This is a genomic window from Subsaximicrobium wynnwilliamsii, from assembly GCF_007997225.1.
In the GTDB taxonomy this organism is placed as follows: Bacteria; Bacteroidota; Bacteroidia; order Flavobacteriales; family Flavobacteriaceae; genus Psychroserpens; species Psychroserpens wynnwilliamsii.
Genome location: NZ_VORM01000002.1, coordinates 115344 through 173014 on the forward strand (window position 1 = coordinate 115344; position 57671 = coordinate 173014).

The 57671-nt window shown below is 39.7% G+C and carries 49 protein-coding genes and 1 tRNA gene (2 of these 50 cut by a window edge); 25 read left to right on the forward strand and 25 right to left on the reverse strand.

The annotated features are described in order from the left end of the window. The 13 genes from ESY88_RS01900 to ESY88_RS01960 form a co-directional block, all read left to right on the forward strand. Positions 1-124: the end of a protein adenylyltransferase SelO gene (locus ESY88_RS01900; RefSeq protein ID WP_147085206.1), read on the forward strand. 1439 nt of this gene lie to the left of the window's left edge; 124 of the gene's 1563 nt are visible here — the last part of the coding sequence; the start codon falls outside the window, past its left edge; it ends in the stop codon at positions 122-124. A gap of 26 nt (positions 125-150) precedes the next feature. Then, positions 151-378, forward strand: coding sequence for a peptide methionine sulfoxide reductase (locus ESY88_RS01905; RefSeq protein WP_317128649.1), 228 nt, complete (start codon positions 151-153; stop codon positions 376-378). Positions 379-386: 8 nt separating this feature from the next. Then, positions 387-881: a peptide-methionine (S)-S-oxide reductase MsrA gene (gene msrA / locus ESY88_RS01910; protein ID WP_147085208.1), complete on the forward strand. Its 495-nt coding sequence runs from the start codon at positions 387-389 to the stop codon at positions 879-881. Positions 882-1068: 187 nt separating this feature from the next. Then, positions 1069-1350 (forward strand): DUF427 domain-containing protein, encoded by a 282-nt coding sequence (locus ESY88_RS01915; RefSeq protein WP_147085209.1) that lies wholly within the window; start codon positions 1069-1071, stop codon positions 1348-1350. Between the two features lie 26 nt (positions 1351-1376). After that, complete coding sequence (locus tag ESY88_RS01920) at positions 1377-1862, forward strand: peptide-methionine (S)-S-oxide reductase (protein ID WP_317128651.1); 486 nt, start codon at positions 1377-1379, stop codon at positions 1860-1862. Positions 1863-1882: 20 nt separating this feature from the next. Then, the gene (locus ESY88_RS01925) at positions 1883-3100 is read left to right on the forward strand and encodes a bifunctional alpha/beta hydrolase/OsmC family protein (protein WP_147085211.1); all 1218 of its coding nucleotides are present in this window, start codon (positions 1883-1885) and stop codon (positions 3098-3100) included. Positions 3101-3540: 440 nt separating this feature from the next. After that, positions 3541-6048, forward strand: a complete 2508-nt coding sequence (locus ESY88_RS01930) for a cation-translocating P-type ATPase (protein WP_147085212.1) — start codon at positions 3541-3543, stop codon at positions 6046-6048. Positions 6049-6194: 146 nt separating this feature from the next. Continuing rightward, positions 6195-6647: a hypothetical protein gene (locus ESY88_RS01935; RefSeq protein WP_147085213.1), complete on the forward strand. Its 453-nt coding sequence runs from the start codon at positions 6195-6197 to the stop codon at positions 6645-6647. A 144-nt stretch (positions 6648-6791) separates the two neighbouring features. Beyond that, the gene (locus ESY88_RS01940; RefSeq protein WP_147085214.1) at positions 6792-7259 is read left to right on the forward strand and encodes a hypothetical protein; all 468 of its coding nucleotides are present in this window, start codon (positions 6792-6794) and stop codon (positions 7257-7259) included. Between the two features lie 171 nt (positions 7260-7430). Next, positions 7431-8534: a DUF6544 family protein gene (locus ESY88_RS01945; protein WP_147085215.1), complete on the forward strand. Its 1104-nt coding sequence runs from the start codon at positions 7431-7433 to the stop codon at positions 8532-8534. A gap of 151 nt (positions 8535-8685) precedes the next feature. Next, a complete protein-coding gene (locus tag ESY88_RS01950; RefSeq protein WP_147085216.1) occupies positions 8686-9468 on the forward strand; it encodes an MlaE family ABC transporter permease in 783 nt (260 codons plus the stop codon). Further along, a complete protein-coding gene (locus ESY88_RS01955) occupies positions 9469-10221 on the forward strand; it encodes an ABC transporter ATP-binding protein (protein ID WP_147085217.1) in 753 nt (250 codons plus the stop codon). It abuts the gene before it with no gap. A gap of 5 nt (positions 10222-10226) precedes the next feature. After that, on the forward strand, positions 10227-11219 hold the full coding sequence (locus tag ESY88_RS01960) for an MlaD family protein (protein ID WP_147085218.1): 993 nt from the start codon (positions 10227-10229) through the stop codon (positions 11217-11219). A 103-nt stretch (positions 11220-11322) separates the two neighbouring features. Here ESY88_RS01960 and ESY88_RS01965 read toward each other — a convergent pair whose 3' ends face one another. The 5 genes from ESY88_RS01965 to aceB form a co-directional block, all read right to left on the reverse strand. Then, positions 11323-12090: a patatin-like phospholipase family protein gene (locus tag ESY88_RS01965; protein WP_147085219.1), complete on the reverse strand. Its 768-nt coding sequence runs from the start codon at positions 12088-12090 to the stop codon at positions 11323-11325. A 27-nt stretch (positions 12091-12117) separates the two neighbouring features. Beyond that, the gene (locus ESY88_RS20825) at positions 12118-12261 is read right to left on the reverse strand and encodes a hypothetical protein (RefSeq protein ID WP_189702489.1); all 144 of its coding nucleotides are present in this window, start codon (positions 12259-12261) and stop codon (positions 12118-12120) included. 128 nt (positions 12262-12389) lie between these two features. Further along, a complete protein-coding gene (locus ESY88_RS01970; RefSeq protein WP_147085220.1) occupies positions 12390-13562 on the reverse strand; it encodes a pyridoxal-phosphate-dependent aminotransferase family protein in 1173 nt (390 codons plus the stop codon). Between the two features lie 587 nt (positions 13563-14149). Next, on the reverse strand, positions 14150-15775 hold the full coding sequence (locus ESY88_RS01975) for an isocitrate lyase (RefSeq protein ID WP_147085222.1): 1626 nt from the start codon (positions 15773-15775) through the stop codon (positions 14150-14152). Positions 15776-15858: 83 nt separating this feature from the next. Then, positions 15859-17457, reverse strand: a complete 1599-nt coding sequence (gene aceB / locus ESY88_RS01980; protein ID WP_147085223.1) for a malate synthase A — start codon at positions 17455-17457, stop codon at positions 15859-15861. 119 nt (positions 17458-17576) lie between these two features. Here aceB and ESY88_RS01985 point away from each other — a divergent pair, with 119 nt between their 5' ends. Next, positions 17577-19052, forward strand: coding sequence for a helix-turn-helix domain-containing protein (locus tag ESY88_RS01985; protein WP_147085224.1), 1476 nt, complete (start codon positions 17577-17579; stop codon positions 19050-19052). A 67-nt stretch (positions 19053-19119) separates the two neighbouring features. Here ESY88_RS01985 and ESY88_RS21640 read toward each other — a convergent pair whose 3' ends face one another. Then, positions 19120-19248, reverse strand: coding sequence for a hypothetical protein (locus ESY88_RS21640; RefSeq protein WP_262713060.1), 129 nt, complete (start codon positions 19246-19248; stop codon positions 19120-19122). Positions 19249-19648: 400 nt separating this feature from the next. On the opposite strand from ESY88_RS21640, the gene ESY88_RS01990 reads away from it, so the two are divergent. Then, on the forward strand, positions 19649-20212 hold the full coding sequence (locus ESY88_RS01990) for a DUF6642 family protein (protein ID WP_147085421.1): 564 nt from the start codon (positions 19649-19651) through the stop codon (positions 20210-20212). A gap of 139 nt (positions 20213-20351) precedes the next feature. Here ESY88_RS01990 and ESY88_RS01995 read toward each other — a convergent pair whose 3' ends face one another. Further along, a complete protein-coding gene (locus ESY88_RS01995; protein ID WP_147085225.1) occupies positions 20352-20627 on the reverse strand; it encodes a hypothetical protein in 276 nt (91 codons plus the stop codon). Positions 20628-20821: 194 nt separating this feature from the next. Further along, on the reverse strand, positions 20822-21577 hold the full coding sequence (locus ESY88_RS02000; RefSeq protein WP_147085226.1) for a hypothetical protein: 756 nt from the start codon (positions 21575-21577) through the stop codon (positions 20822-20824). Positions 21578-22177: 600 nt separating this feature from the next. Here ESY88_RS02000 and ESY88_RS02005 point away from each other — a divergent pair. Beyond that, the gene (locus tag ESY88_RS02005; RefSeq protein ID WP_147085227.1) at positions 22178-22435 is read left to right on the forward strand and encodes a type II toxin-antitoxin system HicA family toxin; all 258 of its coding nucleotides are present in this window, start codon (positions 22178-22180) and stop codon (positions 22433-22435) included. Continuing rightward, the gene (locus ESY88_RS02010) at positions 22420-22773 is read left to right on the forward strand and encodes a type II toxin-antitoxin system HicB family antitoxin (RefSeq protein WP_147085228.1); all 354 of its coding nucleotides are present in this window, start codon (positions 22420-22422) and stop codon (positions 22771-22773) included. Before ESY88_RS02005 ends, ESY88_RS02010 begins: the two co-directional genes overlap by 16 nt. Positions 22774-23238: 465 nt before the next feature. Here ESY88_RS02010 and ESY88_RS02015 read toward each other — a convergent pair. Further along, a tRNA-Ser gene (locus ESY88_RS02015) sits at positions 23239-23323 on the reverse strand. A 207-nt stretch (positions 23324-23530) separates the two neighbouring features. Here ESY88_RS02015 and ESY88_RS02020 point away from each other — a divergent pair. The 3 genes from ESY88_RS02020 (at position 23531) to ESY88_RS02030 (ending at position 26099) form a co-directional block, all read left to right on the forward strand. Then, the gene (locus tag ESY88_RS02020; protein WP_147085229.1) at positions 23531-24160 is read left to right on the forward strand and encodes an NAD(P)H-dependent oxidoreductase; all 630 of its coding nucleotides are present in this window, start codon (positions 23531-23533) and stop codon (positions 24158-24160) included. A gap of 313 nt (positions 24161-24473) precedes the next feature. Continuing rightward, the gene (locus ESY88_RS02025; RefSeq protein WP_147085230.1) at positions 24474-24893 is read left to right on the forward strand and encodes a hypothetical protein; all 420 of its coding nucleotides are present in this window, start codon (positions 24474-24476) and stop codon (positions 24891-24893) included. Between the two features lie 9 nt (positions 24894-24902). After that, positions 24903-26099: a DegT/DnrJ/EryC1/StrS family aminotransferase gene (locus ESY88_RS02030; protein ID WP_147085231.1), complete on the forward strand. Its 1197-nt coding sequence runs from the start codon at positions 24903-24905 to the stop codon at positions 26097-26099. Between the two features lie 63 nt (positions 26100-26162). On the opposite strand, the gene ESY88_RS02035 is transcribed toward ESY88_RS02030, so the two are convergent. The 4 genes from ESY88_RS02035 to ESY88_RS02055 form a co-directional block, all read right to left on the reverse strand. Then, complete coding sequence (locus ESY88_RS02035; protein ID WP_147085232.1) at positions 26163-26654, reverse strand: DUF6265 family protein; 492 nt, start codon at positions 26652-26654, stop codon at positions 26163-26165. A gap of 200 nt (positions 26655-26854) precedes the next feature. After that, complete coding sequence (locus ESY88_RS02040) at positions 26855-28069, reverse strand: nuclear transport factor 2 family protein (protein WP_147085233.1); 1215 nt, start codon at positions 28067-28069, stop codon at positions 26855-26857. 264 nt (positions 28070-28333) lie between these two features. Next, the gene (locus ESY88_RS02045; RefSeq protein ID WP_147085234.1) at positions 28334-29665 is read right to left on the reverse strand and encodes a M28 family peptidase; all 1332 of its coding nucleotides are present in this window, start codon (positions 29663-29665) and stop codon (positions 28334-28336) included. A gap of 189 nt (positions 29666-29854) precedes the next feature. Next, positions 29855-32053 (reverse strand): bifunctional alpha,alpha-trehalose-phosphate synthase (UDP-forming)/trehalose-phosphatase, encoded by a 2199-nt coding sequence (locus ESY88_RS02055; protein ID WP_147085235.1) that lies wholly within the window; start codon positions 32051-32053, stop codon positions 29855-29857. Positions 32054-32184: 131 nt separating this feature from the next. Between ESY88_RS02055 and ESY88_RS02060 the strand changes: the two genes are divergently transcribed. The 3 genes from ESY88_RS02060 to ESY88_RS02070 all read left to right on the forward strand — a co-directional run bounded on the left by ESY88_RS02060 (position 32185) and on the right by ESY88_RS02070 (position 35950). Then, positions 32185-33990, forward strand: a complete 1806-nt coding sequence (locus ESY88_RS02060) for a glycoside hydrolase family 15 protein (RefSeq protein WP_147085236.1) — start codon at positions 32185-32187, stop codon at positions 33988-33990. A gap of 164 nt (positions 33991-34154) precedes the next feature. Beyond that, a complete protein-coding gene (locus ESY88_RS02065) occupies positions 34155-34541 on the forward strand; it encodes a BlaI/MecI/CopY family transcriptional regulator (RefSeq protein ID WP_147085237.1) in 387 nt (128 codons plus the stop codon). Then, positions 34538-35950, forward strand: a complete 1413-nt coding sequence (locus ESY88_RS02070; RefSeq protein WP_147085238.1) for an N-acetylmuramoyl-L-alanine amidase — start codon at positions 34538-34540, stop codon at positions 35948-35950. The genes ESY88_RS02065 and ESY88_RS02070 overlap by 4 nt, the downstream gene beginning before the upstream one ends. Before the next feature lie 90 nt (positions 35951-36040). Here ESY88_RS02070 and ESY88_RS02075 read toward each other — a convergent pair whose 3' ends face one another. The 11 genes from ESY88_RS02075 to ESY88_RS02125 form a co-directional block, all read right to left on the reverse strand. Then, the gene (locus ESY88_RS02075) at positions 36041-37846 is read right to left on the reverse strand and encodes an acyl-CoA dehydrogenase family protein (protein WP_147085239.1); all 1806 of its coding nucleotides are present in this window, start codon (positions 37844-37846) and stop codon (positions 36041-36043) included. Positions 37847-37951: 105 nt separating this feature from the next. Beyond that, on the reverse strand, positions 37952-39145 hold the full coding sequence (locus tag ESY88_RS02080; RefSeq protein WP_147085240.1) for an acetyl-CoA C-acyltransferase: 1194 nt from the start codon (positions 39143-39145) through the stop codon (positions 37952-37954). A gap of 39 nt (positions 39146-39184) precedes the next feature. Next, entirely contained in the window at positions 39185-39550 is a 366-nt protein-coding gene (locus tag ESY88_RS02085) for a four helix bundle protein (protein ID WP_147085241.1), read from the reverse strand. Positions 39551-39657: 107 nt separating this feature from the next. After that, entirely contained in the window at positions 39658-42066 is a 2409-nt protein-coding gene (locus tag ESY88_RS02090) for a 3-hydroxyacyl-CoA dehydrogenase/enoyl-CoA hydratase family protein (RefSeq protein WP_147085242.1), read from the reverse strand. A 1-nt stretch (position 42067) separates the two neighbouring features. Next, positions 42068-42523 (reverse strand): MarR family winged helix-turn-helix transcriptional regulator, encoded by a 456-nt coding sequence (locus tag ESY88_RS02095; RefSeq protein ID WP_147085243.1) that lies wholly within the window; start codon positions 42521-42523, stop codon positions 42068-42070. 312 nt (positions 42524-42835) lie between these two features. Then, on the reverse strand, positions 42836-43279 hold the full coding sequence (locus ESY88_RS02100; RefSeq protein ID WP_147085244.1) for a hypothetical protein: 444 nt from the start codon (positions 43277-43279) through the stop codon (positions 42836-42838). Between the two features lie 507 nt (positions 43280-43786). Then, positions 43787-45556: an AMP-dependent synthetase/ligase gene (locus tag ESY88_RS02105; protein ID WP_147085245.1), complete on the reverse strand. Its 1770-nt coding sequence runs from the start codon at positions 45554-45556 to the stop codon at positions 43787-43789. Positions 45557-45655: 99 nt separating this feature from the next. Next, on the reverse strand, positions 45656-46414 hold the full coding sequence (locus ESY88_RS02110) for a hypothetical protein (protein WP_147085246.1): 759 nt from the start codon (positions 46412-46414) through the stop codon (positions 45656-45658). 1 nt (position 46415) lies between these two features. Next, on the reverse strand, positions 46416-50288 hold the full coding sequence (gene purL / locus ESY88_RS02115; RefSeq protein WP_147085247.1) for a phosphoribosylformylglycinamidine synthase: 3873 nt from the start codon (positions 50286-50288) through the stop codon (positions 46416-46418). 156 nt (positions 50289-50444) lie between these two features. Beyond that, entirely contained in the window at positions 50445-52268 is a 1824-nt protein-coding gene (locus ESY88_RS02120; protein WP_147085248.1) for an endonuclease, read from the reverse strand. Positions 52269-52273: 5 nt separating this feature from the next. Next, the gene (locus tag ESY88_RS02125) at positions 52274-53494 is read right to left on the reverse strand and encodes an RsmB/NOP family class I SAM-dependent RNA methyltransferase (protein ID WP_147085249.1); all 1221 of its coding nucleotides are present in this window, start codon (positions 53492-53494) and stop codon (positions 52274-52276) included. 207 nt (positions 53495-53701) lie between these two features. Between ESY88_RS02125 and ESY88_RS02130 the strand changes: the two genes are divergently transcribed. Then, positions 53702-54751: a WD40/YVTN/BNR-like repeat-containing protein gene (locus ESY88_RS02130; protein WP_147085250.1), complete on the forward strand. Its 1050-nt coding sequence runs from the start codon at positions 53702-53704 to the stop codon at positions 54749-54751. An 864-nt stretch (positions 54752-55615) separates the two neighbouring features. On the opposite strand, the gene purB is transcribed toward ESY88_RS02130, so the two are convergent. Beyond that, complete coding sequence (gene purB / locus ESY88_RS02135) at positions 55616-56959, reverse strand: adenylosuccinate lyase (RefSeq protein ID WP_147085251.1); 1344 nt, start codon at positions 56957-56959, stop codon at positions 55616-55618. 288 nt (positions 56960-57247) lie between these two features. Here purB and ESY88_RS02140 point away from each other — a divergent pair, with 288 nt between their 5' ends. Beyond that, positions 57248-57671, forward strand: partial view of a heme-binding domain-containing protein gene (locus ESY88_RS02140; RefSeq protein ID WP_147085252.1) — the 5' portion only. The gene runs 44 nt beyond the window's last position; the window shows 424 of its 468 coding nt (coding positions 1-424); the start codon lies at positions 57248-57250; its stop codon lies off the right edge, out of view.

The window sequence follows — 57671 nt, forward strand, 5'->3', positions numbered from 1 at the left end:
TGAGCTTTTCAAATTATTGAAAAGACCCTATGATGAACAACCCGAACATCAGAAATGGTTCGCCAAGCGTCCGGAATGGGCGCGACATAAAGTAGGCTGTTCCATGTTATCTTGCAGTTCCTAATGGGCTTGCTTCAAAAGATACGGGCTTTGGCTGTTGGGTATTCAAAAGTGGTTTATCAAGAAAAAAAATACGCGGTTACCCGCAGCGATTTCAATAATGGCAAAAGCATTAAACTAGTTGCTGAAGAGTTGGGTGGCAGCGATTTTATAAGCTTAAATTATTATATTACAACTAGCAAGGAAATCCTTAAACCCTGCGAAATGCCAGTGGTAAAGGTTACTGATTTTTTAAATAACTATAAATTAATTAAATAAAACACACAATGAGCGATTATAAAAAAGCATACATAGCAGGAGGCTGTTTTTGGGGCATGGAAGACCTTTTTAGAACAAGGCCCGGAATCATAGATACCGAGGTGGGTTACATTGGAGGCCAAAATGAACATCCAACCTATAGAAGCCATCCAGGTCACGCTGAAGGGATTGAAATCACCTACGACCCAAATGAAACCTCTTTTAAGCGAATTTTAGACTATTTTTTTAGAATCCACAATCCAACAACGCTGGATCAGCAAGGTAACGACATGGGCTCGAGCTATAGGTCGGCCATATTTTTTCAAAATGAAGAAGAAAAGCAAGAAGCGCAAGAGGTAATAAAAATAGTGGATGATTCCAACAAATGGGAAGGAGATGCCGTAACTACCTTAGAGCCTTATTCCACATTTTGGGCGGCAGAGCCAGAACATCAAGATTATTTGCAAAAAAAGCCGAATGGCTATACCTGCCATTTTGAAAGATTTGATAAATCGTTCCTCTAATCGCTTTGAAGCGTTATTTATTTATTGGAAAAGCGATGAGCAGTAAATTTCAAAATTCGACTTTTTTAGCTGAAAGAGACTGATTTATAAAGTATTGGTCTTCAGTAAGAATAGTCGTTTTTTAAAAATCAAACATAAATACATGGTATTTAGGATCAAGAATTGAAAACAATAAAATTTGATAATTATGAAAGCAATTTGGAACAATGAAGTCATTGCTGAAAGCGATGAAACGGTGGTCGTGGAAAACAACCACTATTTTCCCCAAGACAGTATCAAAACCGAGTTTTTTAAGCCCAGTCAAACGCACAGCAGTTGCCCATGGAAAGGTAAAGCGTCTTACTACAGCCTAGAGGTGGACGGTAAAGAAAACAAGGATGCGGCATGGTATTATCCGGAGGCTTCGGAAAAGGCAAAAGCCATCAAAAACCACGTTGCCTTTTGGAAAGGTGTTGAAATTAAAAAGTAGAATTTGCTCTGAAAAATCTAGTAAAAATAGCATTTGGAGGCGGGTGTCATTGGTGTACGGAAGCCGTTTTTCAAGCCCTGAAAGGCGTTGAAAAAGTGGAACAGGGGTATGTGGCTTCGGTTGCTGGGAATTCCAGTTTTTCTGAAGCGGTCATTGTGCATTTTGATGAGGATGTGATTAAGGTGGAGGTCTTGATGGAAATTCATTTATTGACGCACAACAGTGCCTCAAACCATGCGATGAGAACGAAATACCGCTCTGCCATCTACATTTTTTCCGAAGCACAGAAATTTGAGGTCAATCTGGCTTTGAATCGGATAAAAGCGAATGCTTCAGAAAAAATCATTACTAGCGTTTTGGAGTTTTCAGCATTTGAACCTTCCCGAGAAGCGATTCAGAATTATTATCAGAAAAATCCCAGCAAGCCGTTTTGTGAACGCTATATCGCTCCAAAATTGAAGATGCTTCAGCAGCAATTTTCAGAGGTGTACCAAATTAGAACTATCAAATAATTCAATTCAAACAATTTCAAATGGATCAGAACAGCCTTACAATTAAGAATAAAAACGGACATCAATTGAACGCTACTTTAGAACTGCCCGCCAATGGCAAGCCTGCGGCCTATGCTATTTTTGCGCACTGTTTCTCTTGCAATAGTGATTATAAGGCTGTGCGGAATATTAGTAGGGCGCTCAACAACCAAGGTTTGGGCGTGATTCGGTTTGATTTTACGGGTTTGGGCCAAAGTGAAGGCGAGTTTGCCAACAGTCATTTCTCGGCAAATGTGTCCGATTTATTGGCAGTCAACGACTTTGTGACTGCGAATTATAAGGCAGCCTCCTTGCTGGTTGGTCATAGTTTGGGAGGTGCTGCAGTGATTGTGGCCGCCTCAAAATTAGACAACATCAAAGCGGTGGCAACTATTGGAGCGCCATCACATATTGATCACGTGATACATCATTTTTCACATGCCATAGAGGAGGTTGAGGAAAAAGGTGATGTTGAAGTTTCCATTGGAGGAAGACCCTTCAAAATCAACCAAGAGTTTGTTGAAGACTTTAGCAAAACCGATTTGCTTGCGATAACAAAAAGTTTAAGAAAGCCGATACTCATCCTACATTCCCCAACCGATAAGATTGTGGGAGTCGATAATGCTCAAGAATTGTATCAACATGCGATGCATCCCAAAAGCTTCATCAGTTTGGATGCCGCCAACCACTTGTTGACCAACAATGCCGATAGCCTTTATGTGGGCAACATGATCGGTAATTGGGTAAAGCATTATTTGGATTCAGAAAAAAATCAAATGTTGGATATAGAAGGGGAACAATTGGTGGCGCATTTGAATCTTTTGGAAGATAATTTCACCACCACCATACAAACAGAAACCCACAGTTTTCTGGCCGACGAGCCAGAATCGGTAAAGGGTGACGATTTGGGACCTTCGCCCTATGATTTATTGAGCAGCGCTCTGGCTTCTTGCACCGCCATGACCCTTAAACTTTATGCGCAACGTAAAAAATGGGATTTGCAAGAGGTTTTTGTTTATATCACCTACTCCAAAAAACATGCGAATGACTTAATGGGCCAAGGCACAACTGGCTCAAAAATTGACCATCTGCAAAAGAAGCTCAAATTCATTGGTGATTTAGACGCGTCCCAAAAAGAACGATTAAAGGAGATTGCCTCCAAATGCCCAGTGCATAAGACCTTGATTACCGAAACGCTTATTGAGACTGAAGTGATTTAATCTTTCAATAATTTGTTTACATAGTTTTTAGGAAGCTTGGGAAATGATGGTTTCTGTGCTATTCCGACTTCAAATGTGAAATCTGTTGTTGGAGTTTCTTTTGCGTTTTAGCTTTCCGTTAGCTTATAAATGAAGTTCCCACATTTGCTTTATTTTAAATTGTCTTTGTAATCATTGCATGTTCTGCTGAAGTGATTTCCGGATTTTAGTATCTGCCCTTATTCATTCTGAAATCCTTTATAGAGATTGAGTTTACATGTCTTGAATCCCTCCAAAGGGTTTTATTCCTCGAGGCTTGCCTCTAAATGCAAAAAAGATCTTTCAATGCATACCTTGTGGGCTTGCCCCTAGGCTATTGGTTTTTCTCAACGAAAAATAGTCGATATTAGTTGTGTTCTTTATGTGCGCATAGAATTCAATACATTTGACAAAGAAAAACAATGTCTCTTAAAAATATTGATATACAAGGTCTTAACCAGGAACAAGTTTTGGCCTCAAGAGCAAAACATGGTTCCAATATTCTCAAATCGAAAAAAAAGAACCATTTCCTTGAGGCGATAAAGGGCTTGGCCAAGGAACCCATGGTCATTTTACTTTTGGTTGCTGCAAGCTTGTATTTTTTTACCGGAAATACCGGGGATGGCCTATTTCTATCAGCCGCAATTCTTTTGGTGGCAGCCATTTCACTCTACCAAGATGCCAAAACGCATAATGCTCTTGAAAAGCTCAAGGATCTTTCACAGCCCCACTGCAAGGTCATCCGAAATGGAACTGTTGAGGAAATCAAAAGCGAAGCAGTAGTTGTGGGTGACTTTTTGATGGTGGAGGAAGGTTCAACCATTGTTGCCGACGGGACTATTGTACATTCCAATGATTTCTCGGTGAGTGAATCGATATTGACGGGAGAATCTTTTTCCGTCGAGAAAGAGGCCACTTCCAAAGACAACCAAATTTATATGGGTACCCAAGTGGCGGGAGGGCTCGCAATCGCTGAGATTTTTGCGATTGGGAACCAAACAAAAATGGGGAAAATTGGGAAAAGTATTGAAGATATTTCTTCTGAAAAAACCACACTCGAGTTACAGATAAATAATTTTGTAAAGAAAATGGTCATCGCGGGGACGCTGGTCTTTCTAGTGGTCTGGGGCATTAATTATTACAATTCTGAAAATGTTTTAGACAGTCTTCTGAAGGCTCTCACGCTAGCCATGAGCATTTTGCCAGAGGAAATCCCGGTTGCCTTTGCCACCTTTATGGCCATTGGCGCTTGGCGGCTTATGAACATGGGGGTTATTGTAAAACAGATGAAAACTGTTGAATCCTTGGGCAGCTCTACAGTAATTTGTGTGGATAAAACAGGCACGATTACCGAGAATAAAATGCGGCTGGATAAGATGTTTACCTTGGAAACCAATAAAAGCACCCCAGTAGTTGCATTGCTTTCCGACAGTGAGAAGGCCCTCATCACCACTGCAATGTGGGCCAGTGAACCCATTCCCTTTGATACAATGGAACAATCGCTGCATCATTTTTATGAAACCAGCATAGAAACTGATGAAAGACCCAATTTCAAAATGGTTCACGAATATTCGCTGGGAGGGAAGCCCCCAATGATGACCCACATTTTTGAAAATGCATCTGGAAATCGCATCATCGCTGCCAAAGGCGCCCCGGAGGCTTTGATTGCCGTTTCGCAGTTAAGCGATTCCCAAAAGGCTCATCTAAAAGAGAGAATTGGCGAGTTGGCTTCGGAAGGTTACCGTGTCTTGGGCGTGGGGCTTACAAATTTTGAAGGACAAAATTGGCCCAAAAAACAACAGGATTTCCATTTTGAATTCAAGGGTTTGGTTGCTTTTTATGATCCACCAAAAGAAAATATTACCCAGGTATTCCAGGACTTTTACAATGCGGGAATCCAAGTGAAAATCATCACGGGGGATATTGCCGAAACCACTGCGGCCATCGCAAAAAAAGTAAATTTTATTGGTTCAGAAGATGTTGTTTCGGGAGATGAGCTCATGAGTTTGAATGCTTCGGAACTTCAAAAAATCACTTCAGAAAAAAACATTTTTGCACGCATGTTCCCCGAAGCAAAGCTTAAAATAATCAACGCGCTCAAAGCGCAGGGTCACATTGTGGCAATGACCGGCGATGGTGTGAACGACGGCCCTGCGTTGAAAGCCGCACATATTGGTGTGGCAATGGGAAAGAAGGGTACCGAAATAGCAAAACAGTCAGCATCACTCGTTTTAGTGGATGATGACCTTTCGAAAATGGTGGATGCGGTGGCCATGGGCAGAAAAATCTATTTCAATCTTAAAAAGGCAATTCAGTATATTATTTCAATCCATATACCCATCATACTGGCCGTTTTCATTCCATTGGTCTTAGGCTGGGTCTATCCGAATATTTTTACACCAATACACGTCATTTTATTGGAGCTGATCATGGGTCCCACATGTTCGATAGTTTACGAGAACGAGCCCTTGGAAAAAAATTCCATGCTTCAAAAACCAAGGCCTTTTTCCAGTACGTTTTTTAATTGGAGCGAACTTTTCACAAGTATCATCCAGGGCTTGGCCATTACCATTGGTGTGCTTGCCGTGTATCAAATTGCGGTAAATAACTTACAGAATGAAGCCATAACCCGCACCATGGTTTTTACAGCGCTTATAAGCGCCAACATTGTTTTGACTTTGGTAAACCGTTCTTTTATCTATTCCATTTTTACCACTTTCAAATATAAAAACAGATTGGTGCCCATTATGATTGGGATCACGGTAAGCATAACGCTAGCACTGCTATTCATTCCTCCATTTACTGAATTCTTTGGATTTGAAAGGCTAAGTATTGAGCAAATTGGAATAAGTGTTGGCATTGGAATGTTGAGTACACTGTGGTACGAAATCGTAAAATGGTGGAAACGACAACAACTTGCTAAAGATTAAGCATATAAAAGGATTTGATTGGTAAATGCACTATTTTTTGGAGACAAAGGTGTAAATTGGGTTGGTGTTAATTGCGCTTAATGCTAGTTGTAGCAAATTTGACAAAAAATCACATATGAATTGAACATTAAGTAAAAAAACATATTATGAAAACAAGAATCTTATTATTCCTATTAGGAATCGGACTTTTGAATAGTTGTGTTAACGATGATAATGCTGATTATCAATCAACTGAAATTAATTTCACGGAAATTGGAAAAGGAGCATTATTCGGAAATGGACAAGAAGGAATTTCTCAATCTAATTTAACAATTTCAAACACAAATGAATGGCAAAATCTAATCTCACAAATGAACTCTGTAAATAATGTAAGTGAGAATTTTACAGAAACTGACATAAACTTTAACGAATTTACTGTATTTGCAATTTTTCTTGAAGTCAAAGGACACGGTTGGGAAATTGGAACTGAAAATGTTATTGAAAATGAAAATAATATTTCTGTAACAACTCTAGAAAATGAAGCGATAAACTCAGTAATGACTCAACCTTTTAGTATTATAAAGATACCAAAAACAGAGAAAACGATAATAGTCGAATAGAAACTTGCCGTGTATAATTAGATGCTTGGTTTTGGTTTACCTACGAAAATCCTCGCAGATTTTCTATTCAGTTTTTAATTTGCCAACTTTTGTGCTTAACCACGCAACTAATAAGAAACAAAACCGTTCTTAGATACTTAAAAAATGAAAACACATAAAAAGAGAATTATCGGCGTTTTTATTTTATTTCTAATGGTGAGTTGTGCTTTAGAATCTCAATTTGCTTTACCTAATGATGAAAAAATAAACCCTGAATTCATCGGAGAATGGTATTCTGAAGAAAATGATGATGAAAGTATTAAAATCACGAAAAATGGAGAAAAATCTTATAGATTACAAGTGTTTGATGAAAATGAAACTAACGAATCAATTGCTTTCTCTAAAACCATCAAAGGCTTTAGTATTATGAATATTCAAACTGAAACCAAAGGCATAATTACCTATGTATTTTATGGTTTCAATGTTGAAGGTAATACGCTAACCTTTTCCGAAGTGAATGACAAACTACGACATGAAGAATTTGAATCGGAATCAGAACTTTTAAGGTTTTTCGAAGAAAACCTTACTAAAGAAGATTTTTTTATCAATCCTACCGAATTAAAAAGAAAATAAAAACGTATTGCAAGCCGTGTATATGGCATGGCGGGCGCTGTGTCTATCTGGAAAATCCACCCGGTATTAGGCTCGCGTGGGATTTTTAATTATTTGAAATTGATCGTAAAACTGATTTTTTTCAGTGGAGGTTTTTTTACTAGTCCTTGAATTTACCAAAACCATTTTGAAATGAAAATCGCATTTGTCGTTCTTCTCTCTATTCACGGCCTTATTCATTTGATGGGCTTTATCAACGCTTTTGGCTTGGCTGAAATTCCACAACTTTCACAAAATTTCTCAAAACCACAAGGTCTTTTGTGGCTCGCTGTTGCTCTTATGTTTGTGATTGTAGCTGTACTCTTTCTGCTGAAAAGCAATCTTTGGTTTTGGATTGCATTTGGAGCGGTAGTACTTTCGCAGGTTTTGATTATTATGAATTGGCAGGATGCGAAATTTGGCAGTATCGCCAATGTGATTGTGTTGGTTATTGCAATAATAGCATTGGCCGGGCGCCATTTTGAAGGACAATACAATCAGGATGTAGCCCAATCTTTTGAAAATGCAAGCATTTCCAAAGATGTGGTTTCCGAAGAAATTGTTTCCGAAAAGGATATTGAGAACCTTCCCGATCCCGTTCAAAAATATTTGAGATATGTAGGGGTGCTAGGCAAGCCCAAAATAGAAACAGCCAAAGCTATTTTTAAAGGGAAAATGCGTGAAAAAGGAAAAGATTGGTTTGCTTTCACTTCAGCGCAATATAACTTTTTTGAGAATCCCACCCGGTTGTTTTTTATGAAAGCGAATTTCAAAGGGCTGCCTACCCAAGGATACCATCGTTATAAAGATGAAGAGGCTTCTATGCTTATTAAGCTCTTGTCAATGTTCCCCGTTGTGGCTATAAAGGAGCCCGAAATGTTTAAAACAGAAACCGTAACCTTTTTTAATGATATGTGTCTTTTTGCTCCTGCTGCATTAATTGATGATAAAATTGAATGGCAAATTATTGACGATACATCTGTAAAAGCAACCTACACCAACAAGAAAGCGACCGTTTCGGCTATTTTATATTTTAACGAAAAGCATCAACTAATCAATTTTGTTTCAGCAGATAGAATGGATGTCAATTCCAACCAAAAAGTTCCATTTTCAACGCCGGTAACAAAATACGGGACTATCAACGGCTATAATTTGCCCGTTGCTGCGGATGCAGTTTGGCGATTTCCTGAAGCTGATTTTGTTTATGGGAAGTTTTATTTGCTGGACGTTCAGTATAATTTAAAAAATTTGGATTGAAAGAAACGTTTGTGTCGCGCAAAAAAAACTGCTATGCCGTGATTTTTTTTAGGATTATTTCACTAGCATTTTAGCTGGTCAAAACCGACGAGCTGATTTAAATCATGACTATTTAACCAAATCAATACTACATTTGATGTTATACTGTTAAATGAACACGGAAAACGCCATCTTATCCAAAACGAAATCATTCTTTGCTGAAATTGGCGATATGACGCTATTTGCCGGACGCTTTTTTAGGGAAGTTTTCAGTCCGCCATTTGAGTTTAAGGAACTAATGCGCCAATGCTACAATATGGGCAATCGGTCATTGTTATTGGTAAGTGTGACTGGGTTTATTTTGGGGCTTGTCTTTACGCTGCAGTCAAGGCCAACTTTAATGCAGTTTGGCGCGCAATCCTGGATGGCCTCTATGGTAAGTCTCTCCATTGTTCGCGAAATCGGGCCAGTCATCATCGCGCTTATCTGTGCTGGTCGAATTGGCTCCGGTATTGGCGCAGAACTTGGTTCTATGCGGGTGACAGAACAAATAGATGCGATGGAAGTTTCGGGCACCAATCCTTTTAAATATTTGGTGATTACCCGTATTGTCGCCACAACCTTGATGCTGCCTTTGTTGATCATCATGGGAGATGCCATCGCGCTTTTGGGTTCTGCCATTGTGGAGAATTTAAAAGGGAATGTTTCTTTTTTGCTCTATTTCAATCAGGTTTTTGATGCTTTGAAATTTTCCGATTTACTTCCGGCAACGGTAAAATCGGTTTTCTTTGGTTTCGCAATTGGCTTGGTGGGCTGTTATAAGGGTTATAATTGTGCCAAAGGAACCGTGGGAGTGGGAGAGGCATCAAACTCTGCGGTGGTTTATATCTCGATGCTGTTGTTTATAATTGATTTTATCGCCGTTTTTGTAACCGATATATTTTTTGACATCTAAATGAATTCAGAAAAAAACATAAAACCTGTACTCGAGTTAAAGAACCTCAAGAAAAGTTTTGGGGACAATCACGTATTGAAAGGGTTTAACCTCAAACTATTTGAAGGGGAAAACTTGGTCATTATGGGGAAATCAGGTTCTGGGAAATCGGTTATGGTAAAATGCCTTGTGGGTTTGATTCAGCCCGACAGTGGTAATATTACCATAAAGAATCAAGATATTACCACGATGGGTCAAACGGAATTGGATCTACTTCGCACCGAAATCGGTTTCCTTTTCCAGGGAAGTGCCTTGTACGATTCCATGACGGTTCGGGAAAATCTGGAATTCCCATTGCGGCGCCATAAAGATAAAATAGAAAATTTTCAAGGCACCGAATTTTCGGTAAAAGAAGCTTTGGAAAATGTGGGATTAGCAAATGCCATAGACTTAATGCCAGCCGAACTTTCGGGCGGAATGCAACGCAGGGTGGCCATGGCTAGAGCCTTAATTCTAAAACCTAAAATCATCATGTATGATGAGCCAACCACAGGTTTGGATCCCATTACCGCTAAGGAAATTATACAGTTGATGCGAAGCATTCAAGAGAAGTACAATACCTCTTCCATAATTATTACGCACGATGTGGATTGTGCTCGGGTCATTTCAAACCGAATGATTTTATTGGTAGATGGAACCAATTATGCCGAAGGAACCTTCGAGGAACTTTCGAATTCGAAAGATGAACAGATCCAGGCATTCTTTAAAAACTAATTAGTATGGGAAAATCAAATGCACAAAAAATAAAAGTCGGTATTTTTGTCGTCGTTGGCACAGTGCTTCTTATCGCTGCGCTTTACTTTATTGGAAGCCGGCAGCAAATGTTCAGTAAAAACATTCAATTGTTTGCTGTTTTTGAAAATGTGAATGGCCTGCAATTGGGAAACAATGTTCGGTATTCAGGGGTTAACGTTGGCACGGTGAGCAGCATTGAAATGGTGGAGAAAGGGAAGATCATCGTGGAGATGTCTGTAGAAGAAAAAACTGCTTTTTTCATCAAAAAAGATGCGATAGCTTCGATCAGTTCAGACGGTTTGGTAGGTAGTATGGTGGTCAACATCCTTCCTGGAAAGGATGAAAAGGCAGGGCAGGTGGTTTCTGGTGATACGATCAAAAACCATAGCAAGGTTAGTACAGATGAGATGCTTTCCACACTGAATAAAACCAATGAGAATGCAGCCTTATTAACTGCCGATTTGTTGAAGATAACCAATCAAATTGTTTCAGGAAAAGGTAGTTTGGGCGCATTGGTGAACGATAGTTTGATGGCAAAAGACATCAGGCAATCGGCGGAAGAGTTGAAAAAAATGACTTCAGGCGCTACTCAAGCGATTGCACAAATCAATAGCATTATATCAAAAATAAACTATGACGAAAGTGCGGCCGCCTTACTTTTGAGCGATACTGTTTCTAAAAACCAAATCCAAAACGTCATTGGAAATCTTGAAAAATCCAGTGATCATATCAATGAAGTAACCAAAAGCCTGGATGTTTATATCAAGGAAATAAAATCTGGTAAAGGCGTCCTAAATCACATAACCCAAGATGAGGTGCTGGTAAAAAATATTGATTCTACCGTGATTAGCATAAAAGAAGCTTCAGAGAAATTGAATGAAAACATGGAGGCCCTAAAACATAATTTTTTGTTTAGGGGGTATTTCAGAAAACAGGAACGCTTGAAAAGAAAGCAGGCTGAAGCCATGAAAGAATAGACTTCTTAAAAACATAGTACCTTATAAACCTTCAGCTCAAACAGCATGGCCTTTAAGTGTTGGTTATTTAATATGAAAAACTACAAAGGCGTACTGGAAACGGTTAGAGCCCATTGTTATGTTTGAAATCTTTGAGTGATTCAACAGCTGCGGCATATCCAATGTCAAAAATAGCGTCCATGTTGGTTAGATTGAACATCTTATATTTTTCGAGCTTCTTAGGAGCAATAAAGACATCCACTTCTTTGAATTTAGGTTTACAGAGGCTGACAAAACTGATATGATATGCGCGATCTACAACCTGATATGAACGTTTTAGTTGATTGGCTGATACGGCTTCCAAGGGGTTCACGTAAACTCCAATGGTAGTGTCGCACAATTTTTTGATAGGTTCTATCGGGAAGTTGTTTAAGACACCGCCATCTACATAGGGGATTTCATCAATAATTACTGGGGTAAACAATCCAGGAAATGCAGCAGAGGCAAGAACAGGCTTTATAAGTGCTCCTTCGTGGAAGGTTCTTTCTGTACCGTCAACAAGGTTCGTGGCCAGAATATGCAGTTCTTTTTTAAGGGATTTGAAATCATCCTCTTCAAAAAAGGGTGCTAGGTCCTTGTGGAATTTGCTGGTATCAATAAACCCAGGCTTGTTGAGGGCATATCTTTTGTAATGAAAAATGGGCACTTTCTTAAAAAATGCCAAGATAGCTTCCCAAGAATGTCCGGCAGCATAAAGCGCACCTACAATAGCACCTGCACTTGTGCCTGCGATATGAGTAATTTCAATTTGCTGCTCTTCAAGTGCCTTAAGCACCCCAATGTGAGCAACTCCTCGGGCACCACCTCCCGATAAAACCAATCCGATTTTCATTTTTGAGATAATTTTTAGATACGCTTGTTATAATGCTATTTCGATATTTTTTTCTTGTATTAAAAGCGCTTCGTTGTCTATTTCTGTTTCAGTAACATATAAATGACTAAAAGCCGCTTCATCGATGATGTTAGCGACCTCAGGATAGGCCTTTAATACATACGATAACACGGGCAAACCCTTTTTATTGTAAAGTAGAATGCAGCCGTTTTGCTTGAATCTGATTTTAATACACAAAGAAAGGGCATACTGCGTCTGTTTGATATGATATTGCTCATTTTTGTATGTAAGCGGTCTTGCTAATTAGTTTTCAAGTGCTCCTTTTGAAAAGTTTGTAAGCTCTTTCCAGATTCTAAAGGATGCCCTAATGCTATTAGTGTACGCTCTAACGCGGCTAATACCGCAACGAGATCGCTTGCCGATACCGAGCCCATGTGCCCAATTCTAAAATATTGAGTTTTTATTTCTGAAAGAAGTCCCCCAGCAATTATGACATCATCACTGGCCATCTTAGATCGAAATGCAAGGTCATCAATGCCTTTTGGATAGTAAATGGCCGTTAAAGTATTGGCTGCTGTTTTGTTTGTTTTTGGTAAGATGCTTAGGTTCAATGAGGCTATTCCTGCTCTAAATGCCTTTGCTAAACTTCGATGCCTTTTTACCCTTTTGTCCATACCTTCTTTACAAATGATTTTTAGGCTCGTTTCTAATGCTACAACCAAATTAACTGCTGGTGTGCCAAAATACGAAGGTCTTCGCTCTTCGTAAGCCCTCATTATTGGTAACCAATTAGTCCAATCTGCATAATAATTAGGTACAGGCGTTTTTCTGTTTTCCCAAACCTGAATTGCTTTTTCCGAAGCCATCAATAGCGCTAGTCCTGGAGGTACACCTATTGCTTTTTGAGATGCCGTCAAAACGACATCAAGTTCCCATTCGTCTTGATGTAAGGCTTCTCCTGCAACCGAGCACACACCATCCAATATACTCAAGGTATGGTATTTTTTAGCTAAAAGGGCTATTGGTTTCGGGTCTACCAATAGTCCAGTGGAGGTGTCTACATGCGTAATGGTTAAAGCTTTGTAGGATTTTGTTTTTAGTTCATTTTCAATGGCTTCAAGACTTACAACCTCGCCTAAAGCTGCTTCTAAAAGAGTCGTATTTGCACCATAACGATCCAAAATATCTCTGAAGCGTTTGCCAAAATACCCTGAAGAAATTACCAGAACGTGATCTCCTTGCTCTATAAGGTTGGCAGCAGCCATATCCATAGCCAATGTTCCAGTTCCTGCAACGATAAAGGGTTGGCCTTTTGGAGATTTCCATACGGCTCTCATTAGCTCCAGGCTATTTCCAAAAACCTCAATAAAATTGGGAGCTACATGACTTGTGGTAGCGATGCCCATTGCATGCAATACATCTGGTTCAAATTCAATGGGACCAGGAATCATAAGTAATTTTCTGCCTTTCATTGGTTTTTTATTTTATCTATTGAGATGTGTTTAGAAGGTTGAGCCACATAAATATAGTCAACTTAAATACAAGTGACATCTCTAATCTTTGCGTTTTCCGTCAGGTTCCTATTGTTTGCGGACTAAGGCATTAACGTCAAGCAACCTTGGGTTAATCATTTTTTCTGAAAACTACTTATTGTTGGTAAAAGAAGGCTCTAGTTTAAAACAGGTACTATAACTGAGTACTACAATTTTCGGCATCATGTTGCCCTTTAGTACCGAGTCTATCGGGAGGGGCAAGAACATGATGCCGAAAATTCAATTAATTTTGCCCTGACCCTGAAGGGAATAATTGAATTTTATAGAATTGAGACAGCTCAAAATATCTGGATTTTAAATTAAAATTAAAGAATCAACGCTTGATTAAACTAGAGCCTAAAAGAATGAAAATTGGAGCAACACCACTAAGGTATTTGTGGTTGGCATCCCATAGAACTCCTGTTTTAAATGCCATGATAATTGTAAATTTAATTAATGTGTTTAGAGCAGTATTAAAAAAAGGCAACACGCTGCCATGTTGCCTTTTTGAAAAATGTTGCTTAAAATCACTTGTCCAGAACAAGTTCAAGCTTTGGCGCATTCTTTTTAATTTCAAATTGATTCGATGTGTTGTTTTTGCCTCCAGATTTTAGGGCTTTGTCTCCTGCAAAGAAGGTTTTATGGTCGTCACCCAAGTCTGAACCTGCCATTCTCTGGTGTTTTACACAAGAAACGTTTTTGCGAATTTCTTGTCTCTGTACACCTTTTACATAAGCCAGCATACCCTCATTTCCAAAATACCCTTCTGTTAAATCATTCATATGAAGCGCAGTGGTATGATAGGTTGGTAATGTGATTAAGTGATGGAAAATTCCAGCCTCTCTAGCACTATCAACTTGGAAGGTTTTAATTTTTTGATCTGCACGATGGCATAATTCAGAACCGTCATAGTGTGCATCCATTAAGTTATTTCTATCATAAGCTGTCATGTTTTCACCTTCAGCCATCATTTCTTCGAATACTTGATTACGAAAGTTTAGCGTCCAGTTAAAAGACGGCGAGTTATTGTAAACCAATTTAGCATTAGGTACAACCTCCTTAATTCTGTTTACCATATGCGCAATTTGGGTAACACTTGGCGTTGGCGTCTCAATCCACAACAAATCGGCACCATTTTGAAGACTCGTAATACAATCCAATACTACGCGATCTATGTTAGAGCCATCTTTGAATTTGTACAAGCCATTTGCTAATCGTACAGGACGCACCAATTTTCCGTCTCTTTTAAGAAGCACATCATCTTCCTTGGCATCAGCAATGGCTATGGCTTCAGCTTCCACAAATCCTAAATATTTAGAAGCCAAATCACCTGGTTCTTGACTAACAGGTAATTTTTGAGTTAAGCCAGCGCCTTCAGAATCTGTTCTGGCCACAATAATTCCGTCATCTACTCCTAATTCTAGAAACGCATATCTAACTGCATTCAATTTGGCAATAAAATCTTCATGAGGCACCGTGACTTTCCCATCTTGATGACCACATTGCTTGGCATCTGATACTTGATTTTCAATCTGAATGGCGCAGGCACCAGCTTCGATCATTTTTTTAGTTAATAGATAGGTGGCTTCTTCGTTTCCAAAACCTGCGTCAATATCGGCTATAATTGGAACGATATGCGTTTCAAAACCATCTATTTGATCTTGCACATCTTCTCCTTTTTCAAGTCTATGGAATAAATCATTCAAGGCTATAGCATCTGCTTGGCGTAAGAAATCATAAATTTCCTTTATTAATGCGGGAACAGCAGTTTTCTCGTGCATTGACTGGTCGGGTAGTGGTCCAAACTCCGATCGCAGGGCGGCCACCATCCAGCCAGAAAGATATAAGTACTTTTTGGAGGTGGTTTTATGGTGCTTTTTAACGGCAATCATTTTTTGCTGTGCCACAAAACCATGCCAGCAACCAAGAGATTGGGTGTATTTAGACGAGTCTGCATCGTATTCAGCCATGTCTTTTCTCATAATGTCAGCTGTGTATTTAGCGATATCCAGACCTGTTTTAAATCGATTTTGGGTGAGCATTTTAGCTGCGCTTTCAGGGTTTATGGCATCCCAGGTAGTCCCATACCTTGCTTTGAGATCTCTTACCGTTTCCAATGCGGAACTATACTTACTTTGTGCAAAATTTTTCATAAGTTTGTTGTGATTATTAAGGTTATTCTAGATTTTGATAATTAAGTCTCGCAAACTATTACAGTAGTTGCGGGACATTTTTTTTAGATGTATTTATAGGCCGGAAGCGTTAAAAATTCTTCAAACTTTTCTGAAACAACTAAGGTGTTGAAAAGATCGATAGCGAGTTTGAACTTGGTGTTTTTAATGGTGCTTTCGCCATATTCTGTTATGATTTTTTCAACTTCATCGTCAAACAGTGCCAAGTAGAGTTCGAGATTGAAGGTTCTCCCATCTTCTAGTTTCACTTCGTTTTTTAACCATTGCCATACTTGGGTCCTTGAAATCTCGGCGGTCGCAGCATCTTCCATTAAATTGTAAAGTGCCACAGCGCCATGACCTCTTAACCAAGCTTCAGTGTATAAAATCCCGACGTTGATGTTTTTTCGTATTCCAGCCTCGGTAACGCTGCCTTTTGGAAGTTCAACCAGATCGGCTTGAGTGATTTGAACATCGTCCCGTGTGACCTGCATTTGGTTTGGCGTTGTCATGTGTTTGTTGAACTCGGTCATGGCAATCTCTACTAATGCTGGATGCGCCACCCACGTGCCATCGTGCCCGTTTTTAACTTCACGCTCTTTGTCCAGTCTCACTTTTTCGAGCGCCGCAGCATTTGCGTTTTCATCATTTTTAATGGGAATTTGTGCAGCCATACCGCCAATGGCGAGGATGCCACGTTTATGGCAACGTTGAATCACAAGTTTAGAATACGCATCCATAAAAGGCGTAGTCATGGTAACCTGGTCGCGATTTGGCACGACAAAGTTGGGATGGTTTCTAAATTTTTTGATGTATGAAAATATGTAATCCCAACGACCACAATTTAAACCTACGATATGATCTTTTAGTTCAAAAATGATTTCGTCCAGTTGAAAACTTGCAGTGATGGTCTCAACGAGAACCGTTGCTTTAAACGTTCCGTTAGGTACATGTAAATACTCTTGAGCAAACTCAAATACATCGTTCCACCAGCGCGCTTCAGTATAATGCTCTAACTTAGGGAGGTAAAAGTAAGGCGCCGTATCATTTTCTAAAAGTGTTTTTGTATTATGAAATACATAAAGTCCAAAATCTACTAGACTTCCTGAGACTTCTTCATCGTTAATGATAATGTGCCGTTCATTTAAATGTAAACCTCTAGGTCTAACTAAAAGCACTGCAGTTTCATCATTCAACTTATATGATTTCCCTCGTTTTGTATCTACGAGTGAGATTGTTTTGGTATTGGCATCAATTAAATGTTGTTGCCCTTCAATGCTGTTTTCCCAAGTAGGCGAGTTGCTGTCTTCTAAATCGGCCATAAAGGTCTTAGCGCCTGAATTTAGTGCGTTGATAATCATTTTCCTGTCTGCTGGCCCAGTAATTTCCACACGGCGGTCTTGAAGGTCTTTGGGGAGCTTACCTGCCGTCCAATGACCTGCTCTGATGGATTTTGTTTCCGCGGGGAATTCAGGAAACTTACCAGTGTCAAAAATGGTTTGTTGTGTTTCACGATTGTTCAATAATTCCAATCGTTTACGATTAAATCTTTCGTGAAGTGCCGCGATAAATTCTAAAGCTTCGTCAGTTAAAATTTCAGGATAATAGTTTTTAACGGTCTTAGAGAATCGAACTTTGGATTGTTTTAAAAGTGTGTTTTCCATAATCTTATTGTTTTACAGGACAATAATAAAACAAAGATTTGTAAAAAACAAGCGAACGTTCGCTAAATAATCATATTCGCCAAAAATAGATATTCGCAAATTAGCTTATATTTGCAAGTATGGAAGAAGATTATATTAAACTTATATTCGGGCTTAAGCTAAAGCAGATACGCACTGACAGGAATTTATCCCTATTTGGTTTGTCTAAACTTTCGGGCTTGTCTAAATCGTATTTAAATGAAATAGAGAACGGAAAAAAATATCCAAAACCTGATAAAATTGCAATCCTTTCTGAAAAATTAGATGTGCCTTATGATCAAATGGTATCTTTAAAATTGGATAAAAACTTAGCACCCATTGGTGATTTGCTGCAGTCTAAAGTATTAAAGGAAATACCCTTGGAACTCTTCGGCATTAAAGAAAGGAATTTAATAGATATCGTTGCCAATGCACCTGCCAAGGTCAATGCCTTTATTAGTACAATCATCGAAATAGCACAGAATTACAACTTTAGTAGAGAGAGTTTTTATCTGGCTTCAGTGCGCTCTTTTCAGGAAGCAAATAATAATTATTTTGAAGATTTGGAGCAAAGTGTATTAAAGTTTGCCAAGGCCTACCAGATAGATTTGAACCAAATCATTGCTTCAAAAGATTTAGAAGAGATACTCATTGAGGAGTATGGCTATGTCATTGAAAAAGAAGAGCTTGTAAAATACAAAGCCTTGGGCAGTTTACGTAGTGTTTTCGTTCCAAAATCTAAAACCTTATTACTCACCAATGAAGTAGACGAAGCACAGCGTACTTTTATTTATGCCAAAGAATTGGCTTACAATTTTTTAGAGATCAAGGAACGGCTATTTACCTTTCCATGGATAAAGTTTGACACTTTTGATCAAGTTTTAAACAATTTTTATGCGTCCTATTTCGCCGGGGCCTTAATCATACCCACGGTTCAGATCAAAGAGCAATTGAACGACATATTTAAAAAGGAAACCTTTGACAGATCCCTGTTCCTGAAGGCGATTGAGACTTTCAATGCATCACCAGAATCTTTTTATCAAAGACTGACTAATATTTTGCCGCAAGCATTCAATATTCAGAATCTGTTTTTTTTAAGATTTACACATAAAGCCAATAGTGATAAATTTCATCTTAAAAAGGAACTGCATTTGTCACATCAACATTCGCCCCATGCTAACGAAACCAATGAGCATTACTGCAGGCGTTGGGTATCGTTAAAGGTATTGAAAGATATAAGCAAAAGTAAAAACGAGCATGAATTTGATTTGCAAATATCAGATTATGAGCATGATGGTATGAAATATTTAATAATGTCTTCTGCAACTAAAGATCCTTTTAAAGAGAACCAATACCGAAGCATTAGTGTGGGGTTGCTAATTAATAGGCAATTGCAACGAAAGCTCAACTTTTTAGAAGACAAGACCATTGTGACTCAAAAGGTAGGAGTAACATGTCAGCGTTGTGCCATCAAGAATTGCGATGTAAGACAAGCGCCTGCCGTTGTGTTGGACGAGGCGGCCAAGAATAAAAAAATTGAACGCGTAGTGGAAGAATTGAACAGTAAGTTTGGATAACAATAGCGCCGTATAGAGCTAAACGCGTATGAGTTGTTCCATTATTGGCTTTCCAGTATTAAAATCTTTAGCTTAGAATGAAATATACGGCCAATGCCGAACCGAACCTTACGCGTTCTGTTTCCCAAGAAGCCATGTAAAGATCTAATGCCATTGCCGCGATACCTGAAAAATTGAGCACCAAGTATTTACTCATTTGAATCCAATCTAGGGCTTGAGCTTGATAGTCCAGTCTGCTTTAGATCCTGCTCAACTGGAACAATTCGTTTTTAAAACCTGATAAGCACAGTTCCCTGCATTCTCAAAAAGTCAGATCACCAGGAAATTGCTTTGCCAAAGAATTATTGGACTCAACTCCCATATGAATTTTATAAATAGGATTTCTGTTTTCAAAATTGAGAGCTTCACTTCATCTCATTTGCAATATGCGTTTGAGTGGAAACTTATTAATTGATAAAGGGATTTTCTTATATGTTGAAGGATAGCTTAATAAAACAATGGTAATACCATGTTCTTAATGTTTTAATAATTTAGTTGTTTAAGATAGTCAAAAAGAGGAATTTTGTGGGATGCTAATAAATCCAAAGAAGCCTTTTATTGAGGATGAAAAATTTATTTTCTGTCTTGAAGCTGTTCCAGATATAGAGAGTGACACCACGACCGATGTTGTAAAAATTTTAGAGAATATCGCACTAAAACAAGGGGTTGCGAGTATTTACAAAGCTTGTGATTCCATTGAAGGCCTAGAGGAGAGCTTGAGTAACTTGCTGTATGACGATCATAACTTTAAAGACTATGAAATTATTTACCTCGTTATGCCCGGAGAGTCGAACAACATCTTGCTGAATGACTATTACTATAGCATTGAAGAGATAGCCGAACTTTTTGAAGGGAAAATGAACGGGAAAGTGATCCATTTTGCCAACAAAAAAGTCTTGGATCTAACCGATGAGGAGTCACAGTATTTTCTGGATGTCACAGGAGCACGCGCTATTTCAGGTTATGGATCTGAGCTCCAGGAAATTTCAAGTGCCAATACAATTGACAGGGTTTTTTTTAGTATGTACCAAGAAAATGACGATCTTAAGGAAGTCGTAGAAAGTATGTTTCAAAAGCATTATAATCTCTGCAAACTACTTGACTTTAGACTGTATTATTAAAACGCTTTTTACCATAAGGTCTAGTATCTTATTTTCTGACGCAGATGGGAATCATAACATTAGCGTATAATATGGCGATTTGGAGCCCTCAGCCCATTCCCACTTCAATCAACGAAAAGGTCTATTACTGAAAAAGGCTTCATGACAATGGTCTTGGAGCTGACACCAAAGCTTCCGATTTCCATTTCGCTAAGCCTGCCAGAAAAGGCAGGAACTTGAATTCCATAAATTTATATTCTTTTCTGCGCAAATTAAATTCAGCCCTTTGACCAACAGAAGTTATTCTTAGGTAAATATTAGCATTATTATGCTGGGAAGACTTGCGCTTTTTAATATCAAATAAAATAAAAAACCTGTAAATAAAACTTGTAAAGTAGGCTACGACTGGTTTATGAAATTTATATTTTCCACTCATGCTTTTTTTTACTTGTGCAAGCCTCTTGTAGGTGCTCCTATAGTTATTCTTTCTTACTCAAACGCTCGCGAGCGGGACGATCACGCTAGCAGAAACCCGCCCCTAAAGGGAACCAAAACGCCGAGAATCCGATATTTCAGCTATAATTGCCATTTTAAACTAGAGCCATTCCTCTATAAAGCTTGTAACTCAATTTAATTTTTACACGCTTTTAATTTACTAGTGTAATTTTCAGAGATCCCTATGATGGTATCCAAGTAATGCATTCTGATGTCCTGAAAATTCTTAGCCGATATAACGGAAACACTTTCAGAAGCATATGACATCGTATCCTGACAATCACAAGATTTCAACACATCGTTATAGGTGTTTATATTACGTGTAATCGCTCTTTCATTTGAAGCAATAAACTGTTGCTTCTTTAAAAGAGACTCTCTTTTTTCCTGTTCAGCTAATTGAAGTTCAATGTCTTTTGCTTGCTGTTCTAATCCAGCTTGCCGTGCCTTTAAATCTGCCTGCTTTTGTTGCAGTGTGTTTAGAGCATTTTCTCCATATTTGCTACTTTTGGCATTTGATAATTCACTTTTACAAATATCATATTCGTAAAAAGCTTTAAGTATTAACTCTTCAGTTTTATTTAAATAGGTTCTAGCAGTCACTAATTCTTCTGCCAATAATGCAGTTTCTAAATAGATAGCAATACTATTGGATAAATCAAGTGTATTATAGCATTGTTCTGCCTCAACTAATTTTTCCACAACCTCGATTGCTTCTTTGCAAATTCTAGCGTGATATTTTAAATCTTCTAAATTATAGGATTCAATTCCAGAAGTTACATTTTTACTCACTTCACCAAGATTATAACGAACGTTCTTAGTATTAGACTGTTGACTGTGAGCGGTAGTAAAAATAAAAGTAAATAGGAAAATTATTAAGTAAGCTTGTTTCATGATTTGGGTATTAAAAGGTTAGGTCGAAGCACGAAAATATAAAAAAGTAACATTTAATCAGGTAAAAACTGTGTTTAATCGATAATTGACCACTCCCGATTTGGTCGATTATTGAAAATTTCAAGTCGAAATTTACTTTCGACACTATTTTTACGGCAAGTGCCATTCTTTTAGGGTTCCAGAGTTGACTTAAATCGTTTGATTCTTGGTCAACCTATTTTGGGAAGAGAGGGGGTGGGGCATCCATCTTGATATAAATTTAACAGATTTCAATTTGACTTTATTCTGAAAGGCATACACGGAAAAGAGAAGTCCTAATGAAGTATCGCGATTTGTAATGTTAGATAAAAATAGTTTTGAAAGCTTTGAGATAAACAATGTAAGTTATAAGAAACTACTCATACGATGTAGATGTTTCCACGCTAGTGCAAGCCTCTTGTTTGCGCTCTCATAGTTGTTCTTTCTTATTCAAACTGTCACGATCGGGATGCTCGTGCCAGCAGAGAAAAAGTCTAAATGATTTAAAAAAGACGATGCTTAAAACAGGAAAAAACAAAAGTAACTATTTTTTAGTTACAATTCATTTCTCTTTCTTTCGACATGAGTAAAATTGAAAAGCTAATTGCTAAGTTTCAAAGTAATCCCAAAGATTTAACTTGGGAAGAACTTATCAAGATATTAGTGCATTTCGGTTTTGTAGAACTCTCTAAAAATGGAAAAACTGGCGGTTCTAGAGTAAAGTTTGCAAATGAAAATAAAGACATTATCAATTTGCATAAACCTTACCCTAGCAATATTATCAAGCCTTATTTAATTAAACAAATCATTGAAAAACTAAAGGCATGGCAGATTATCTAAAACATAAAGCATATTTAGGCTCTGTTGAGTTTAGTGCTGAGGATGCTGTATTACATGGGAAAATTATTGGCATAAACGATTTGGTTACGTTTGAGGCTGATTCTGTTGACGGTATTCAAAAGGCTTTTATTGAGGCTGTAGAAGATTATCTTGAAACATGCATAGCACTTAATAAAGCCCCGAATAAATTTTATAAAGGTGTTTTTAATGTTCGCACGTCAAACGAACTACATAGAGATTTGGCATTAATTGCAGAGAAAAAACAAATGAAGTTAAACGAGCTTGTGAACAAGGCCTTTGATTTTCTAGTAAAAAATGAAGATAAAGTGTTGAATTAAAGTCCGAATAAACGATGCTAAATGGTCTTAGTACTAATTATTCCAATTGGTGTTTGGTGTTATACATCAATAATGAAATAATTGCTGGAACTATTTTGGCATATTTCATTAAACTTCACAACATTCAGACTAAGTCATAGTCATGCTTTACTTCAAATTTTTGATTGTTTCGCATTATTGAATAAGTACGAATTAGTGCAAAAAAAACACCCAATTCAAATAGAATTGGGTGTGATTTTGGATGTCAACATCGTAACCGTATGTTTTTCAGTTGACTTAGTCTAGAGCAAGGGATTAATGAATTGATCCAAAAAGAGAATCCAATACAAACATAGAAACCCACACCTTGCCCTAAAAAAGGCAAGCTTGGTTTTTTATTGATTTCCACAGCTTTCAAACCGAAGGGGTTTGAGCAGTTCCAATAAATAAAAAACCCACGACTAAAAAGTCGTGGGTTTCCTTTTGCGGAGAGCAAGGGATTCGAACCCCTGGAGGTGTGACCCTCAACAGTTTTCAAGACTGCCGCATTCGACCACTCTGCCAGCTCTCCAATATATTCCTAAATTCAGCGGGACTGCCCACCGATGGAATGCGAGGCATTCCTTTAGGAGGGTGCAAATATAGAACGCTTTTTTATTCCATTCAAATAAAAATCAGCCTTTTTTAAGACTTTTATGATTTCAATGTCCTAAACTATGCACAGGCTTTCGTTAATATCAGTTTCAAGTGTTATTTTTGCAGAAATTGAATTTAGAAAATGAATATCATAGAAAGTCTGCAATGGCGATACGCCACTAAAAAGTTTGATGCTTCTAAAGTGCTTTCCGAAGAAAAATTGAACATCATTAAACAAGCGTTCAATCTTACCGCAACGTCTTTTGGTTTGCAAACCATTAAAATGATGATTGTGGAGAATAAAACGATGAGAGCCGATTTGCTGCCACATGCCTTTTATCAAAAACAAGTTGTGGATGCCTCTCATTTGTTGGTCTTGTGTATTCAGGAAAATATTGAAGAAGAAGATGTGGACCTGCATTTCAATAATGTGAATTATCTGCGTGAAACGCCAGAAACGATTTTGAAACCCTATCGTGCCGATTTAAAAAAATTCATGACCAACATGAGCGTTGACGAACGTCAGGAATGGTCGGTCAAACAAGCCTATATCGCTTTGGGTAACTTGATGACCGTTTGTGCGGTTGAAGGCATAGATTCCTGCCCAATGGAGGGTTTTATACCGAAAAAATTTGATGAAGTTCTGAATTTGGAGCCAAAAGGTTTGAAATCCGTTTTGTTGTTGCCCATTGGTTTTAGAGCCGAAGACGATCAATTTGCCACTATGAAAAAGGTCAGGAAATCTGAGGATCATACCATTATAGAACTGTAAATATTGACTTTAGGTAGGCATTTTTGAGAACGCTGTCAATTACTATAAATTTCAGTGTTTTCATTTAGACCAATATTGACCACGATGCTTTGTTAATTTGAGATGATATTCTAAACTAGCTCAATCTTATTTACTGGAAATCTCAATATACATACGGTGCATTTTAGTCGTAGGTCTTATGTCTTTCAGCGAAGCGGTCTTAAGTCATATCTTTGACCTTAATGAAATGTAAACTATTTTTTGGAGACCTAAAGCTTTGCCTTATCTTTGGTAAGAATAATTGCGCAACACTGCGCACAACCTACAATCACTCATGAAAAAACTTCTGGTACTTTTGGTTTGCGCATTATCCCTCCAGGTCACCGCGCAATCTAGTGGTCAAAATTGGCTTACCAATTATAAAACCGCTCTAACTACAGCAGCTAGTCTCAACCAACCTATTCTAACGTTTGTTACTGATGGCAGCAACAGCAAAGCGCTTCAGCTTTTGGAGCAGGAACTGTTTGATACGGAAACCTTCCGATCCTTGAAGGGTAAGGTGGTTTTCCTGAAAATGGATGTTACCAGCAGTAATGTGGATGCGAGACGCCACGCCACACATTTTACCAAAAGTGAATCGGTACCGGCGCTTGGTTTGGTCGATCAATATAAAGAGATGATTGGCGAACCGCTAAACGAGATCACTTCAGAAAATATAAACGCTTTTATAGCATTGTTAAATACAACATTTTAAAAAATAAGTATGCCAGGATTTGAACGCTTTGGAGATTTGGAACGCAAGGAAGTTAATGATGTCTTAGATAGTGGCGTGCTCATGCGCTACGGTTTTGATGGCATGCGCAATGGCCATTGGAAGGCTAAGGAGTTGGAAACTGAACTGCAAAATGCATTTGGTGTCAAACATGCCCAATTGGTTTCTAGTGGTACTGCGGCAGTATCGGTCGCGCTCGCAGCTGCGGGTGTTGGTGCTGGCGATGAGGTCATCATGCCAACGTTTACGTTTGTGGCTAGCTTTGAGGCGATATTGATGTTGGGCGCCATTCCGGTTTTGGTGGATATTGATGATAGCTTGACCTTAGATCCAAAAGCTGTGGAAACGGCCATAACTGCTAAAACGAAAGCGGTAATGGTCGTGCAAATGTGCGGAAGCATGGGAGATATGACGGCGCTTAAAAGCATTTGTGAGGCACACGATTTGCTCCTGGTCGAAGATGCCTGCCAAGCTATTGGTGGCACCTATAATGGCAAATCTCTTGGAAGTATCGGCGATTTGGGCTGTTTTTCATTTGATTTTGTAAAAACCATAACCTGTGGCGAAGGTGGCGCTGTAATCACTAATAACGACGCTTACTACACAAACACAGATCATTTTACCGATCATGGACATGACCATGACGGAACAGATCGCGGCGCTGAAACACACCCGTTCTTGGGCTATAATTTTCGAATTTCAGAGCTTAATGCTGCGGTGGGCTTGGCGCAAGTGCGTCGTTTGCCAGAATTCTTGGAGGTTCAAAAAAGAAATTATACCGTTCTAAGAAATGCCTTATCCCTAATTGAAGGCCTGACTTTTAGAAAAGTGCCCTCAGGTGGCGAGGAAAGTTATGCTTTTCTCAATTTTTTTCTGCCCGATCTTGAAACTGCGCGACAAACCACTAAGGAATTTAAAAGCAATGGTATTGATGTCTGTTTTCATTATTACGACAACAACTGGCATTATGTGCGCAAATGGCAACACCTTACGGAACAAAAATCGCTCTATCCACTTTCTGCGGAAGTAAAAGCAGGCTTGGCACAGCTTCAGCATAAAACCTTTGAGCAGTCGAATCATTTTATTGGCCGGAATATATCCTGCTTGATTAAAATGTCGTGGACTCCAGAAGCGCTTGAAAACAGAGCAACAAAAATGGCTCAAATCGTAAAATCCATTTTGGGATAAGACTCTAATTTTTAGAGGTCTTGTTGATAGGAATAGTTTTGCAATGCAAACCAATTTGTCATTTCATTCCACTTTCTTATAATTAAACTGAACCAAATCCACGTCGCCATTCTCATTTTTGATGTCCACAAATACATTCATTTCCGTATCGGAAACGCGTTTAAAACTCATCCCATCGAAAATCATTTGCTTGGCAGTAAGTTTCTTCAACGGAAAATCAATGGTCTCATCCTTGGTTTCCCAACCTTTGAGCTCGCCGTCAAAATGTTTTAACTGAAGGATGAGTGAATTCTCAATCTCCCGAATGATTTCGAGTTCATAAAAGGAAACTTTACCATCGTTAATCAATTTAAAGCTGGCCATCATAGAACCTCCGGAGGGCTTGCTCCAAATTTCCTCCGTTTGTCCACCAAATGCCTCACCATGCCAAGAGCCTGCAAGCCAGGCGATGTTTTCCAGTTTGGGCTCTAAAGGCTTTTCAACGGAAGTGCTGTCAATGGTTTGTGCCTGTAATTGAAAGACACAGAGACAAAAAAGTAAGGCTACTGTTTTCATAGGATAGGTTTTGCTGTATTGATTTTGGAATCTTCCATTATAAAACTTAATTCAGTTCAGCCATTTTCAGAATGAGCGAAACTTATGGAACTTTGGTTTATAATCACAAAGTTTTGATTTTGATGTAATTATTATGGTTCCTAGGTCTTATCGTCCCGATTGCTATCGGCAGGATGTTTTTTCTACCACTGAGTTAAGTTTCATTCCAAAAAAGTCACACGTGTGATCAATCCGTTTTCGATTTCATATATGGCGACGGCTTCATGTGTTTTTCCGTTGGCCCTTACTTTTTCCTTATCAATGACGGTATTGCCAATAATGGTTCTGTTCTCAATTTCGGCGTGTAAGTCGGTAATGCTTTCGAACATGTTGCCGAACTGTTCTCGTAGCGCTTCTTTTCCTTCGGAAATCAGTTCCTTCGGAAAATTATAAAGTCGCACGTCATCGGAATAGCAGTTTAAAAAGGCTTCAATATCTCGGTTGTTGTAAGCTTCCAACTGTTGCAGTACAATCAATTCTGGTGTTTTTTTGTCAATATCCTGAATTTTTTCAGCGACAATGGCGAGTTTTTTTCCATTGGGACTAATCGCCAATCTTGTGATATTGCTAAGCCCTAAGTGCTCTAAAGACGCCACAGGCTGCCAATCACTGCGTTTTCTTAAATTGTGTAGATAAAGTGTTGCGCCTTTTCCGGCCAAAACCAAATCTTCATTCAGCCAAACTAAATCCTCGACCTCGGGCAGCATCTCAAAAAGGACTTTGGCTTTCAATTTTTCAAGATCAAAGCTCATGACTTGCCAAGATTTGGTGTTTTTGTCTATAAAGCTGAAGTTGTTTTCGTCTTTTTCTGAAGGGATTTTTGATAAGGAGCGACCAACATTATCAATGAGATCCTTGTGTTTGGTAAACCTAAAATCAGATACCGTTAAGCTTAGATTTTCATCCTTGATAATTGAAGAAATCAGGATATGGCGATTGAGCCAGAGGTGGTAGCCAATCACGATATCATCAATGAGAACGGTTGGTGGCTCATCTTTTGAAATCGGATAGCGCACTAAATATTGGGTGCCGTCTTTCTCTAGGCGTACTGCAGAAATTGCATTTTGAAACGGAATCTTAAGTGGCGAATATTCACTGCTTTCAGTATTGGTCAACCATATTTTTGTTGCGTCGTCTAGGTTATAGGAGCAAATATCGGTTTGCCCATTTCTGGTTGCGGTAAACAATACGTGGCTATCATCTAAAAACGAAGGTTGGTTGTCATAACCGCTTTGGTCTGATATATTCTTGAGGTTGCTCAGCATTAGGCTGTCCTTTTCAAAAGACATATCAAAAAGATACACATCGGTATCTGGCTGCGCCTGGCTTACGAAGCCAAGAATCGTAAAAACGAGAGTTGTGAAATAGTGATTCATGCCCTTGTGGTTTCTATAAAAAGGAAAAGTATATTTGATTGTTCATAAATTTATCCAAAACCACAAATGGTTTTATGCCGGTAAATTATTTAATTGATGTCAAAAAAAATACCTATTTTTTTTCTGTATTAGTCTGCGAAATCTGCGGGATTTAGCCCCGCCGTTTAATTTTTTTTCCAACCGATTACAGTGATCTTCAAAAGCTTGTTTTTAAAAGATGTTAGCTTTTCGTAGCAAGAAGTTCATGTAAGCCATCGTAAAGACTCAATCCCTCAATATCGCATTCGGAAAGGCGACAACACTTTCAAAGCCGTTTTCGCCAACAGCGGCTATTCCGAAGAAATAATTATCAATGACGATGCCTTCCAAAGTGAATTCGGTTACATTTTCTACATATCGGCTGTGGTCCCAAGTTGGTGAGGTGGTGTCTCGCCAATAGATTTTATACCCTTTGGCAGCTTCAACAGCGTTCCATTTCAATTTTGCTGAAGGTTCTACAATACCACCAATAGCAACCTGAGTGGGAGCAGGAGGTGCCCAAGCCAGACTCGCCAAATTGATGGCGTTAACAGTGGTGAGTTTTTTGGCGTAGGGAAAGTTGACATGCTCAAAAGTATCGCCATAGTCGATTCCGTTTTCAGTACGGATGTCTTGATGCTGTTGGGTGTAATTTTCATGGGCTTCCATGATACGAATCCCGGCAAAGCCCAAATCATTGAAAGGCCGGTGATGCCCACCTCTTCCAAATCGGTCGAGTCGATACACCAACATCGGATTCATTTCGGGCATGTAAGTTTCAGTGGTTTTATGCACGTATCGCGCCAATTGCCTGCTAATGCCATCAACCTCGCCACCATAGAAACGTCTGGCATTGCGTTCTTTTTCGGTTTCGTTCGCTGGCACAGGCTCTGAGAAGATGCGAAAGCTGCGATTGTCAATGACGCCATCTACACCTTCAATGTTCCCAATCATGTCATTATTGAAAACACCAATGATGTCCCAATCGTTTTCTTTGGCATAGGCGGCTAAGCCAGCGCCTCCAAAAAGACCTTGCTCTTCGCCAGAAAGACCCACATAGACGATGCTGTTTTCAAATTGGTACTGACTCAGCACGCGTGCGGCTTCCATAGTTCCCGCCATGCCTGAGGCATTGTCATTGGCACCAGGCGCATCGGTAGTGAAATCCATGGTGTCGCTGGCCCGGGAATCAATATCACCACTCATAATGATATAGCGGTTGGGGTACTTTGAGCCTTTCTGGATAGCGACCACATTTACAACCCAAGCATCATGTGGCACCCGGCGGTTGCCTTCTTGAGTCACAAAATCCTTCTGGTAAAACACATTGAGGCAACTGTTACACGCCTTTGACATCGTTTCAAATTCAGTTTTAATCCAGCGTCTCGCGGCACCGATCCCTCTGGTGTCACTCAAGGTATCGCTAAAGGTGTTTCTGGTGCCAAATTCAGTCAAGGTTTTGACATCGTTTCTAATGGATTCTTCGGAAACTTTGTCGATAATATCATAAATTTTCAAATTGGTTTGTGCCGAAACCGAGCTCATCGCAATTAGAAATATAAAAAAAGCCTTCGTCATGTTTATTGGTTTAAGGTTCAAAGTTCAGGGTTCAATGTTCAAGGTTTAATTCAAGTTCAAGTTCAAGTTCTCCTTCATCTTCATCTTCATCTTCATCTTCGTCTTCGTCTTCATCTTCATCTTCATCTTCATCTTCATCTTCATCTTCATCTTCATCTTCATCTTCGTCTTCGTCTTCGTCTTCACTCGTTAAGCCATAAATTTATGTAAAACCTCGCGTACTTCATCGGTATCCTTGACATAATACTTGGCGCTGGTTTTTTTAAAGCCGACTTTCACAGTATAGGCCGACTTTGGTAGTTCTTGAAACATGTACTCATCGGTCCAATCATCACCAATGCAAAAGATAAAGTCGTAATCGTTATTGGCCAAAAGCCGTGATGATGCGCGTCCCTTGTTGACACTGCTGCTCTTGATCTCAATTACTTTATTGCCTTTTAAAACGCTAAGATCATTATTAGAGATCAAGCTGGTCAATACTGTATCTATTTCTATGGTTCTTATCTGGGCCAATTCTGGATCTGCCTTGCGGTAATGCCAGGCCAAAGAGTATTTTTTTTCTTCTATGAAGGTGCCAGGTGTTCTATCGACAAAGGTTTCTAAAATGGGTTTGATGTTTTCCATCCAACCATTTTTAAGTCGTTCCAGAGCTTCCCAATCCTTGCCTTCTTCTTTGAGCCAAACGCCGTGATCGGTAATGAGTGTGTACTCTTTATTCGCAAACCAGTGTGTAAATGTTTCGCGGTCGCGACCACTAATGAGCACGACATCGTTTTTGTTGTTCGCGCTAAGCGTATCCAGTAGTTGATAGAGTTGCTCATCTGGACTTGCCTCTATCGGGTTATCTTTGAAGGCCACCAAGGTGCCGTCGTAATCCAATAAAAATAAGCGGCGCTCGGCCGAATTGAATTCAGTTAACATGTTGTTTTCGATCTCTTTTTCCAAGCGATTCGCTACGATAACAGCGCCAAGATGTTTTGTGGCGTGAAGTGATTTCATAAATTCCTCAGCCCATTTCTCAACCGTATAGCGTTTCAAACGTTTCTGAAGAATTTTCATGCGCGATTTTTGTTCTTCCAAAGGCATTTCCAGAGCGTACTTAATGGTATCGGCAATGTGTTCAAAATTATTGGGATTGATGAGCATGGACTCGTTCATTTCTTTGGAAGCACCTGCCATTTCACTCAAAATGAGAACACCATCTTGTTCTGTTCGTGTTGCCACATATTCTTTCGCAACCAAATTCATACCATCCCGAACCGGTGTAATCATGGCGACGTGTGATGAGGTGTATAGATCAATGAGATTTTCAAAAGGCATGGAGCGGTAAAAATACCAAATAGGGGTCCAGCTCACGGTTGAGAATTGCCCGTTGATGCGGCCCACCAATTCGTCGGTATCGCGCTTCAGTTTTTGATATTGAGGCACATTTGATCGCGATGGCACCGCCAACATGATTAAACGTACTTTTTCCTTATATTCCGGGTATTTATTCAGAAAATACTCAAAAGCACGTATGCGGTTTGGGATGCCTTTGGTATAATCCATACGATCTATGGAAAGGATCATTTTGGCATCACTGCCAGATTGGATATGGTCATCCAAGCGTTGTTGGAGTTCCGATTTTTTATCGGTTTTGTGTTTACTGGCCGAATCATGGAACTTGTCGTAATCAATGCCCATAGGAAAGGAATCTACCTTTACAATTCTATCGTGATAAGTGACTTCATTGAAATTGACCTCCAATCTCAAAATGCGTTTGACCGAACTCAAAAAATGACGCTCATAATCATAGGTGTGAAATCCAATCAAGTCGGCACCCAACATGCCATGAAGCAATTCCTCACGCCAAGGAAAAGTTCTAAATATTTCGTAGGAAGGATAAGGAATATGCAAGAAAAACCCAATGGTTGTGTTTGGCATTTTTTCTTTTATAAGTTTGGGCAGTAACAAGAGTTGATAATCGTGAACCCAAACGGTATCACCGTCTTCTAAATGCTCTAAAACTTTATCGGCAAATTTCTGGTTTACGGCTTTGTAAGATTCCCAATAGTCGTTGTCAAACTCGGTGTACTCCATAAAATAATGGAATAGTGGCCAAAGTGTGCGATTGCTGAAACCGTAGTAAAAATTCTCAAGATCATCCTGGGTAAGCGAAACAGAATCACACTTGGCCGCTGTCACTAATTTTTTGACTTCTTTAGACCGTGCTTCACTTAATTCCTCTTCGGTCAATCCCGACCATCCAATCCAGAGACTTTTACCATCATTATGAACAGATTTTAAACCCGTCGCTAATCCGCCAACACTGGGCGTGACTTCTAACTGGTCATTCTCGATTTTTATTTGAAGTGGAAGGCGATTGGAAACAATAATTGTCTTATTCATGTCAAATTTTTTTGATTGTAGGAAGGATTTTCGTTAATTTAAGAAAAAATGGTTTCAACAATAACATTTTTTTCCATTGAAATAAAAAAAAATGGATACCAGTTAAAACCCTAACCTTTAAATCAGGAACATTGAAAGATAACTTAAATTACGGAATCATTGGAAATTGTAAAAGCGCAGCATTAATTTCCAAGCACGGTTCTTTAGATTGGTGCTGTTTGCCAGAATTTGATTCCTCATCGGTTTTTGCAAAGCTTTTAGACGAAAAGATTGGTGGCAGTTTTGGGGTCATAGTTGCCGATGACTATGAAATCTCACAGACGTATATAACCGATACATGCATCTTAAAAACCCGTTTTGCATCTGAAGCAAATATATTTGAGATACTGGATTTCATGCCGCGCTATAAGAAAGAAAATGGTGAGTACTATGCGCCGCCAGAAGTGATTCGCTATTTTAAATTGATTAAGGGCCAACCTAAATTCAAAATCAATTACGATCCAAAACTTGAATATGCCGTTGGTAAAACCAGTACCTATGTCAAAACACATTTTATAGTGAGCTTAACCGATAAGGGGCGCTACGATACGCTGTTTCTTTACACTGATTTTGATAAAGAGGCGGTAGTCAATGGGGAAGAACTGACTTTAAAAGCAGATGGATTTTTTCGATTTGGTTACAACGAAAAACTGTTTGAGCCTTCCATTTCCATAATGAATCTAGAATTGGAACGCACTAAAGTCTATTGGCTCAATTGGATGCAACGAACGCCAAGCTATAAAAACTACAATGCTGAAATTTCAAGAAGCGCACTTACTTTGAAGCTGCTCAGCTATGAAAAAACAGGTGCGGTTTTAGCGGCCGCCACAACCTCTTTACCAGAAACCATAGGCGAAGTTCGCAATTGGGATTACCGGTTTTGTTGGATTAGGGATGCATCTATGGTCATAAAAGTCGTTTCACAACTTGGTCATAAGCGCATGGCGAAACGCTATTTGAAATTTATTGTGGATCTAATTCCTCATAAAGATGAGAAACTTCAAATCATGTACGGTATCAATGGTGAAAAGAAACTTACTGAAAAAAAACTAGACCATTTGAGCGGTTATATGAATTCTAAACCAGTGCGTATTGGTAATGCTGCTTATTCGCAACGCCAAAATGACATTTATGGCATTTTAATGGACGTTATTCATCAACAATTGGTCAAATTTGAAATGGATGTTGAAAATGGAGAAGAGCTTTGGACGATTACTAAAGGCATTGTTTGGGTGGTTGATAAGCATTGGCAGGAAGCAGATAAAGGAATCTGGGAGTTTAGAACCGAGGATCGTCATTTTACCTTCTCTAAAGTCTTGTGCTGGGTGGCAGTGGATAGGGCCATTAAAGTTGCCAAAATATTAGGCAAAACCCATAAACTGGAAAAATGGCAACCTTTAGAGGCCGAAATCAAAAAAGACATTTTGGATAAGGCCTGGAATGAGGATGTGCAGTCCTTTACCCAGTCTTATGGCAGTACCGATTTGGATGCTTCAACATTGTTGATGGAACCTTACGGATTTATTGATGCCAAAGACCCAAAATACATGTATACCGTTAAAGCCATTGAAAAGGAGTTGAGTAACGACGGACTTCTATACCGCTACAAGAATAAGGATGACTTTGGTTTGCCTTCATCGTCATTTACCATTTGTACCTTTTGGTTTATCAATAGTCTTTACAAAATAGGAGAGACCCAAAAAGCTAAAAAATTATTTGATCAATTGCTGTCTTATAGCAATCATTTAGGCTTGTTTAGTGAAGACATTGATTTTGAGACCAAGCGATTATTGGGTAATTTCCCGCAGGCCTACTCGCATTTGGCCTTGATTGAAACCGCGATAAATTTATCTAATATTACTGATGAAGAAAGTATTTTAGAATCTTTAGAACATTGATTTGATGTTAATTACATATCTAACCGCTTATCAGCCTTAGAGATCCTTTAGGCTATATGTTATCGCCTCTTCTGCTTTTTTTGATGATGAGGATGGAAAAAAGTTAAGCGTATGTTTGTCTGCTTGGATTATATTACTACATTTGTAGTATCAAAACTATACTTGTGGATATAAAACAACTCAACAGAACTGAACTGCAAATCATGAAGTACATCTGGCAGCTCAAAAGCGGGTTTATGAAGGATATTGTGGAGCAATTTCCTGAGCCAAGGCCGGCTTACACCACCATCTCGACGCTTTTGAAACGTATGTGCGACAAAGAGTACATAGGCTTCAAGCGTTTGGGACGCGATAAGGAATATTTCCCAATTCTTAAAAAGAACGCCTATTTAGCAACCCAGCTGAACGGCATGATTGATAATTTCTTTAATGATTCCAAATCTCAATTTGCCTCTTTTTTCACTAAGAATGCTGATTTGTCTTTGCAGGAGATGGAAGAATTACAAGCCTTGCTAGAGCAAAAAATAAGCAGTAAAAAATCTTCAGAATGATGGATTATGCCATTTATACCATCTTGAGTTTAGGCTTATCCTTTTTGGTGTTCCAACTAGTTTTGAGGCAACAGAAAACCTTTGGGTTTAATCGGTTTTTTCTTTTAGCCAGCCTTTTGTGTTGCTTATTGGCGCCATTGACAGAGCTGAATGTTTTTAATTCAGTACCAAGAATCCATGATATCACATCACAATTTTCTGAAGAAAAAATTATAATAGCCGAAGATTTGGAAGGCATTACTGTAGAAACCTTAACGGCGAACTCCTTCGGGTTTTTTGATGCTTTATTAGGTTTGTATATCGCAATTTCCCTTTGTTTTTTGTTTCGTCTTCTAGGGAATTTATACCGAATCGCAAAGCATACCAAATCGACTCATGTGCAATACGCTGGTCTAAAACTTATTAAAACTGAAGAGGATCAAGAGGCCTCCAGTTTTTTTAAATATGTATTTATACCTTCAGAAGTATGGAACAATAAAGAGCTTTTTAATAATATCATACAACACGAAAGCGCGCATTATAAGCAAGCACACGTCTTGGATATTATTTGTGTTGAGCTGTTGCTATGTGTATTTTGGTTTAATCCCTTTTTGTGGTTCTATAAATCCGCGATCCTTCAAAATCACGAATATTTAGCAGATGTTCATGTGATAAATTCAGGAATTGCTGCGGAAGCGTATTCCAAATCCATCATTTATTCCACAGTTCAGAAATACCGTATGCCATTAGCGAGCGGCTTTAACTTCAAACCCATAAAAAACCGAATTCTTATGTTACAAAAATCAAAAAGCTCAGTATTAAAGCGAAGCCTAAAAATAAGTGCCGCGCTTCTCTTGTTGTCAGGGATCTTTATGATCAGTTCCTTTGAGACTTCCACCAAACCCTTATTGGTCGTGGTAGATGTCGCACATGGAGGGCATGACTCGGGCAATTCCATGGAAAAAGATGTGGTGCTTAGCATTGCCAATTACTTGGCAGCATATAGCAATGATGACCTAAAGATTGTGTTTACCAGAACCAGTGATCAGTTTTTGTCGCTTAAGGAGCGTGTTGATTTTATTAATCAACAAAAACCAGATGTGATGATTAGCCTGCATTGTAATGCCCATAGTAATGTTGAAACCAGTGGTGTTGAAGCATTTTATTATCCAGACAATAAGCATCAGGAAACCGCATACAACTATAGCAAAATCTTGATTGCAAATCAATTGGGATTATTCTCCCAACGCGGCGAAATTAAAAATGCAGGCTTTTATGTATTAAAAAATACAGATGCACCCAGTGTCGTTTTAGAACTCGGTTTTATAACCAATGCTAAAGATCGGGCAACGCTAACCGATAAAAAGCAACAACAGGCCATAGCCAAGAATCTTTATGAAAGTTTGCTGAATATTCAGAAAAACAGATAAATAAATCCATAGAAAAAGCCAATTCAAATGCGATTTTTTCGCTTTGAATTGGCTTTTTACTCTTTTGAATTCTGAAATTATGTGCTCAGATTAGAAGCAGTACTTTTCTTCTTCTTTCACTTTTTCAGCAATTTCCTTACGTAAATCCACGATATCCGGATAGTTTTGGTATTTGGTAAATCGTCTCAATCCCATAAGCATCATGCGTTGTTCGTCGCCTTCTGCAAAGGAAATGATACTTTCCTTACCTTTTTCCTCAACAATATCCACAGCGTGATATAAGTATAATTTTGACATAGCGATTTGTGTCGCTTGTGATTCCTCGCCAAATCGTTTCGCGTTCTTTTCGGTTCTTAGAATCGCAGATTCTGCCATATAGATTTCAATAAGAATATCGGCAGCTGCAATGAGCAATTGCTGATGTGCTTCCAATTCTTGACCGTATTTTTGAACTGCGCCACCGGCAACCATCAAAAAGACCTTTTTTAATTTTTGTATTATTTCCTTTTCTTCAGAAAACAATTCTGAATAATCAGGAGTGTCAAAAGACGGAATGCCCATCAATTCTTCTTGTACCTTTTGCGCAGGGCCGAGTAAATCAACGTGACCTTTCATTGCCTTTTTGACCAATAGTCCTACTGAAAGCATACGGTTGATTTCGTTGGTGCCTTCATAAATCCTGGCAATACGTGCATCTCTCCAAGCGGCTTCCATAGGCGTATCTTCAGAAAAGCCCATCCCACCAAAAATCTGGATGCCTTCATCGGCACAGTTTTGAACATCTTCAGAAACTGCCACTTTCAGAATAGAACATTCAATGGCATATTCCTCAACGCCTTTCAATTCTGCTTCTTGGTGTGTGTTTCCTGCGGCTTCACGCATGGCGATGCGGTCTTCGATATCTTTTGAAGCTCTGTAAGTCGCCGATTCGCCTGCATAAGCACTTGCAGACATTTCTGCTATTTTCACTTTGATAGCACCAAAATCTGAAATTCTAGTATCAAATTGTTTGCGCTCGTTGGCGTATTTCACAGCAGTGGTAATAATGCGTCTTTGTGAGTCTAAACAAGCAGCTGCTAATTTGATACGGCCAATGTTCAAGGCGTTCATGGCAATCTTAAAGCCTTCGCCACGACCGGCCAACATATTTTCTACTGGCACAACGGTATCGTTAAAAAACACTTGACGGGTAGAGGAGGCGCGAATGCCTAGTTTGTGCTCTTCCTCGCCCATGGTAATGCCGTTTTTAGGATCGTTTTCTACGATAAAACCGGTAATGTTCTTGTCTTTTTCCAAACGGGCAAACACAATGAACAACTTACAGAATCCCGCATTGGAAATCCACATTTTTTGTCCGTTGATTTTGTAGCTCTTGCCGTCTTCAGAAAGTGCAGCAATGGTTTTGCCAGAATTTGCATCAGACCCAGCACCAGGCTCGGTCAAGCAATAAGCGCCAAACCATTCGCCAGTGGCCAATCTTGGCACGTATTTTTGTTTCTGCTCCTCGGTTCCGTAAAGGGTTATTGGCATGGTGCCAATCCCAGTATGCGCTCCAAAAGCAGTACTAAAAGAGCCAGTTCCAGAGGAAATGTAATCACAAGTAAGCACGGTAGAGACGAAGCCCATCCCGAGTCCGCCATATTCCTCAGGTACCGCAACGCCCAAGAACCCAAGTTCCCCAGCTTTTGTCATGCATTCCTCAGTATAGGCAAAATCCCTGTTCTCAAAACGGTCGCGATGCGCCACGATTTCACGTTCATTGAATTCCATGACCGCATCTTTCATCATGTTTTGCTCTTCAGTAAAATCTTCGGGCGTAAATACGTCTTCGCATTTGGTTTCCTTAACGATGAATTGCCCGCCTCTTAATAAATCTTTTTTTTCAGTTGTTTCCATTCTTCTTTAGATTATAGACAGCTAGATACTAGATTCTAGACTGTATGTTTAATGTTTTTAAATATGGTTATAAGTCTAGATTCTAGACTCTATTTGTCTATTTTCTTATTTCAAAAATTCAAATATCCCACAAGCACCTTGTCCAGTACCAACGCACATGGTCACTGCTCCAAATTTGTCTTTTAAATTTCGTTTGCGCATTTCGTCAAAGAGTTGAACCGATAGTTTCGCACCTGTGCAACCAAGTGGATGCCCTAAAGCAATAGCGCCACCATTGACGTTCACGATGTCTTGGTTCAAATCGAGTTCACGAATCACAGCGACCGATTGGGATGCAAAGGCCTCATTGAGCTCAATAAGCTCCAAATCCGACTGTTTCAAACCGGCTTGCTTCAGCGCTTTAGGCACTGCTTTAACTGGTCCAATGCCCATGATGCGTGGTTCAACACCAACTGCGGTGTAACTAACCAAACGAGCGATTGGCTCTAAATTGAGTTCCTTGACCATGTCTTCACTCATGACCAAAACGAATGCCGCACCATCACTGGTTTGTGAGGAGTTACCTGCAGTTACGGTACCGTTGGCAGCAAACACCGGTCTCAATTTAGACAACGCTTCAATGCTGGTGCCTTTACGAGGACCTTCATCTTTAGTTACAGTATAGCTTCGGGTCTGTTTCTTACCCTGATCGTCCACATAGGTTTCATCGACTTCAATTGGTACAATTTGATCTTGAAAGCGGTCTTCAGCCTGAGCTTTTAAGGCCTTCATGTGCGAGTGGTAGGCAAATTCATCCTGTGCCTCACGTGAGACCTTGAATTGTTTGGCAACCGCTTCCGCAGTATTTCCCATACCCCAATAGTAATCCTCGTGTCCTGCTTTTACGGTATTATAATTCAGTTCTGGTTTAAAACCGGTCATAGGCACCGAACTCATGCTTTCAGAACCGCCTGCAATTATGCAATCGGCCATTCCTGCCTGAATTTTGGCGCTGGCCATCCCAATGGTTTCTATTCCTGAGGAACAAAAACGATTCACGGTTACGCCAGGTACATCGACGCTATTCAATCCAATCAAGGAAATAAAGCGCGCCATGTTGAGACCTTGCGATCCTTCTGGCATGGCATTGCCCACCATCACGTCGTCGATGCGTTTCACATCGAGGTCTGGTAATTCTTTCATCATGTATTGAATGACTTCGGCACCCAATTCATCGGCTCTCTTAAAACGGAACACGCCCTTTTTGGATTTTCCAACTGCGGTTCGGTAGGCTTTTACGATGTATGCTTGTTTGTTCATGTTCTAAATATTTTGACGTAGGACGATTTGACGTATGACTTAAGACTTGCTCAAGTTTTCCATAAAACGTGTTATCATTCCTTGTATGATTTGAATTTTATTTTCTAAGTGTTTAAAAGTTTCTTCTGAGATGTACCCAATTTCGAATGAGATAATTAACTGAGTTTCCCATTCAAAAGCAGATCCTAAAGCTGTTTCTAAATATTGAATAAAATGCTTGTCGGTTCCTTTGCTCGTTCCTTCTGCGATATTCGAAGGAATAGACACAGAACATCTTTGCATTTGACTCGACAATGCGTAATCTTCAGACCTTGGAAATGTTTTTGTTATTGCATAGGTTTCTTTTACAATACCTATTCCATCTTTCCAAATACTTAATTTTCTAAAGTTATGTCTTGCAGCCATCTTTTAATATGTTTTTAGTTTGACTTATTACCAAAAAGAACTTATAACGTAGGATGTTTTCCGTAAAGTCTTGCAGTCCTATGTCATTCAGTCCTAAGTCATTTTTTCTAATTACGCAACGGTTTCCCAGTCTTCAACATGTGCTGAATCCGTTCCAAAGTCTTACGTTCTGTACATAAACTCAAGAAAGCTTCACGTTCTAGGTCGAGTAAATATTGCTCGCTTACTAGCGTAGGTTCAGATAAATCACCACCAGCCATAACGTAGGCCAATTTGTTGGCTATTTTTTTATCGTGCTCGCTAATGTAGTTGCTGTCTTCCATAGAGTCGGTACCTACCAGAAACATGCCTAAGGCTTGCTTGCCCAATACCTTGATATCTGTACGTTTTACGGGTTGCGTGTAGCCAATATCTGCCATAAGCTTAGCCTGCTGCTTGGCGACTGCCAATTGGCGGTGCTTGTTGACCACAACGATGTCTTTTCCTTTTTGAAGCAAACCCAAGTCAAAAGCTTCATAAGCTGAAGTGGAGACTTTCGCCATCCCAATGGTTAGGAAGTATTCTTGCAAGGTGTTGAGCTCCACATCACCAGTTCTAAAAGTGTCTTGAGCTCTTACGGTCATTTCTTTAGAGCCGCCACCGCCAGGAATCACACCAACACCAAACTCAACGAGCCCCATGTAAGTTTCTGCAGCGGCAACCACTTTGTCGGCGTGCATTGACAGTTCACAACCGCCACCCAAAGACATGCCTTGTGGCGCTGCCACGGTTGGAATGGAGGAGTAGCGCATGCGCATCATGGTATCTTGAAAATACTTGATGGCAGCATTGAGTTCATCATATTCCTGCTCGGCGGCCATCATGAAAATCATGCCAATATTGGCGCCTACGGAAAAGTTCTTGGCTTGATTGCCAACCACGAGCCCAGCGAAATCTTTTTCAGCAAGCTCAATACCTTTATTGACACCTGCCAAAACATCGCCACCAATGGTGTTCATTTTAGACTGGAATTCAATATTTAGAATGCCATCACCTAAATCTTCGATCACAACCCCAGAGTTTTTGAAGACTTCTTTGGTTTTTCTAATGTTGTCTAGGATGATAAAGCTGTCCTGTCCTGGGATTTTTTCTTGTTTCTTAGACGGAATATCGTAAAAGTAGGAGTTGCCGTCTTTTACTGAATAAAAGGAATCACTGCCAGATTCGAGCATCCCGGCTACCCAAGAATCGACTTCATGACCTTCATCTTTAATCATTTTTAAACCTTTCTCCACACCAATGGCATCCCAAATTTGAAACGGTCCATGTTCCCATCCGAAGCCAGCTCTCATGGCATCGTCTATTTTGTAAAGCTCATCTGTGATTTCAGGTATGCGATGTGAGACGTATGCAAAAAGTGCTGCAAAGGTTTTTCTGTAGAAATCGCCTGCCTTATCTTTTCCATTGACTAAGACCTCAAATCGGTCTTCTACTTTATCAATGGTTTTAGTTTGTTCTAAAGTGCCAAATTTTGCTCTTTTGGAATCGCGATAGTCTAAGGTTTCAAGGTCTAGCGTCAATATTTCTGAAGACCCATCGTCTTTTCTTATTTTCTTGTAAAAGCCTTGTCCGGTTTTACTACCCAACCATTTCTTCTCCATCATGGTATCGATGAAGCCTGGAAGTTTAAACAATTCATGACGTTCGTCTTTAGGGCAGTTTTCGTAAATACCATTAGCCACGTGCACTAAAGTATCTAAACCAACCACATCAACGGTTCTAAAAGTCGCCGATTTAGGCCGTCCAATCACAGGACCTGTAAGTTTATCGACTTCCTCAACGGTCATGTCCATATCCTTGACTGCGTGGAATAGGCTCATAATGCTGAAAATCCCAATGCGGTTTCCTATAAAGGCCGGTGTGTCTTTAGCGATTACGGAAGTTTTTCCGAGGAATTTCTCACCGTATTCATTTAAAAAATCGAGTACCTCTTGGTCTGTTTTAGGCCCAGGAATAATCTCGAAAAGCTCTAAGTAGCGCGCAGGATTGAAAAAGTGCGTTCCGCAGAAATGCTTCTGAAAATCTTCACTGCGTCCCTCACTCATAAAATGAATGGGAATCCCAGAGGTGTTTGAAGTGATCAAAGTTCCTGGTGTTCTATACTTTTCAAGTTTTTCGAAGACCTGTTGTTTAATATCCAGGCGCTCTACAACGACTTCCATAATCCAATCCACATCTTTAACCTTGGCGATATCATCTTCCATGTTTCCCGTCTTGATGCGAGATGCGAAGGCTTTATCGTAAATAGGCGAAGGTTTTGATTTAAGGGATTCGGTTAAGGAGTCATTAACCAATCGGTTTCGAACTTCCTTGTCTTCCAAAGTCAATCCTTTGGCTTTTTCCTTATCGTTGAGTTCTCTGGGTACGATATCCAATAAAAGGACATCCACACCAATATTTGCGAAGTGACAGGCGATGCCGCTTCCCATGATTCCGGAACCAATAATCGCTATCTTTTTAATTCTACGTTTGCTCATATTATTTTAAGATCTGTTCTTTTTTATTATAAATCTGTTTGTTTGAGATCATATTATTGATGACTTCGGAAACTTTAAAGAAATGCGCCAATTCTTCAGCAGAAACATGGTCTTTAATGGTCTCGTTGAAGGTCAATACTTTTTCCTTGGAATACTCCCGTTTTTCACGACCAAATTCCGTTAGGTAAATCAACACGCCTCTGCCATCTTCTGGGTTGGGTTTGCGTTCTATCAATCCCTTTTCCTGCATGGTCTTTAGGGTGCGAGACAAACTCGTTGCTTCCATCCCCATTTTAGGGCCCAAGGAGGTTGAAGGGGTTCCTTTTTCAGGATCAATACTCAATAATGCAAAACCAGTGGCCATAGTGGTATCAAATTCCGCAGCTTCCTCATTGTACATTTTATTCACTGCAAGCCACGTGGTACGAAGCACATAGTCAATCGTTTTGTCTTTCATTCTTTAAGGTTGAATTTCAAATATACAAAAATATACTATGCGTGCATAATATATTTGAAAAATTTTAATTGGTCAAATGAAAGCGATGTTCTTCTTGATTTTCAATTCCATTTTAAGAATTACCCATTTGGGATGTGGCGCCATGGAATGCAACTGGTATATCTGTCATTAATTTTATAAGAAAAAGTGGGAGTGCCCTGAAAAACGAAGTTGTTTTTCATAAAAACCAGATTGACGAGGCAAAGGCCATTTTTTTTTTGAAGACATGCCTTAAAAACGCCGAAGAAGATTCGGTTAAAACTTGAAATCGTTTTAATTTAAAAGTATGGTATGGATACCGCTGTTGGGAGCTATTTCGAATTCAGCGCCTTCGAGTTCAATAGCATTATAGGTTGTGAAGCTGCAACAATTTTCTTTTTTTCTGGTTGCGTCAACGTAAAAATTGAATATTTGATTTCCGGAAATTTCAAAACTTAGATTTACAGTTTCCGTTTTCCAACCAATCGTATTAAGTTGGATGAGATTCACATTGTTTTCAGAAATGAATTCATATTCAACTGGCGCAGTTGTAATGGAGTCAAGGATGTTCAACTGCTGTGGCTCGTAAGTGCCATTAGTGAATGCATTTTCTCCGGTGCTTTTATCTACCAACTCAAAGAGGAAGGGCTGTGGCGGCGTAAAGCAGTCACCACAATCATCGGTATTGCAACTCTGTAAGCTCAATATTAAAAAAAGCGAAATTATTAGATGCTTCATTGTAGGATTGGATTGGTATATAAAAACATAAAAATTTTGTAGTTGGTTTTGATAACGACTGCACTTTGCTATAAGATTTTGAAAAGCGTTTATAATCAGCGATAATAGGTGCTTGTCAAATATTATAGATGGATGCAAAAATCAAAATGAGGACAGAAATTATAAGTATGGATAAGGGGAAAAAAGTGTGAAGCATTCAAGCGCCATTTTTCTTTCTTCCAATTTAAGAAATTATAAACCAGCTTTCCACAGATTACCAGCAACAACGGAATTGTAATTAACTCAAAAACTACATTAAAACCTTTAGTGTTAATGCTGAAGTATGAAAAGGATATCAACGCGATAAAATATAAAAGTAGAAATAGGCTTATCGCAATATTGGCTGATGTACTTATGGTATTGTTCATATCACTAATTTTATTTTAGCGCATGATCTATAGACGACTTGCTTGTATTTACAAACCATTAATATTTAAAAACGTCGCAACACAGCGCCAGCGAAAAACATCACACATAAATCCTATTGTAAAGATCTATATAGTGATCCTTGATGATGTCCCGCTTCATTTTCATGGTGGGTGTTAATTGGCCGCCCTCAATGGACCAGACATCTTCGGTCAATTCAAAACGTTTGATTTGTTCCCAATGGCCAAAATGGGTGTTGCATTTATCGACTTCCTTTTGAATACGGTCAATCACTTCTTTGGCGTTTACAATATCTTTATTGGAGGTGCCTACGTTGTTGTGTTTCTTTTTGATCCATTCCCTAATGAATTCAAAATTGGGTTGAACGATGGCTGCCGGCATTTTTTCGCCTTCACCAACCACCATGACCTGCTCAATGAAACGGGATTGCTTTAGTTCGTTTTCCAAAAGGGTTGGGATCACGTATTTGCCACCTGAAGTCTTGAACATTTCTTTTTTACGTCCAGTAATCTTCAAAAAGCCATCAATATCGATTTCGCCTTTGTCACCAGAGTGAAAATAACCATCGGTCATCACTTCCTCTGTTTTTTCTGGATCTTTATAATATCCTAACATCACGTTTGGTCCTTTGATGAGTATTTCACCATCTTCGGCAATTTTCACATGCACGTTGTCAATGGGCTTTCCTACCGACCCGACCCTGAAATTACCATCTGCATACATGCCAACTGCCACTACCGGGGAGGTTTCAGTAAGACCATAACCTTCCATGACCTGCATTTGAGCGGCACTAAATAGTCTCGTTAGACGGGGTTGCATGGGCGCACTGCCAGAAACCATGGTGTGCAATTTGCCACCAAGTGCTTCTTGCCATTTACTGAAAATGAGTTTTTGGGCAATGCTAAGTTTAAATTCGTACCACCAACCATTTTCGCCGTAGGGCTTCCACTCTTCGCCTAAAGCAATCGCCCAATGGAATAATTTGTGTTTAATCCCAGTAAGTTCTGAGCCCTTGGCATAAATTTTATCATAAACCTTTTCTAACAATCGTGGCACCACGCTCATTAAATTAGGCTGGATTTCCTTGGCGTTATCGCCAATTTTGTCAATGCCTTCTGCATAATAGATGCTTACACCAGCATATTGGTATAAATAAATGAGCAAGCGCTCAAAAATATGACAGATGGGTAAAAAACTCAAAATCCGTGTTTCTCCTTCAATCAAAGGCAGTCTTTTGTTGCTGTCTAATGCATTGCTGGTAATGTTCCAGTGGGAGAGCATCACGCCTTTGGGTCTGCCCGTGGTGCCCGAGGTATAAATGATTGTGGCGAGATCATCTGGCTTTACCGCGTCTTTATGAGCCTCAACTTCAGGTTGGTTGCTTTCGTCCTTCCCAAGTTCAAATAATTCGGAATAGTTTTTACAGCCTTCAATGACATCAAAAGAATAGACTTCTTTGAGCTTTGTTCTTGATTGAACTGCGCGCACTTTCTCTAAAACGTCCTTATCAGATACGAAGCAATAAATGCATTCGCTGTGGTTTAGAACATACTCATAATCTTCCGCAGAAATAGTAGGATAGATGGGGATATTTTGCGCCCCTAATTGGAGAATCCCGATATCCATGATGTTCCATTCCGTCCTATTGGAGGTTGAAATGATCGCAATCTTATCATCTTTTTTAATGCCTAAGCGCAATAATGCCCGACTCATGGCATTGGATTTGTCAACATATTCTTGGGTGGACATAGGAGTCCATACTCCGTTGTATTTGGTAACCAGTGCGGTATCTGATGGTTTGTGCTCTAGTTGGTAATAGGGGAAGTCGAAAAGACGTTTGATATCTGTCATGTGGGTTGAAAACGGTTTGCTGTACTGCAAAATAGCAAATTAAATGGGATTATCAAATGTGTATCGATAATTAGGAACTTTGCAAATAGAAACATGCGTTCACATGGCATCTAAAGCCTTGACCCGCTTTTCGAAATCTGCTTTATACAGTTCCCATCGCTTACCTTTGATGAGGTCTTGGTAGATTTTGCCAGTATCGTCATTATAATTATAACCAACAAATGTACCGTCGGGATGCAATATTATGGTATTGAACCTATCGTAAGAATCGCGGTAAATCTGGTCAACCAGGCCTAAATGATCTTTTTTCCATAGAATTTTATCGAATGCTGCTGGATGCCCTTCATTGTAACCGAAAAAATGATACACATTATTTCTACGCCCTCTCTTGTTTTTTTTCAAACAATTTTTATGTTGGTTAATAAAAGCCTGATGATTTGCAATATGGCGATGGGACATGCTATCTTTAGCATAGACAGTTTTGGATTTTTCAGGAAAATAACTGATAGCTCTCAAAGTGTCTTGATAATGAATTACCATGACCCTTGAGGTATCCACTTGGTTTTTGCTATGCAATAATTGGTACAATTGCGTCTTTGTCTCAGGCACTAAATTGCCAAACATGTATGACAATCGCAACTTGTACAAAACCAAGCTGTCATTTTCAAATCTGAGCACTGAAAATAAAGAACTATCCAATTTATAATCATAGGCCTTTTTTGCTATGGGCTGGTTACTGCGGTCAACGCGTAAGGTGTCTTTTGAAGCGGTGGTATAACTCACTTGATGCTCTTCTACCTGAGCAAAAACGATTTGCTTCGAAAAAAATAGAATAATAAGTAGGAAAATTAATCGCATATTAAAGCACTTTAGATTTAAGAATCCAATTTTTAGCATTCACAAAAGCCTCCAACCAAGGCGACACCTTATCATCGCTTCTGTTTTTTGGGTAATGCGCCCAATTCCATGGGAAGGTGGAGCGTTCAATATGTGGCATGGTCACTAAATGTCGGCCTGTTTTATCACAAAGCATTGCCGTGTTGTAATGTGATCCATTTGGGTTTGCAGGATAAGCTTCGTACCCGTATTTAGCAACGATATCATATTCATGTTCTTGCTTCGGAAACTTGAATTTGCCCTCACCATGTGAAATCCAAACACCCAGTCTACTGCCTGCGAGTGATTTTAGCATGACCGAATTATTCTCCTGAATGTCTACAGATGTGAATCCGCTTTCATGTTTGTGGGAGTCGTTGTAGGTTAATTTCCCATGCGCATCATGCTCAGGATTGATCAAGTCCAATTCCATGAAAAGTTGGGCACCATTACAAATTCCTATAGATAGTGTGTCTTCGCGTTCAAAGAAATCTTTAATGACTTTATTGGCAGTTTCGTTGTATTTAATTGCTCCTGCCCATCCTTTGGCCGAACCCAGCACATCGGAGTTTGAAAATCCGCCCACAGCACCCAAAAATTGAATGTCTTTTAAATTTTCCCTTCCTGAAATTAAATCGGTCATGTGCACGTCTTTGACCTCGAAGCCTGCGAGGTATAGTGCATTTGCCATTTCCCGTTCAGAGTTGGAGCCTTTTTCGCGTAATATTGCGGCTTTTGGGCGATTTTCTTTGGAATCGATTCGCGTGGTAGGGACAAGTCGCGACTTGTCCGTACGCGCGGTGTCCGTACGCGCGGCGTCCGTACGCGCCATGTCCGTACGCGCGGTGTCCGTATGCGCGTCGTCCGTATGCGCGGCGTCCGTATGCGCCGCATCCGCAGTTGCGCCCGTGGGAAAGGAGATTTGCCCCGAAAAATTTTGAGGAAATTTATAGTCCAAAGCCTGATTTTTATAATTATCAAATCGGGCTTTTGCCAGATTATTGGCAGTTTGTTTCTGATCGAATAAATAGGAAGTTTTAAACCAAGTATCACGCAAATCTGAGATGGTTAAAGCGAAAGATTCATCACCATTGATGATGTTGAGCAGATCGCTTTCTAGGACATGTCCTATGTTGAAAAATGCAATATTGGCTTCGGAAAGTTTTTCTTCTACGGAAGCATCTACACTTTGGAACACAATGCCCGAATTTTCAGCAAAAAGGATTTTGAAGGAATCGGTTTCGCCGAGTTCGGTTAGATTCAAAGAAGCGCCCAGATTATTGTCAGCAAAGCAAAGTTCTAATAGCGTGGTTATCAATCCGCCGGAAGCCACATCGTGACCAGCAACAATTTTATTGGCTTTGATCAATTCCTGAAGCGTGTCAAAAACGGTTTTAACGTAGCCTGCACTTTTTACCGTCGGCGCTTCGCTACCAATTTTGGAGTTGATTTGTGCAAAACTACTTCCGCCCAATTTAAAATCGTCTTGGGAGAGGTTGATGTAATAGATAGCGCCTGCGTCTTTTTGGAACACGGGCTCAACCACTTTTGTGATATCGCTGCAATTTCCAGCAGCAGAAATGATGACCGTTCCTGGGGAAATCACATCGCCATCGGCATATTTTTGTTTCATGGATAAGGAGTCCTTGCCGGTTGGCACATTGATGCCCAAATCAATTGCAAATTCTGAAATCGCTTTCACGGCCTCATACAAACGTGCGTCTTCGCCCTCATTTTTACAAGGCCACATCCAGTTTGCCGATAGGGATACCGATTTGAGATTGTCCTTCAAAGGCGCCCAAATGATATTGGTTAAAGCCTCGGTAATGGAGTTTCTGCTGCCTGCCACAGGATCAATCAAACCCGAAATTGGCGAGTGGCCAATACTGGTGGCAACACCTTCCTTACCTTTAAAATCCAGCGCCATCACGCCCATATTGTTAAGCGGCAATTGTAAAGGGCCCACGCACTGTTGTTTGGCCACGCGGCCACCAACACAGCGGTCCACTTTATTGGTAAGCCAATCTTTACAAGCCACAGCTTCCAATTGTAGTAATTGTTCCAGATACTCATGGAAATTCTCGCGATTGTAAGTCACATCGTCATAACTGCGCTTTATGGTTTTATCAGTCATTACGGTTTTTGGGGAACTGCCAAACATGTCTTCCAAATCCAATGCCATTGGCGTGTTGCCTTTGGTCTTGCTTGTGAAACAGAAGTGCTTGTCGTTGGTTACTTCGCCAACTGTATAAAGCGGTGAACGCTCCCGCGCTGCAATCTTGCTAATATGGTCTAAATTCTTTTTGGCGATCAATAGTCCCATGCGCTCTTGCGACTCGTTGCCAATGATCTCCTTATCGGAAAGCGTTGGGTCTCCAACTGGCAATTGGTCTAAATCAATGCAGCCACCGGTATCTTCAATCAATTCTGAAAGACAGTTGAGATGGCCTCCAGCGCCATGGTCATGAATGGAAATGATGGTATTGTTGTCACTTTCCACCATCCCGCGAATCACATTGGCAGCACGTTTTTGCATTTCTGGATTGGAACGTTGCACGGCATTAAGTTCTATGCCGGAAGCCAGAGCACCGGTATCGGCACTGGAAACCGCTGCACCACCCATGCCAATGCGATAATTCTCTCCACCAAGCACGACAATTTGATCGCCTGCTTCGGGTTTTTCCTTTATGGCTTGGTCTAATTTTCCGTAGCCAATACCACCAGCTTGCATGATGACTTTATCATAAGCTAATTTTCTCGTATTGGTATTAGTTTCGGTTGAAGCGTCTTGGGATTCATCATGTTCAAAAGTCAAGATTGAACCACAGATAAGCGGTTGGCCAAATTTATTGCCAAAATCGGAAGCACCATTGCTGGCTTTTATTAAAATATCTAAAGGTTTCTGGTAAAGCCATTGGCGTGCTGGAAACGATTTTTCCCAAGGCTTGTCTTGAGCGGAGTCTACGGTTGGCTCCAATCGTGAATAGGAGGTCATGTAAACGGCTGTACCCGCTAAGGGCAAGGAGCCTTTTCCGCCAGCGAGACGGTCTCTAATTTCTCCGCCTGCGCCGGTGGCTGCACCATTAAAAGGTTCTACTGTTGTTGGGAAATTATGGGTTTCCGCCTTGAGCGAAATGACCGATTCAAAATCTTCCGTGGTATAAAAATCGGGAACATCGGCACGTTTTGGTGCAAACTGTTCTACGGTTGGCCCATTGATAAAGGCAACGTTGTCTTTATATGCGGAAACTATGGTGTTTGGATTTTGCTTTGCGGTTTCCTTGATGAGTTTGAAGAGCGAGTTTGGTTTCTCTTCGCCGTCGATTATGAAGGTTCCGTTGAAGATCTTATGTCGGCAATGCTCTGAATTGACCTGTGAAAAGCCGAAGACTTCAGAATCGGTAAGCGCACGACCTATTTTTTTGGAGACACTCTCGAGGTATTCCACTTCCTCGTCACTTAAAGATAAGCCTTCCGTTTTGTTGTAAGCTGAAATGTCTTCTACTGAAACAATCGCTTCGGGTTGGATGTCAATGATGAAGGATTGCTGGTTTAAACCTTTATATTTTTCAGAAATCATCGGGTCGAAATCGGCAAAATCTGCGGTAACCGATTGAAACTCCTCAATTCTTACAATCCCCTCAATGCCCATATTTTGTGTAATTTCAACGGCATTGGTGCTCCAAGGGGTAATCATGGCAGCTCTGGGACCAACAAAAAAAGCATCGATTGACGCTTGTTCCAGTTTGGGTTGGTTAGCAAAAAGCCATACTAATTTGGAGATGGCTTCTTGAGATAATTCTTTTGCTTGAACAGCATAAAGTTTGCTGTTTTGGTTTCCGAAGAAATGAATCATTATAAAAGGGTTTTATATGAAAAATAAGACCTCGCAAATTTAGGGTTTTTAAAGACAACCTCTCCTATTTGGTTTGTTGAAAAAGTGGAGTTTTTCAAAAGGGTCTAAACATAAAAAAAGCGACCCAATTAAGAGTCGCTTTTAAAAGAATAAAGCTTATTGTTTGATGAGCTTTTTAGTGATGCTCGTATTGTTTTGAGTGATTCTCAAAATGTAAATCCCGCTGTTTAAATGGGACACATTGAGCGCCTTGGTCTGTTCAATAGCTTTCGAAAGCACCTTTTTGCCAAGAATATCAAAAATTTCCACCGTAGTTTCCGCAGGATTTTTTAGAGCAATCATTAATGTATTCTCAACTGGATTTGGGTAAACTGCCACAGCCGAAGCATCAAAATCAGCTAAGCTCAAATCGGCATAACACGTGTAGGATAAATCGTCAAACACTACTCTGTTACTGGTAGCGCTGTTCCCATCAATAGTAACTGTAACATTACCTGGGATGTTGATATTTTGTATCGTGACCGTTTCAACAGATGCACCGTAAGGAATTGTAGCAACTAATGTGCCACCAACGTTAATGTTAAACGTCCCATTGGAGCCACTAAAAATACGTTGGGTAGTCACGGTTAGAGCGCCAATACCACCAGAAGTTGCTGGCATGCTCAATACACCGTCTCTAATGGTTATGGCTTCATTGTTTAAGATTTGATCGGTTCTAGCATCGGTAGCAGACCAAATTCCTCCGTCGTCACCAGTCCAAGTGCGCTCTGCATATCCGTTTTGGCCGGTAGTGATATTTGCAAAAGTTTCGGCTAGACAATCGGTTGAGGTTGTTCCGTTATTGGTGGTTGTATCACAAGCTTCATTACTTAAATCAGAAGCATTTGTTGCAGCATCCAGAGCTCTCACGGTAAAACAATAGTTGGTGTTCGCGGTTAAATTGTTGGCAACATAGGTTGTTTCTGTAGTTGTGTAAGCGCTCGCGCCATTTCTAAAGATCTCATAAGCTGTTACCGCAGTATCATCGGTAGAGGCGGTCCACGATAGGCTGATGGAGTTATCAGTAGGATTGGAAGCCATAAGACTCGTAGGAGTTGTTGGCGCTTCAGTATCTGGTTCAACCGTCCAAATTTCTGCTACAAATTCTGGATGATCCACAAAAGGATTGCGGTTTTGTTGGTGGTTGTAAAAGATGTTGTTATTACGATCAATTTCCTTTTGAGACACGGGATCGTTTTGATGCCAATTGAGCATTATGCTTAAAAAAGGATCATCTAAAACTTGGTCTGTTGACCCGTCAAACATTTCATAAGACGACCAATTGCCTACAAGGTTTTGGTAACGCGTTATAAAATAGAAATGAATACGCGCAATATCTCCTTTAAATTCGTCAATAGGTTCAAAAACGATTCCTGTATAGCCTGAAGAATAGCCTCCGTTAAAATTATTACCCAATTTAGAACCGTTTAGGGTTGGGTTTGCAGTATTGTTTTGTGAAACCAATTGAGAATCATCTACCACTCCAAAGGGATAGCTACTTCTCAAGCCGTTGACACGACCATCGGTAGGCAATAGCTCGTGGGCATCACTGTACATTGGGAATTCAGAATTAAACACCGATTGTGGCACCACGTGTTCCCTATTATAACAGTCGCCTTCATCGCTATAATTACCACATTGATTTACAGTAGGAGTGAAGTTGTAAGGATCATTGTTATTAGGGGATGTCGCAGGATTTTCAGAATAGACATCTAAAATGGTATTAGCACCATTTGTTTCATAGTAGTTGTCGCGATCGTAAGTGGCAATAAAGGTGTACATCGCCCCATAACTTTGAACGTTATGGTCATCAATAATGTTATAGAGTTGCGTTTTTAATTCGTAGCTCGTTCCTGAAGCCGAGTCATAATACCCTGCCGGAATTTGTGCGGAAGCATTTAAAGTTAGTACTAAAAAGGTAAATAAGTAAAACTGTTTCATAAGATTTATTTAGTGTTATTTCGTTCTAACAATGCCATATAGAAGCCGTCAAAGCCAGATTTATGAGCAAATACATTGTTTTCTTTTACAAATGTAAAATCTTTTCCGATTTCCGATGTTAAAAAATCATCAACTTGCATTCTGTTTTCTGAAGGAAGAATGGAACAGGTGGCATAAACCATCTTTCCTCCAGGTTTGACGATGCGGGCATATTGCTGAAGAATCCCCTGCTGGGTTTTCTTGATATCTTCAATGAATTCTGGTTGCAATTTCCATTTCGCATCCGGATTTCTGCGTAAAACACCCAATCCAGAACAAGGTGCATCAATAAGCACGCGGTCGGCTTGGTCATATAATTTTTTGATGACCTTCGTGGTTTCAATCGCGCGGGTTTCAATATTGAAAGCACCATTGCGTTTGGCTCTACGCTTAAGTTCCTTGAGCTTATTGCCGTAGATGTCCAAGGCGATGATTTGACCCTTATTATCCATCAAGGAAGCTAAATGTAAGGCTTTGCCACCTGCACCGGCGCAAGCATCTACAACCCGCATGCCTGGTTGTACGTCCAAAAATTCTGCAACCAATTGTGAAGACGCGTCTTGCACTTCAAAATTGCCGTTTTTAAAGGCTTCGGTTTGGAAAACGTTAGCGCGCTCCTTCAATCTTAGGGCGTTTGGATAGCCTTTAATATCTTCCGTGTCAAAATTTAAGTCGAACAATTCGCCTTTCAATTTTTCTTTGGTGGTTTGTAAAGTGTTGACGCGCAACACTACATCGGCCTGCTCGTTGAGTGCAGCGATCTCCTTTGTCCAGAGCTCGTCGCCCAATGCTTTTTCGCCCATTTCGTCCATCCAGTCTGGAATGGATTCGCGGTATTTTCTAGTTTGGGAAAGTTCATCAAAACGCCCCTTTATTTTTCGTGTTGGCGTGTTTTCAAAATATTGCCAATCTGGAAGCTTTATGCCTCTCAAGGTTGCCCAAACGGCAAACATGCGCCACAGGTTATCACGGTCAAAAGGCTCTTTAACTTCAGCAATTTCGGCATATAGGCGTTTCCAACGTACGATATCGTAAGTGGTTTCTGCCACAAAGGCTCTGTCTCTACTTCCCCAGCGTTTATCGCGTCTTAGTAATTGTTGTATGACTTTATCGGCATATTTGCCCTCATTGAAAATTAGGGTCAAGCCGTCAATAATGGCGAAGCAAAGGTTTCTATGTAATCTCATGTTTTTAGTATTCAGTGTTCAGTTTTCAGTCTTCAGTTGGCAGTAAGGCTATTGTTGACCGATTTTAAGGCGCAAATTTACATTATAATTCAGCAACGGACGAATGTTTTTTCAGCTTGTAAAGTGGATGATGTGTGATTTACGATTCCGTCTTGCAAACGTTGCTCAATTGATAGATAACCGCTATTTTTAGCTAAATTTGAAACCATGAAACGAATCCTTTTTATTTTGATGAGTGGGTCTTTGCTTTTTTCCTGCGGAAATGAGCCAAAATCGAAAGTGACTAAAACAGTTTCTGAAGTCACTATTGAAACTATTCTCAGTGATTCTTTGTTGAGCTTTAGGGCTATCGAAATCCTGGATGACGGCAATTTAGCTTTCGCCGGAAGCCAGAATTCTTACGGTTTGTACAATACTAAAGATAAATCGTTGTCTGTGACCAAACAGAAAATGGATAGTCTTGAAATGGAGTTTCGTGCGGTGGCGCATACTTCGGCAGATTTTTTCATGCTATCTGTGGGAAGTCCGGCCTTTCTTTTCAAAACTGGTGACGCCGCAAAAATGGAATTGGTTTATACCGAAGCCCATGAAAACACCTTTTATGATGCCATGAAATTTTGGAACAATAAAGAGGGCATTGCCATGGGCGACCCAACCAATGGCTGCATCAGTATCATCATTACCCGCGATGGCGGAACCACTTGGAAAAAAGTAGCTTGCGATGATTTACCAAAAGCCAAGGCAGGTGAAGCCGCTTTTGCAGCCAGCAATACCAATATTGCCATTGTTGACAATCATACCTGGATTGCCACAGGCGGAACCGCTAGCAGAATCTTATATTCGGCAGATAAAGGAGCAACTTGGGAGATCTTTGAAACACCAATCATTCAAGGCGCAGCCACAACAGGTATCTATTCACTGGATTTTTATGACACTAAAAACGGGTTCGCCATTGGAGGCGATTATACCAAGGCAGATGCTAATTCTGCCAACAAAATAAGGACTAAAGATGGCGGAAAAACCTGGGAGTTGGTGGCTAAAGATGAGTCACCAGGGTATAGAAGCTGTGTGCAATATGTCCCAAATAGCGATGCAAAAGAACTGGTAACTGTTGGCTTTAAAGGCATAGACTACTCAAAAGATTCAGGGAACACCTGGACGCATTTAAGCGATGAAGGCTTTTACACGATACGGTTTTTAAATGATAGCACGGCTTTTGCAGCCGGAAAAGGACGGATAGCAAAATTGAAATTTTAAGGTTGGCCCTAAATCCCCAAAGGGAACTTTTGATTTTAGTTTTATTTGGCTCTAGTTTAAACCAGGTATAATAACGTTGCATTACAATTTTCGGCATCATGTCGCCCTTTAGGGAGGGGCAAAAATATGATGTCGAAAATTCAATTAATTTTGCCCTGAACTAAAGGGAATAATTGAGTTTTCTAGAGTTGAGACTGCTCAAAATATTTGGATTTTAAATAAAATTTCAGTAGTGTCCGGTTAAACACCATATGATGTCCGCCGCGGCGGACAGTATGCCGTTAGGCATTTAATATGGGTAACTAAATAGAACCCCTGCAAAGGCTAGTCCCGTAGGGACTAAATATAGAATGGGGTTTCCCAGAATCGTGTATTACTCTTATCGGACAACAATAAAAAAATTTAAAGAATCAACGCTTGATTAAACTAGAGCCTTTTATTTTGATATGGCAAATTTTAAGGATTTTTATAGTTGAAGAAATAATGTAAAACAATTCAAAATCAACAATCATCAATCGTCAATCGTCAATCAAAAATTTTAAATCGCCAATCCTTCACAGCTCATTCTTAAAAACAAAACTTCATGTGGATATTCGAATCCATACTTCAGCATTCTGTGTTCAGAATTCATTATTCGGCGTTCTCTCAGATTCCCGTATAATTACTCGGTGTAATCACTTTCAATTCGGTTTTTATAGTTGAAGAAATAATGTAAAACAATTCAAAATCAACAATCATCAATCGTCAATCAAAAATTTTAAATCGCTAATCCTTCACAGCTCATTCCTAAAAACAAAACTTCATGTGGATATTCGAATCCATACTTCAGCATTCTGTGTTCAGAATTCATTATTCGGCGTTCTCTCAGATTCCCGTATAATTACTCGGTGTAATCACTTTCAATTCGGTTTTTATGGCTTCGGAAACATCCAAAGTATCAATAAACGCTGCTATGGATTTCGCATTGATGACCTCATTGGTTCGGGTTAATCCTTTTAGGGCTTCATAAGGGTTTGGATAGCCTTCACGACGTAAAATTGTTTGGATGGCTTCAGCGACCACTGCCCAGTTCTGCTCCAGATCTTGTGCGAATTTGGCTTTATTCAGCAATAATTTATGTAAGCCTTTTACGGTAGATTTAAAACCAATCAAGGTATGTGCAAAAGGTACGCCAACATTGCGCAACACGGTACTATCGGTCAAATCACGCTGTAATCTTGAAATTGGTAGTTTGGCTGATAAATGTTCGAAAATAGCATTGGCGAAGCCAAGATTTCCCTCAGAATTCTCAAAATCAATCGGGTTGACTTTATGAGGCATGGCGCTGCTGCCCACTTCGCCTTCTTTGATTTTTTGTTTGAAATATTCCATCGAGACGTAGGTCCAGATATCTCGGTCAAGATCAATAACAATGGTGTTGATACGTTTGAGGCCGTCAAAAAGCGCGGCCAAATGGTCGTAATGTTCAATTTGCGTGGTAGGAAAAGAATGGTGCAGACCCAGTGTTTCCTGAACAAATTTTGTACCGAATGCTTTCCAATCCTTATCAGGGTAGGCGACTTTATGGGCATTGTAATTTCCGGTGGCACCTCCAAATTTGGCCGCACTTGGGATGTCGTTCAATAAATCAAATTGGGCTTCCAAACGGGCGGCAAAGACTTCAATCTCCTTGCCCAATCGCGTTGGGGAAGCTGGCTGACCGTGAGTTCTTGCCAACATTGGGATGTCTTTCCAATCGTTCGCCAAGGACTTCAATGTTTTAAAGACCTCTAAATATTCAGGAACATAAACATCGTTCATCGCTTCCTTAATGCTCAAAGGAATTGCGGTATTGTTGATGTCTTGCGAGGTCAATCCGAAGTGAATGAATTCTTTGAACCTAGACAGTTTCAGTTGGTCAAACTGCTTTTTTATAAAATATTCAACCGCCTTGACATCGTGATTGGTAATGCTTTCAATGTCCTTAATGGCCTGCGCATCTTCCGAAGAAAAATTGGTGTAGATGGCTCTTAAATCTTCAAAAGTGCTGCTATCAACGTCCTTTAATTGTGGCAATCCAAATTCACAAAGTGCGATAAAATATTCGATCTCTACCCGAACCCGGTATTTAATGAGTGCTTCCTCAGAAAAGTAGGGGGCGAGATTACTGACTTTGTTTCTATAACGACCGTCGATTGGTGAAATGGCGCTGAGTGATGAGATTGACATGGCTTTAAGATTTTGAAGCGCCAAAGATAGGCAATTGAATTAGGAAAGGATACTCTGGACTTCCGTTCTTTGATCTTTTTTGAGATGTGCCTTTGCGCTTTATATGCGAGCCGCACTCAAGCATGATTTGAATCTTGGGTTCAATCCAATTCGGTCTTTATCGTTTTGGAATGGGCTTTAGCGCTAACTTTACACCAATGGTCAAGAAATTTTATTCCTTCCAAAGTTGATTGGTGGTCAAGATGTTTTTGTTAATTTTAAAAATTCTTAAAAGTTAACCTAATAAAAATGAAAGTCGTCAAAAAAATACTTGTGGTATTATTGATAGTGTTGGTCATCATGCAATTCTTCGCGCCCAAAAAAAACCAAGGCGATTTGGCGAGTTTAAATGCCTTTACTGTGGAAACCAATATGCCCAAAAATGTGCAAAGCATCTTTGAAAATACCTGTTACGATTGCCATAGCGATTATACGCGCTACCCTTGGTACGATAGGATCACACCCCTAAATTATTGGTTGGCCGACCATATAGAGGAAGGAAAAGAACATTTCAATGCTTCCAGTTGGGATCGTTATACGATTAAAAAGAAAGATCACAAACTCGAGGAATTGATTGAGGAAGTTGAGAAAAAAAATATGCCACTGGAATCTTATACCTATACACATGCCGAAGCAAAATTGAGCGATGAAGAGATTAAAGCGGTCGTGGCAT

What these genes read in the sequence shown, in the direction of transcription:
- ESY88_RS02010 (WP_147085228.1), top strand. Translation starts at nt 22,420, where the DNA reads ATGGCAGATTATCTAAAACATAAAGCATATTTAGGCTCTGTTGAGTTT.
- ESY88_RS01985 (WP_147085224.1), top strand. Translation starts at nt 17,577, where the DNA reads ATGGAAGAAGATTATATTAAACTTATATTCGGGCTTAAGCTAAAGCAG.
- ESY88_RS01915 (WP_147085209.1), top strand. Translation starts at nt 1,069, where the DNA reads ATGAAAGCAATTTGGAACAATGAAGTCATTGCTGAAAGCGATGAAACG.
- ESY88_RS02040 (WP_147085233.1), bottom strand. Translation starts at nt 28,069, where the DNA reads ATGAATCACTATTTCACAACTCTCGTTTTTACGATTCTTGGCTTCGTA.
- ESY88_RS01930 (WP_147085212.1), top strand. Translation starts at nt 3,541, where the DNA reads ATGTCTCTTAAAAATATTGATATACAAGGTCTTAACCAGGAACAAGTT.
- ESY88_RS01940 (WP_147085214.1), top strand. Translation starts at nt 6,792, where the DNA reads ATGAAAACACATAAAAAGAGAATTATCGGCGTTTTTATTTTATTTCTA.
- aceB (WP_147085223.1), bottom strand. Translation starts at nt 17,457, where the DNA reads ATGGAAAACACACTTTTAAAACAATCCAAAGTTCGATTCTCTAAGACC.
- ESY88_RS02095 (WP_147085243.1), bottom strand. Translation starts at nt 42,523, where the DNA reads ATGAAAGACAAAACGATTGACTATGTGCTTCGTACCACGTGGCTTGCA.
- ESY88_RS02125 (WP_147085249.1), bottom strand. Translation starts at nt 53,494, where the DNA reads ATGAGATTACATAGAAACCTTTGCTTCGCCATTATTGACGGCTTGACC.
- ESY88_RS01975 (WP_147085222.1), bottom strand. Translation starts at nt 15,775, where the DNA reads ATGAAAAATTTTGCACAAAGTAAGTATAGTTCCGCATTGGAAACGGTA.
- ESY88_RS02075 (WP_147085239.1), bottom strand. Translation starts at nt 37,846, where the DNA reads ATGGAAACAACTGAAAAAAAAGATTTATTAAGAGGCGGGCAATTCATC.
- ESY88_RS02045 (WP_147085234.1), bottom strand. Translation starts at nt 29,665, where the DNA reads ATGACGAAGGCTTTTTTTATATTTCTAATTGCGATGAGCTCGGTTTCG.
- ESY88_RS21640 (WP_262713060.1), bottom strand. Translation starts at nt 19,248, where the DNA reads ATGAGTAAATACTTGGTGCTCAATTTTTCAGGTATCGCGGCAATGGCA.
- ESY88_RS02130 (WP_147085250.1), top strand. Translation starts at nt 53,702, where the DNA reads ATGAAACGAATCCTTTTTATTTTGATGAGTGGGTCTTTGCTTTTTTCC.
- ESY88_RS02025 (WP_147085230.1), top strand. Translation starts at nt 24,474, where the DNA reads ATGAAAAAACTTCTGGTACTTTTGGTTTGCGCATTATCCCTCCAGGTC.
- ESY88_RS02055 (WP_147085235.1), bottom strand. Translation starts at nt 32,053, where the DNA reads ATGAATAAGACAATTATTGTTTCCAATCGCCTTCCACTTCAAATAAAA.
- ESY88_RS01965 (WP_147085219.1), bottom strand. Translation starts at nt 12,090, where the DNA reads ATGAAAATCGGATTGGTTTTATCGGGAGGTGGTGCCCGAGGAGTTGCT.
- ESY88_RS01935 (WP_147085213.1), top strand. Translation starts at nt 6,195, where the DNA reads ATGAAAACAAGAATCTTATTATTCCTATTAGGAATCGGACTTTTGAAT.
- ESY88_RS02000 (WP_147085226.1), bottom strand. Translation starts at nt 21,577, where the DNA reads ATGAAACAAGCTTACTTAATAATTTTCCTATTTACTTTTATTTTTACT.
- purL (WP_147085247.1), bottom strand. Translation starts at nt 50,288, where the DNA reads ATGATTCATTTCTTCGGAAACCAAAACAGCAAACTTTATGCTGTTCAA.
- msrA (WP_147085208.1), top strand. Translation starts at nt 387, where the DNA reads ATGAGCGATTATAAAAAAGCATACATAGCAGGAGGCTGTTTTTGGGGC.
- ESY88_RS02105 (WP_147085245.1), bottom strand. Translation starts at nt 45,556, where the DNA reads ATGACAGATATCAAACGTCTTTTCGACTTCCCCTATTACCAACTAGAG.
- ESY88_RS01970 (WP_147085220.1), bottom strand. Translation starts at nt 13,562, where the DNA reads ATGAAAGGCAGAAAATTACTTATGATTCCTGGTCCCATTGAATTTGAA.
- ESY88_RS01945 (WP_147085215.1), top strand. Translation starts at nt 7,431, where the DNA reads ATGAAAATCGCATTTGTCGTTCTTCTCTCTATTCACGGCCTTATTCAT.
- ESY88_RS01925 (WP_147085211.1), top strand. Translation starts at nt 1,883, where the DNA reads ATGGATCAGAACAGCCTTACAATTAAGAATAAAAACGGACATCAATTG.
- ESY88_RS02110 (WP_147085246.1), bottom strand. Translation starts at nt 46,414, where the DNA reads ATGCGATTAATTTTCCTACTTATTATTCTATTTTTTTCGAAGCAAATC.
- ESY88_RS02120 (WP_147085248.1), bottom strand. Translation starts at nt 52,268, where the DNA reads ATGAAACAGTTTTACTTATTTACCTTTTTAGTACTAACTTTAAATGCT.
- ESY88_RS02005 (WP_147085227.1), top strand. Translation starts at nt 22,178, where the DNA reads ATGAGTAAAATTGAAAAGCTAATTGCTAAGTTTCAAAGTAATCCCAAA.
- ESY88_RS02090 (WP_147085242.1), bottom strand. Translation starts at nt 42,066, where the DNA reads ATGAGCAAACGTAGAATTAAAAAGATAGCGATTATTGGTTCCGGAATC.
- ESY88_RS02100 (WP_147085244.1), bottom strand. Translation starts at nt 43,279, where the DNA reads ATGAAGCATCTAATAATTTCGCTTTTTTTAATATTGAGCTTACAGAGT.
- ESY88_RS01955 (WP_147085217.1), top strand. Translation starts at nt 9,469, where the DNA reads ATGAATTCAGAAAAAAACATAAAACCTGTACTCGAGTTAAAGAACCTC.
- ESY88_RS02080 (WP_147085240.1), bottom strand. Translation starts at nt 39,145, where the DNA reads ATGAACAAACAAGCATACATCGTAAAAGCCTACCGAACCGCAGTTGGA.
- ESY88_RS01960 (WP_147085218.1), top strand. Translation starts at nt 10,227, where the DNA reads ATGGGAAAATCAAATGCACAAAAAATAAAAGTCGGTATTTTTGTCGTC.
- ESY88_RS02030 (WP_147085231.1), top strand. Translation starts at nt 24,903, where the DNA reads ATGCCAGGATTTGAACGCTTTGGAGATTTGGAACGCAAGGAAGTTAAT.
- ESY88_RS02020 (WP_147085229.1), top strand. Translation starts at nt 23,531, where the DNA reads ATGAATATCATAGAAAGTCTGCAATGGCGATACGCCACTAAAAAGTTT.
- purB (WP_147085251.1), bottom strand. Translation starts at nt 56,959, where the DNA reads ATGTCAATCTCATCACTCAGCGCCATTTCACCAATCGACGGTCGTTAT.
- ESY88_RS01950 (WP_147085216.1), top strand. Translation starts at nt 8,686, where the DNA reads ATGAACACGGAAAACGCCATCTTATCCAAAACGAAATCATTCTTTGCT.
- ESY88_RS01995 (WP_147085225.1), bottom strand. Translation starts at nt 20,627, where the DNA reads ATGAGTGGAAAATATAAATTTCATAAACCAGTCGTAGCCTACTTTACA.
- ESY88_RS02035 (WP_147085232.1), bottom strand. Translation starts at nt 26,654, where the DNA reads ATGAAAACAGTAGCCTTACTTTTTTGTCTCTGTGTCTTTCAATTACAG.
- ESY88_RS02070 (WP_147085238.1), top strand. Translation starts at nt 34,538, where the DNA reads ATGATGGATTATGCCATTTATACCATCTTGAGTTTAGGCTTATCCTTT.
- ESY88_RS02085 (WP_147085241.1), bottom strand. Translation starts at nt 39,550, where the DNA reads ATGGCTGCAAGACATAACTTTAGAAAATTAAGTATTTGGAAAGATGGA.